This window comes from Roseiconus lacunae (genome assembly GCF_008312935.1).
GTDB lineage: Bacteria > Planctomycetota > Planctomycetia > Pirellulales > Pirellulaceae > Stieleria > Stieleria lacunae.
In genome coordinates this window covers 57,672-115,342 of sequence record NZ_VSZO01000053.1, presented here as the reverse complement: position 1 = coordinate 115,342, position 57,671 = coordinate 57,672, and the positions used below count along the sequence as shown (strand labels likewise).

At 54.0% G+C, this 57,671-nt stretch carries 46 protein-coding genes and 1 tRNA gene (1 of these 47 only partly in view); 25 read left to right on the top strand and 22 right to left on the bottom strand.

Translation table 11 applies throughout. The features are described 5' to 3' along the window. Positions 1–235: 235 nt before the first annotated feature. Together FYC48_RS23575 and FYC48_RS23570 are read right to left on the bottom strand one after the other, a co-directional pair. Complete coding sequence (locus FYC48_RS23575) at positions 236–1,030, bottom strand: helix-turn-helix transcriptional regulator (RefSeq protein WP_149499251.1); 795 nt, start codon at positions 1,028–1,030, stop codon at positions 236–238. Positions 1,031–1,362: 332 nt separating this feature from the next. Further along, a complete protein-coding gene (locus FYC48_RS23570) occupies positions 1,363–2,994 on the bottom strand; it encodes a ThuA domain-containing protein (RefSeq protein ID WP_149499250.1) in 1,632 nt (543 codons plus the stop codon). Between the two features lie 243 nt (positions 2,995–3,237). Here FYC48_RS23570 and FYC48_RS23565 point away from each other — a divergent pair, with 243 nt between their 5' ends. Beyond that, positions 3,238–4,068, top strand: a complete 831-nt coding sequence (locus tag FYC48_RS23565) for a hypothetical protein (RefSeq protein ID WP_160149736.1) — start codon at positions 3,238–3,240, stop codon at positions 4,066–4,068. Between the two features lie 63 nt (positions 4,069–4,131). Here the strand turns inward: FYC48_RS23565 and argJ are convergent, their stop codons facing one another. Beyond that, entirely contained in the window at positions 4,132–5,322 is a 1,191-nt protein-coding gene (gene argJ / locus FYC48_RS23560) for a bifunctional glutamate N-acetyltransferase/amino-acid acetyltransferase ArgJ (RefSeq protein ID WP_149499248.1), read from the bottom strand. A gap of 323 nt (positions 5,323–5,645) precedes the next feature. On the opposite strand from argJ, the gene FYC48_RS23555 reads away from it, so the two are divergent. Together FYC48_RS23555 and FYC48_RS23550 are read left to right on the top strand one after the other, a co-directional pair. Continuing rightward, positions 5,646–6,701 (top strand): ABC transporter ATP-binding protein, encoded by a 1,056-nt coding sequence (locus tag FYC48_RS23555; RefSeq protein WP_235034393.1) that lies wholly within the window; start codon positions 5,646–5,648, stop codon positions 6,699–6,701. Beyond that, positions 6,698–7,663, top strand: a complete 966-nt coding sequence (locus FYC48_RS23550; protein ID WP_149499247.1) for an ABC transporter permease subunit — start codon at positions 6,698–6,700, stop codon at positions 7,661–7,663. Before FYC48_RS23555 ends, FYC48_RS23550 begins: the two co-directional genes overlap by 4 nt. 192 nt (positions 7,664–7,855) lie before the next feature. On the opposite strand, the gene FYC48_RS23545 is transcribed toward FYC48_RS23550, so the two are convergent. Beyond that, positions 7,856–8,437 carry a hypothetical protein gene (locus FYC48_RS23545; protein ID WP_149499246.1) on the bottom strand — a complete coding sequence of 194 codons (582 nt, stop codon included), beginning with the start codon at positions 8,435–8,437 and terminating at the stop codon, positions 7,856–7,858. A 42-nt stretch (positions 8,438–8,479) separates the two neighbouring features. Here FYC48_RS23545 and FYC48_RS23540 point away from each other — a divergent pair, with 42 nt between their 5' ends. Beyond that, positions 8,480–9,400 carry a histone deacetylase family protein gene (locus FYC48_RS23540; RefSeq protein WP_149499245.1) on the top strand — a complete coding sequence of 307 codons (921 nt, stop codon included), beginning with the start codon at positions 8,480–8,482 and terminating at the stop codon, positions 9,398–9,400. Between the two features lie 159 nt (positions 9,401–9,559). Further along, positions 9,560–10,378 carry a hypothetical protein gene (locus tag FYC48_RS23535; protein WP_149499244.1) on the top strand — a complete coding sequence of 273 codons (819 nt, stop codon included), beginning with the start codon at positions 9,560–9,562 and terminating at the stop codon, positions 10,376–10,378. 390 nt (positions 10,379–10,768) lie between these two features. On the opposite strand, the gene FYC48_RS23530 is transcribed toward FYC48_RS23535, so the two are convergent. Beyond that, on the bottom strand, positions 10,769–13,564 hold the full coding sequence (locus FYC48_RS23530; RefSeq protein WP_235034392.1) for a M16 family metallopeptidase: 2,796 nt from the start codon (positions 13,562–13,564) through the stop codon (positions 10,769–10,771). Between the two features lie 347 nt (positions 13,565–13,911). Between FYC48_RS23530 and FYC48_RS23525 the strand changes: the two genes are divergently transcribed. Beyond that, positions 13,912–14,250 carry a Rieske (2Fe-2S) protein gene (locus FYC48_RS23525; RefSeq protein WP_149499243.1) on the top strand — a complete coding sequence of 113 codons (339 nt, stop codon included), beginning with the start codon at positions 13,912–13,914 and terminating at the stop codon, positions 14,248–14,250. A gap of 193 nt (positions 14,251–14,443) precedes the next feature. On the opposite strand, the gene FYC48_RS23520 is transcribed toward FYC48_RS23525, so the two are convergent. From FYC48_RS23520 to FYC48_RS23505, 4 genes are all read right to left on the bottom strand, one after another. Beyond that, positions 14,444–14,842: a DUF423 domain-containing protein gene (locus FYC48_RS23520; RefSeq protein ID WP_149499242.1), complete on the bottom strand. Its 399-nt coding sequence runs from the start codon at positions 14,840–14,842 to the stop codon at positions 14,444–14,446. Further along, on the bottom strand, positions 14,839–15,246 hold the full coding sequence (locus FYC48_RS23515; protein ID WP_149499241.1) for a response regulator transcription factor: 408 nt from the start codon (positions 15,244–15,246) through the stop codon (positions 14,839–14,841). Before FYC48_RS23515 ends, FYC48_RS23520 begins: the two co-directional genes overlap by 4 nt. 31 nt (positions 15,247–15,277) lie before the next feature. Continuing rightward, positions 15,278–16,117 (bottom strand): alpha/beta hydrolase, encoded by an 840-nt coding sequence (locus FYC48_RS23510; protein ID WP_149499240.1) that lies wholly within the window; start codon positions 16,115–16,117, stop codon positions 15,278–15,280. Between the two features lie 341 nt (positions 16,118–16,458). Further along, the gene (locus FYC48_RS23505; RefSeq protein WP_149499239.1) at positions 16,459–17,382 is read right to left on the bottom strand and encodes a helix-turn-helix domain-containing protein; all 924 of its coding nucleotides are present in this window, start codon (positions 17,380–17,382) and stop codon (positions 16,459–16,461) included. A 452-nt stretch (positions 17,383–17,834) separates the two neighbouring features. Here FYC48_RS23505 and FYC48_RS23500 point away from each other — a divergent pair, with 452 nt between their 5' ends. The 4 genes from FYC48_RS23500 (at position 17,835) to FYC48_RS23485 (ending at position 23,342) form a co-directional block, all read left to right on the top strand. Beyond that, on the top strand, positions 17,835–18,899 hold the full coding sequence (locus FYC48_RS23500; protein WP_149499238.1) for a sigma-70 family RNA polymerase sigma factor: 1,065 nt from the start codon (positions 17,835–17,837) through the stop codon (positions 18,897–18,899). Next, entirely contained in the window at positions 18,868–20,331 is a 1,464-nt protein-coding gene (locus tag FYC48_RS23495) for a TIGR01777 family oxidoreductase (RefSeq protein WP_235034391.1), read from the top strand. The genes FYC48_RS23500 and FYC48_RS23495 overlap by 32 nt, the downstream gene beginning before the upstream one ends. Continuing rightward, a complete protein-coding gene (locus tag FYC48_RS23490) occupies positions 20,328–20,777 on the top strand; it encodes a hypothetical protein (RefSeq protein ID WP_149499237.1) in 450 nt (149 codons plus the stop codon). The genes FYC48_RS23495 and FYC48_RS23490 overlap by 4 nt, the downstream gene beginning before the upstream one ends. Before the next feature lie 177 nt (positions 20,778–20,954). Beyond that, positions 20,955–23,342 (top strand): transglutaminase family protein, encoded by a 2,388-nt coding sequence (locus FYC48_RS23485; protein ID WP_149499236.1) that lies wholly within the window; start codon positions 20,955–20,957, stop codon positions 23,340–23,342. Between the two features lie 145 nt (positions 23,343–23,487). Here the strand turns inward: FYC48_RS23485 and FYC48_RS23480 are convergent, their stop codons facing one another. Then, the gene (locus FYC48_RS23480; RefSeq protein WP_200836686.1) at positions 23,488–24,906 is read right to left on the bottom strand and encodes a hypothetical protein; all 1,419 of its coding nucleotides are present in this window, start codon (positions 24,904–24,906) and stop codon (positions 23,488–23,490) included. A 220-nt stretch (positions 24,907–25,126) separates the two neighbouring features. On the opposite strand from FYC48_RS23480, the gene FYC48_RS23475 reads away from it, so the two are divergent. Both FYC48_RS23475 and FYC48_RS23470 read left to right on the top strand, forming a co-directional pair. Then, a complete protein-coding gene (locus tag FYC48_RS23475; protein WP_149499235.1) occupies positions 25,127–26,863 on the top strand; it encodes an HAD hydrolase family protein in 1,737 nt (578 codons plus the stop codon). A gap of 132 nt (positions 26,864–26,995) precedes the next feature. Continuing rightward, complete coding sequence (locus tag FYC48_RS23470) at positions 26,996–27,832, top strand: c-type cytochrome (protein WP_235034390.1); 837 nt, start codon at positions 26,996–26,998, stop codon at positions 27,830–27,832. 93 nt (positions 27,833–27,925) lie between these two features. On the opposite strand, the gene FYC48_RS23465 is transcribed toward FYC48_RS23470, so the two are convergent. Beyond that, complete coding sequence (locus FYC48_RS23465; protein ID WP_160149735.1) at positions 27,926–28,579, bottom strand: hypothetical protein; 654 nt, start codon at positions 28,577–28,579, stop codon at positions 27,926–27,928. 836 nt (positions 28,580–29,415) lie between these two features. Here FYC48_RS23465 and FYC48_RS23460 point away from each other — a divergent pair. Beyond that, positions 29,416–31,047, top strand: coding sequence for a serine/threonine-protein kinase (locus FYC48_RS23460; RefSeq protein ID WP_149499232.1), 1,632 nt, complete (start codon positions 29,416–29,418; stop codon positions 31,045–31,047). A gap of 139 nt (positions 31,048–31,186) precedes the next feature. Here the strand turns inward: FYC48_RS23460 and FYC48_RS23455 are convergent, their stop codons facing one another. Together FYC48_RS23455 and FYC48_RS23450 are read right to left on the bottom strand one after the other, a co-directional pair. Next, positions 31,187–32,944: a DEAD/DEAH box helicase gene (locus FYC48_RS23455; RefSeq protein WP_149499231.1), complete on the bottom strand. Its 1,758-nt coding sequence runs from the start codon at positions 32,942–32,944 to the stop codon at positions 31,187–31,189. Next, entirely contained in the window at positions 32,944–33,501 is a 558-nt protein-coding gene (locus tag FYC48_RS23450; protein WP_149499230.1) for a hypothetical protein, read from the bottom strand. Before FYC48_RS23450 ends, FYC48_RS23455 begins: the two co-directional genes overlap by 1 nt. A 323-nt stretch (positions 33,502–33,824) precedes the next feature. Between FYC48_RS23450 and FYC48_RS23445 the strand changes: the two genes are divergently transcribed. The 3 genes from FYC48_RS23445 (at position 33,825) to FYC48_RS23435 (ending at position 36,520) form a co-directional block, all read left to right on the top strand. Continuing rightward, complete coding sequence (locus FYC48_RS23445) at positions 33,825–34,283, top strand: hypothetical protein (protein ID WP_149499229.1); 459 nt, start codon at positions 33,825–33,827, stop codon at positions 34,281–34,283. A gap of 619 nt (positions 34,284–34,902) precedes the next feature. Next, a tRNA-Pro gene (locus tag FYC48_RS23440) sits at positions 34,903–34,976 on the top strand. Positions 34,977–35,071: 95 nt separating this feature from the next. Then, entirely contained in the window at positions 35,072–36,520 is a 1,449-nt protein-coding gene (locus FYC48_RS23435) for a tyrosine-type recombinase/integrase (protein WP_149499228.1), read from the top strand. On the opposite strand, the gene FYC48_RS23430 is transcribed toward FYC48_RS23435, so the two are convergent. After that, a complete protein-coding gene (locus tag FYC48_RS23430; RefSeq protein WP_160149734.1) occupies positions 36,517–36,972 on the bottom strand; it encodes a hypothetical protein in 456 nt (151 codons plus the stop codon). The genes FYC48_RS23435 and FYC48_RS23430 overlap by 4 nt on opposite strands. 338 nt (positions 36,973–37,310) lie before the next feature. Between FYC48_RS23430 and FYC48_RS23425 the strand changes: the two genes are divergently transcribed. From FYC48_RS23425 to FYC48_RS23405, 6 genes are all read left to right on the top strand, one after another. After that, the gene (locus FYC48_RS23425) at positions 37,311–37,802 is read left to right on the top strand and encodes a recombinase family protein (RefSeq protein WP_315853787.1); all 492 of its coding nucleotides are present in this window, start codon (positions 37,311–37,313) and stop codon (positions 37,800–37,802) included. Positions 37,803–38,055: 253 nt separating this feature from the next. Then, on the top strand, positions 38,056–39,453 hold the full coding sequence (locus FYC48_RS23420; RefSeq protein WP_149499225.1) for a protein kinase domain-containing protein: 1,398 nt from the start codon (positions 38,056–38,058) through the stop codon (positions 39,451–39,453). Further along, positions 39,453–40,610, top strand: a complete 1,158-nt coding sequence (locus FYC48_RS23415) for an AAA family ATPase (RefSeq protein ID WP_149499224.1) — start codon at positions 39,453–39,455, stop codon at positions 40,608–40,610. Before FYC48_RS23420 ends, FYC48_RS23415 begins: the two co-directional genes overlap by 1 nt. Further along, complete coding sequence (locus tag FYC48_RS23410) at positions 40,607–41,989, top strand: hypothetical protein (RefSeq protein WP_149499223.1); 1,383 nt, start codon at positions 40,607–40,609, stop codon at positions 41,987–41,989. Before FYC48_RS23415 ends, FYC48_RS23410 begins: the two co-directional genes overlap by 4 nt. 94 nt (positions 41,990–42,083) lie before the next feature. Next, entirely contained in the window at positions 42,084–42,224 is a 141-nt protein-coding gene (locus FYC48_RS27980; RefSeq protein ID WP_160149733.1) for a hypothetical protein, read from the top strand. Between the two features lie 341 nt (positions 42,225–42,565). Continuing rightward, positions 42,566–45,385, top strand: a complete 2,820-nt coding sequence (locus tag FYC48_RS23405) for an NACHT domain-containing protein (protein WP_149499222.1) — start codon at positions 42,566–42,568, stop codon at positions 45,383–45,385. A gap of 640 nt (positions 45,386–46,025) precedes the next feature. On the opposite strand, the gene FYC48_RS23400 is transcribed toward FYC48_RS23405, so the two are convergent. The 8 genes from FYC48_RS23400 to FYC48_RS28865 form a co-directional block, all read right to left on the bottom strand. Then, positions 46,026–46,511 (bottom strand): FAD dependent oxidoreductase family protein, encoded by a 486-nt coding sequence (locus FYC48_RS23400; protein ID WP_149499221.1) that lies wholly within the window; start codon positions 46,509–46,511, stop codon positions 46,026–46,028. 265 nt (positions 46,512–46,776) lie between these two features. Continuing rightward, positions 46,777–47,217 (bottom strand): hypothetical protein, encoded by a 441-nt coding sequence (locus FYC48_RS23395; RefSeq protein WP_149499220.1) that lies wholly within the window; start codon positions 47,215–47,217, stop codon positions 46,777–46,779. 190 nt (positions 47,218–47,407) lie between these two features. After that, a complete protein-coding gene (locus FYC48_RS23390; RefSeq protein ID WP_149499219.1) occupies positions 47,408–50,071 on the bottom strand; it encodes a hypothetical protein in 2,664 nt (887 codons plus the stop codon). After that, positions 50,064–50,480: a hypothetical protein gene (locus tag FYC48_RS23385; RefSeq protein WP_160149732.1), complete on the bottom strand. Its 417-nt coding sequence runs from the start codon at positions 50,478–50,480 to the stop codon at positions 50,064–50,066. The genes FYC48_RS23390 and FYC48_RS23385 overlap by 8 nt, the downstream gene beginning before the upstream one ends. A gap of 346 nt (positions 50,481–50,826) precedes the next feature. Beyond that, the gene (locus tag FYC48_RS23380) at positions 50,827–52,773 is read right to left on the bottom strand and encodes an AAA family ATPase (protein ID WP_149499217.1); all 1,947 of its coding nucleotides are present in this window, start codon (positions 52,771–52,773) and stop codon (positions 50,827–50,829) included. Then, complete coding sequence (locus tag FYC48_RS23375; RefSeq protein WP_149499216.1) at positions 52,770–53,120, bottom strand: hypothetical protein; 351 nt, start codon at positions 53,118–53,120, stop codon at positions 52,770–52,772. The genes FYC48_RS23380 and FYC48_RS23375 overlap by 4 nt, the downstream gene beginning before the upstream one ends. 93 nt (positions 53,121–53,213) lie before the next feature. Continuing rightward, on the bottom strand, positions 53,214–53,822 hold the full coding sequence (locus tag FYC48_RS23370) for a hypothetical protein (RefSeq protein WP_149499215.1): 609 nt from the start codon (positions 53,820–53,822) through the stop codon (positions 53,214–53,216). An 88-nt stretch (positions 53,823–53,910) separates the two neighbouring features. After that, positions 53,911–54,132, bottom strand: a complete 222-nt coding sequence (locus tag FYC48_RS28865; protein ID WP_149499214.1) for a DUF1580 domain-containing protein — start codon at positions 54,130–54,132, stop codon at positions 53,911–53,913. A gap of 640 nt (positions 54,133–54,772) precedes the next feature. On the opposite strand from FYC48_RS28865, the gene FYC48_RS23360 reads away from it, so the two are divergent. The 3 genes from FYC48_RS23360 to FYC48_RS23350 all read left to right on the top strand — a co-directional run. Beyond that, positions 54,773–55,072 (top strand): hypothetical protein, encoded by a 300-nt coding sequence (locus FYC48_RS23360; protein WP_160149731.1) that lies wholly within the window; start codon positions 54,773–54,775, stop codon positions 55,070–55,072. 1,006 nt (positions 55,073–56,078) lie between these two features. Further along, positions 56,079–56,885: a helix-turn-helix domain-containing protein gene (locus tag FYC48_RS23355; RefSeq protein WP_235034389.1), complete on the top strand. Its 807-nt coding sequence runs from the start codon at positions 56,079–56,081 to the stop codon at positions 56,883–56,885. Positions 56,886–57,012: 127 nt separating this feature from the next. Continuing rightward, a protein-coding gene (locus FYC48_RS23350) for an isochorismatase family protein (RefSeq protein WP_149499560.1) crosses the window boundary here: on the top strand, positions 57,013–57,671 show its 5' portion. Its footprint extends 43 nt past the window's final position; only the first 659 of its 702 coding nucleotides appear in the window; it begins with the start codon at positions 57,013–57,015; the stop codon falls past the right edge of the window.

The window sequence follows — 57,671 nt, the reverse complement described above, 5'->3', positions numbered from 1 at the left end:
GATGCGAAGACACGAGGACGCAAAGATTTTGTTCGTGCGGCCTTCCTATGCGTCTTCGCGTTCAGACGGACTCACCATCTCCAAGCGTCTCCAGATTCTTCCCGATCGCTCGGTCAAGCTTCTTCGCTTCCCCTACTGCCCGTACAGAGGGCGGTCAAGCCGCTCTCGAAATCCGCGGTGGCTTTTCCCATTCGTTGGCTGTCCAGAAGGGACCAGCGAACACGAAACGTAGCGTTTACACGCCGAAATCGCCAAACCCTTTTTCTTGCAATCGAACCAATAGCTTGATCATCTCGAGTGGTGACCCAAGATCGAGCTCGCTGAGAATACTATTGCGATGATTTTCGATTGTTCGCTTGGACACTTCGCGTTCTTGGGCAATTTCCATCGCCGACATACCGCGGGCGAGCGAGATCGCAATCTGACGATCGAGTTCGGGAAGCTCGTTGAAACGACGCCATTGTTCGGCGAGGAACGCTCCCTTAGCGATTTCGTTGTTGGCGTCGACCAATGTTTTTTCGACGCGAGTGATGCCTAAGATCGCAAACGATCCTTGCCCGACGCCGATCAAAGACTTTTTGGCGGTTCGAAACAGCGACAACTGGCCCTCGGAATCGCGACCGTAGTGGTCAAAGATCGCGTCCATGCAGCCTTCCAGAATCAGCTTGTCGGAAATTTCGCTGATCGGGATGATCGTCTTGTGCAAAAACGAAGAACCGAATCGACCGACGGGCAATTCGTCGGGTGTAAAAATACGTCGATAGACTTGATTGGAGCAAAGTAATCGCTGGTCGGCCGATTTCAGATAGATTGAATCATTTTCACGATCAATGATCGGCTCAAGCGGTTCCCCGCGTTCAAGTGCCGCGGCGATCGTCGTCGAAATGCGTTCGGTGGTTTGAACAAAATCTACGAGGCTGGAACTGGAAGTTGGGAACTTCGGATCCGGTTGCGGACTGGTGGGAGTGACAGCATCATTGCCGTTGGGGGCATTACCGGAAGGGTCATTGCCGGAAGGTTGGTTTAGCATCGAGGGGTTTCCGCAACACAGTATCGCGCCCGTCAAACGTGACGCGAATTTTCAAGGGTTGGTTACAAATACGGATTCAACGGCACCACATGGATGACGCCGCGTGACGAATTGTTTTTGGAAGTGGGAGGACGTCCGAGAATCAGGCGATTCTGCCTGAGGGTAGGCGGGGCCGGTATTGAGCGATTCCTTGCCGAATTCAAGAAACCTCCCTTCCGGGGCGAGTTCGTCACACACTTGAAGGGTTTTGTCAGAAGCATGAACTCATTTTCACACTCGCAACGCTTAAGGCTACCTTTAGGATGGCAACGTCGTCAACAAACGTTCGGCATTCAGTGGGTGTTTCCTACACCGCTGTACGTTTTGATGACCTGATCGAGTAGTTCGATAAACTCGTCTGTCCGAAAATCTTGGCGATGACCGAGCGACGTGTAAAACGACTGCCCGCCGTCAACTCGGGTGTACGCCCAAGCGACCGGTTCGTCGCCCACACCCTCTGCACGGCCGATGGCTAAGACCGTCGCCGTGCTGACTAGCGGACGCACTTTGTACAGAGATCCACCTTGCCGAAAGGGGCGAATTTCAATCCCTCTCGCCAGGGGAGACTGCTGTGGAAGCGGGGCAGCCGGAAACACCTTCGATGAAAGCGTGTTCGGATGGTGATTGGTGTAGTTACCACCGAAGACCTCACGATCGAACTCCGGCCAATCGACGAGCCCCTCCGGCGGCGCGGAATTCCGTAGGCAAAACGCATGACTTGCGGTACGAATACCGAGCACGGATTTTCCGGCAGAAATATAATCGCGAACGCGTTGCAGCTGCTCACCCGGCAGTGGCTTGCGACGAACGCTGACGACCAATAAATCAGCTTCATCGAGACCATCGAGTCCAACGAAATGATTGTCCCGGTCATGGTGTTCTAAGACATAGCGAACACGGAATGTCTTCCCAAGGTTTTCGAGTGCGTACCGTGGCAGCGTTTCAGCGGTCGCATATTCCGACTCGCCAATCATCATGACAATCGTTGGTCGGGTATCGGACGAAAACCGAAACGCCGAACCACCAAGAATCTGCTCGCTCGAAATTGTCGGGCAGACCGTTCTCTCGATGTAATCGATGACTAAATCGGTTCCGGTGAAGTGATTGACAAATGGCTTTGCGGCCGGATTGTACATCGTGTCGGTCAAGTCACGGACCAAGGCAACATTGACATGGTTCTTGGCAAGTTGACGCAGACCAAACGGTCGACCAAGGACACACATGTTGGTGTGAACGCCGACCAACATTACGTTGTCGATCGAACGCTGTTTTAACAGACTCCAAATTTCATCGCCTCGATCGCTGATGAAATCGCAAGACGCATCGATCGTGAGCGCGTCCATCTGTTTCTTCCAAGGTGATCGCGGATTTCGACCTTGTCGAATCAACTGTTGTCGCCACGCCTCATGCTCCTCAGGCGTGTCGTCTTCGCCACCATCACTTTGGTCGATCGGATAATCTTCGTCGGCTTCTCGGTCGATCGTATAGCACCATTGGTTGATACCCGCTGGAAGCGGCACTGCTTTGGAGATTTCTGCCGCCCGCTTTCTCGCCGGATGATCCTGATAGGCCGACATGCAACTACTGGGAGCATGAATGATCGTCACGCCTTGCTCGCGGACCGTATCCAAAAATGCATTCATTCGCGGGGCCAACTCTGTCGCTCGCTTGACGGCGCGATAGCAATGATGTGAATCCCACATATCACACACAATCACGGCAGTCTTGTTCGCCTGCCAAGACTGTGAATCAATGACGGGACGATAAATCGGCTGGGAATCCTGTAAGCGTTGCGACCGAAGCTGAACGTTCAACACCGATTTGATTGACGTGGTCGAGGGTTGTGCCCAAGTCTTACGCGATCCGGTGATGCCAAGCAGCACAACGCTTGCGATGAAGAACACTCTTAACTTGATCGTTATCATTGGAACGAGCCGGGTGGTAGGAAGAGGCAAGGCGGTGGGAAAAAACAAGGCGGGCAACTCGGAATCAATTGAATAGTTTAACAAACGACTAATCCGTGATCACCGTTCGCATACGATTCCGTCCCGGCGTTCGATTCGCTCTTGCCGCCATGAAGAATCTGATAAGAAACACATTTCTTGACAGGGGCATCAGGCGAGATCAAATTAGACAAGATGACTATCTTTATCTTCGAGGAAAAGCTAATGAACCGATCGTATTTGAACGCTGCCATGTTGTTGTTGATGATGGCAGTGGGTTACGAGAGCGTCTCCGCTGCCGAACCGCTAACGACGGACGAAAGCCCTTCAATGAACGAAAGCGCCGCACGGCGACTCAAGTACATGCAGGAATCGGGGCAGAGCTACCGGGTGAGCGACGCCGACGGGAAACCGATCCGTTTTGTCAGCAGCCCAGCATTGCGTTGGACCAACCCGGTCAGCGGCGTCAATGACGGCGGTTTGTTTTTCTGGGAAGATGCTAATGGTCGTCCCGTGGCGGCAGCACAGATCTTCTTGATTCCGAAAACCGAACGGAAATGGCTACACGAATTCCAGTCGCTCGCCGATCAACCGATGACATTCAAGCACCAAGGCCGAATCGTCTGGTCTCCGAAGCAGGCGGGGGTGGAATTCAAATCAGTCGATGGCATCGATGCCCCGCGATCATCCCCAGGGGCTCGGTTGATCCAAATGCGTCGCATCACTCAACGCTTTACCGTCGACGACGACTTCGAAGGCGAGACCGAAAACCGGCTTCGGCTGATGTCGACTCCACTGGCACGCTATTCCAGTCCGGGAGTGATTGACGGCGCCTTATTCGTCTATTCGCACGGGACCGATCCGGAACTGTTTGTGATGATCGAAGCTCGCAAACAAACCAGCGGTGAAGCCGCTTGGTTCGTCGCTCTTGCGCCGATGACCGCATACGCCTTGAAGGTCCAGATGGATGACCAACCGTACTGGGAAGCGATCTGGCGACGTCCACCGCATGCAAAGTCAGCGACGTTCACCAATTTCGTTTATCCACCTCAATAGCCACCGCGAACGGATGAACTAGGCATTAAGTCTGAACTCATACGTGATCACGGTGCGAACGGACTAGGTCGTGTATTCGCTGTTGAAGCGAACGTACTCGCAGGTCAAATCACTGGCCCATCGCGTCGCTTCACCCGAACCACTGCCGACAATCAGTTCGATGTCGATTTCCGGCGTCGCCTTCATCGTTTGACTCAGCGAAGCGGCGTCGTAAGCGATCGGCGTTCCGTTTTCAAAGATTTTCGTCCCGCAGATCCGAAGCGTTGTCTGGGCCGGCGTGATTTGGAAACCCGCATAGCCGGCAGCCGAGACAATCCGCCCCCAGTTGGGATCACCGCCAGTGATCGCGGTTTTTACAAGCGGGCTTTCTCCGATCGCTCGGGCGATGCCGTCTGCGTCGTGATCACTGCCGGCACCGCCGACGTGGATTTTCATTACGTGTTGCGCCCCCTCCCCGTCGGCGACCAGTTCCCGGGCGAGTTCGACGCAGACTTCTGTTAGCGTTTCACGGAATACTTCGGCGCGTTCGGGCGTGATTTCGATTCCGCTTTTTCCGCTCGCCAATGCCAGTACCGTGTCATTGGTACTGGTGTGACCGTCGACACTGACCCGGTTGAAGCTCACGTCGGCGGCAGAACTCAACAACGCCTGAAGTTGCTGCGGGGCGATCGCGGCATCGGTCATCACCACCCCCAGCATCGTGGCCATATTCGGGGCGATCATGCCGGCCCCCTTGGCCATCGCAGAAATTCGAACCTGTTGTCCGTCCAATTCGACAGTTCGATGTGCCGTCTTTGGGGATTTGTCAGTCGTCAGAATTGCCGCCGCTGCGGCGCTGAAATGATCGACGGAGTCGCCCAGTTTTTCGGCAGCCGATGCGATTCCGGCTTCAACGCGCTCCATCGGAAGATGTCTTCCAATAATCCCGGTGCTCATCACCAAGACTTCTTCTTCGGAGCAACCGACCTGCGCGGCAACCAGTCGACACATCTCGGCCGCGTCCTGGTCGCCTTGACCACCGGTGCAAGCGTTGGCGTTACCGCTATTGGTCACGACCGCACGAATTGACGCCGACGGAGTTCGGCTGCGCGACAGTACGACCGGGGCAGCGACAATCTGATTTTGTGTGTAAACGCCAGCCGCAGAGACCGCTTGATCACACGCGATCAAAGAGACGTCGGGCCGTCCGCTAGCCTTGATCCCGCATGCAACGCCGCCGAAACGGAAACCTAGTGGTAGTTCAAATTCAGGCATTAATTGGCAGCCTTCTCTCAAAGTTATCTTATGGATCAAACAAAACGTGGTCGAAAGTGACGGAAAAGAGCTGCGTCAGCGAGCTGCGTCGGGCTGACCAATTGATTCTGTTCCGGTTCCCTTCTGAAGTCGCATCTCTCGACATATAGTTCGCTAGAAATTTCGTCCTAGCCGGAGGAACGTCGGGATTTTCGATGAACACTCGGTGGGATTTTACGGTTTGACATTCGGTGACAATAGACGTGGACTTTCTTGCTTGTCGGCAAGAGGCGAAGATATTCGCGAACGCTCATGCCGATTCCATCCAACCCCGAACGACATCGTTGAACTCCGCCGCCGTCCTCCAAGATTCCGGTGCCTCTGCGTCCGGCACCCCATCGGCTGGCGTACGATGCCACCGGTTGTCCAAACACTACGGCGATTTCCTGGCGCTTGATCAATGTAGCCTGGAAGTCCATCCGGGTGACATTTTTGGTCTACTGGGACCGAACGGCGCGGGAAAGACCACGCTGATTCGATCATTGCTGGGTTACCTCCGTCGTACTTCCGGTGAAGTAAACGTCTGTGGGATCGATCCCGAAGTCGATTCCGTCGAAGTCCGCCGGCGGGTGTCGTACTTGCCCGGTGATGCCCGACTGCCGCGTCATTTGCGTGGAAAAGGTGTACTCCGTTTTTTTGCCGACTTGCATCCGCTGGGTGACTTAGAACGAAGCCTGGAAATCGCGGATGCCCTCGAATTGGATACTCGGCGTCATGTCGGAATGATGTCGACCGGCATGCGACAGAAACTTGCCTTGGCGGTCGTCCTGGCTCCACAAACCCCGTTATTAATTCTTGACGAACCGACGGCCAATCTTGATCCCTCGGTTCGCGCGACGGTTCTAAATTTTGTCGTCGATGCCCAACGCCGTGGCCGCACCATCATTTTCTCGTCCCACGTGCTTAGCGAGATCGAAGAAACCTGTAATCGCGTCGTCTTCCTTCGTCGAGGCCGATTGGCGCGTGAGTTGGTCATGGCGGAATTGTTTCAACGGCATCGCGTCTGGGGCGATCTCCCCGATGAAACCTCATTTTCAGATGTCAAGCATCAGGTGCCGCCGCAATTCGATCATCAAGTCAAGCTGGAATGCCTGCGAGACGAAGCGGGTGCCGGCCCCCAGGCTATTCGCATCGACACGTCGGGAGATCTTGCCCCACTGTTGTCATGGATCGATTCGCTTCATCTTTCGCGGTTGCGCGTCGAACCATTAGGGCTGCGAGCAATCTACGATTCGGTGCATCATCAAACGCAAGAGGATCCGCGCGAAGACCGTACGGAAATGGCGACCGATTCGAACGATGAACATCACCGTGGAAACTGTCGTGAGGTCGCTCGATGATCGACGCGACAATGGTCCGGACTTACATCAAGCAAGCGAGCTTGCTGTTCCTATCGCTCGCGTTGGCAATGTTTGCGTTCGCCTGGGTGCGTGTTTGGGTGGTCAGCCTATTGGATATGGGCCAGTTCCAAACGATTCTGGAACAGTTCCGGGACTTTGAAAAGTTTGCACCGATCAGCTTTGACGCACTGTTTACCTACCAAGGCCGGGTCGGGATGACGTTTGATGAGCCGATCATCATCATCTGCGTTGTCATCTGGTGCATCTCCCGTGGCAGTGACGTTGTCAGCGGAGAAATCGGTCGGGGGACGATGGAGATGCTGCTATCGCACCCCATCCGCCGGACACAGTTGTTGTGGTCGCATGCCACCGTCGCAATTGTTGGGCTGGCCCTATTGTGCCTAAGCGTCTGGGGTGGACTGGCAATCGGTGTGCAGTTGACAACCGTGAAAGAAACCCAACCTCCACCGGTCGTCGAAGTACCGTTGTTCGGCTGGGAGGTTCCTTTGCAACTCGGTGAACCTCCCAAGCAATCGTTTCCGTTGAGCGAACGAGTCGATAGCGAAATCTTTGCTCCCGCCGTATTCAATTTGTTCGCGTTCGGATTTTTCCTGCTCGGACTGTCGTCTTGGCTAAGTAGCCGTGATCGCTATCGTTGGCGTACGATCGGAATTGTGATGGCAATCTATGTGCTGCAGGCGGTGATTTACGGACTCGGCAAAGCGGCTGAGTCGCTGCAGTGGCTTCTAAACCTGTCGTTCTTTAGTTGCTATAAACCGCAGAAACTCGTTCAATTGGCGGCTGACGAAGGCCGCTGGACGCCTTGGAGCCTACTGGCAGAACTGCCTGACGCGACCCTCCCGCCGTTCGCATATCCACTGCTATTGCTGATCGGCGGCGCAGCATTTTATGGCCTCGCCGCCTGGACGTTTGCCAAGCGAGACCTACCGGCGCCGGTATAGGCCGACGTCACAGAAATGCGACTGACAATCAAACAGGACACTACCGTTGTTAACGCCATACGACTGATTACGTGTCCGATCCGACTGAGCCGAACGCGATAGCGTTGGTCCTTTGTCGTTCACGATGCAGAAACGAGACTCAACTTATAGCGTTGTCTCGCAACTTGGCAGACATCAGTTTTCGAAGAGGCACTAACGCGGAACCGCAGCATCTTCGATCATGCGGACGATCTTCCCCGTCGTGGGAATCTGGACGATCACTCCAATGAATCCGATGACGACCGGGACCAAGTGGGCAAAGTTTTCATTGATCATCATCAAGATTGCGTTCGTGATCGCGGAACCTTCACAAATCGCTTGACCGACGAGTACGCTCCCCATAATTGCTCCCAAAACGGGACGCGCTTCCGCCGGAAGTTCGGTCTCTGGTCGGATCGGACGTGGTAGGTTCAACTCGCTGATCCGCGTATGGTTAAACGCTTGTTTTCTCATCAGACGTGGAACGACGAGAGCGGCGGGAAGCGCGGCCAACATGATCCCGAATCCGACTACCAGAAACAATAAATCATCACCGCCCAAACGTACCAATGCAGCATCGTCAGGCAAATGCCGCAATGTCATGTAGGTAAGGATACCCGTGATGAACAAGATTCCGGTGGCGAGCGAGAACGTGATTATCATGCCAATTTTCGCAGTCGCTTCAATTGACTCTTGCCCCCCGACGCCGGGCGCGGACTGATCGGATAGATACGGGTTGGTTGGCGAATCATTCATCGTCGTCTCTTGCATGTCTTGCCGCTAAGTTACGATTGTCCTGTGAAACTGTTTTATACCGACCACTTTGAATTGCCCTTACCGGAGTCTCATCGGTTTCCGATGGACAAATATCGGCGGTTGCGCCGTCACGTCGCCACGGCCGAAGTTCATCGCCAGGACGTCCTCTTGGTACCCCCGGCGGCGACGGACGAACAATTGCTGCTGTGCCATGATGGGGGCTATTTAGAACGAGTCAAATTTGGAACGCTGACTGGGCGCGAAATCCGCCGAATCGGCTTCCCCTGGTCTGAAAAAATGGTCGAACGCTCACGACGTAGCACCGGGGCAACGATTGCGGCGTGTCGCGCGGCGCTTGATGACGGGATATCAGCAAACCTAGCCGGTGGCACCCACCATGCCTTTGCCGACGCGGGGGAAGGCTATTGTGTTTTCAACGATGCCGCCGTCGCGATTCGTAGTTTGCAAGCTGAACGCTTGATCCGCCGAGCCTGTGTGATCGACCTGGATGTGCACCAGGGCAACGGAACCGCATCGATTCTTCAAGGTGATTGGACTGCGATCACCCTGTCACTCCACGGCGCGAAGAACTTCCCGCTTCGGAAAATTCCCAGTGATATCGATCGACCGCTCGCCGACGGGACCGACGACTCAACTTACTTGGACGCACTCGAGGAAGCGTTGGAGCGACTTGAAACCGAGCACCAGCGCGGGGCATTCGAACTGGCCATTTACCTGGCCGGGGCCGACCCGTTTGAGGGGGATCGTTTGGGACGCATGTGCCTGACCAAATCTGGATTGGCCGAGCGGGACCGTAGGGCGATGCGATGGTGCCGTGACCGATCGATTCCCATTGCCGTCGCCATGAGCGGCGGGTACGCTCGCGATATCGATGACATCGTTTCGATTCATGCCGCGACCTTGCGCATCGCTTCAACGTTCTGCGGTCGTCCCGAATGCTGACCTGAGGGGCGTCCTCCATTGCTATGGCGCGCCCGCCGCAAAGCGAGATCAAGCCCTAACGTATTCTTCAGTGCTTTCCAGCGAATCCGGCGACACCGCTCGATCTACTTTCCGCCCTTCGACGGCGTGGTTAATGATGAATGACATCAGGAGAATAACATGCAGGTATTGATCATGATCGTCTCGGTGGTAGCGATCATCCTGCTCGTCAAATATGGGTTGCTTCGTGGCATCGACCACGTTTCCGGCGCCATGAATTGGAGTGTCAAGACGCGTGGACAGTTAACCGGTTTTGCCACCTCAGTCCCGGAATTGGTGTGCCTGACCGCAGCCGGTCTTTCCGGTGTTTGGGAGGCTGGCCTGTGGAACATCGCCAGCTCCAACATCATCAATTGTGTGCTGATGATCAGTGCAGTCGCCTACTATCGACAGTTCCGTGGACTGATGAACCGACGCTTCGTTGACGAAATCGTGTTCGCCGGGTTAGCGATCGCGGTTCCGATCGTGCTGATGCGTTGGGGGATGGACACGCAGTGGTATTTGGTACCGATCCTTCTCGCGTTTTTCGTCGTCTATCAAGTCGTCGATCGCCGCATTAACCCAGCCAACCGAGACGATGTTTCGGTCGAAGAGGCTGTCGGCAGTTTACCTGTCGGAATCATCCTCGGGCTAAGTGCCTTGATCGCCATCGCGGTCGCCGGCATATTCCTTGGCGATGCAACAGCGGATGTTGTTAAAGAATTCGGAGTTCACCCTGTGATCGCAGGTTGGATCCTCGGGTTTGTAACCAGCATTCCTGAAATGGTCACATTCTTTGCCGTTTACTCCGCCGCGAAATCGGAAGGTAAACTTGGACATCTTGATGACACCCAGGAAGCCCTCGACAATCTGACCGGATCGAACATGTCCAACGTTGGGATTGTCTATCCGGTAGGTCTCGCCGCGTTTTTGTTGGGCTCGGTACTGATCGGGGCGTGACACCGTTGCGGTTCGACGATCGATCACGTTGACCGCCGTCGTTTCTCAATCTGCCAATCGATGTCTGCAACCGCTTTGCGACCGTCGTCTGAACTCTTCGCTTGGCACTCGTCAAAATGGGCCGAATCGGAAGACCAGTGTTCCGGCGGCACCTGACTTGAAGACTCGTCAAACAGTGTCAGCCAGGGTTTCCGTGCAATGAACGGCAGCCAACGTCTTCGACAGAAGCCCCGCCCCCGATTGGTCAGATAGAGCCAACCACAATCGTCTTTGAAACGTTCGCGGGCCGATCGGTTGAATCAAACGCGCCCTCACCGTTCCGCCGCCGCTCGATGAGTACCGTGCGAACGGTACTAAAATCAAACGGCTGGTCGTTGCTATCGCGAATTATTATTCGACAGTCGCTGCCTTTTCGAATTCACCGGCAACCGAACGGACAAGTTTGTCCCAATGGATGTACTTGTTGATCGCCTTATTGACCGAATCGACGGTTGCCGATTCGATTTGGCTGGCGTGTTTCGAGGCATACTCCATCGTTCGATCCATAAACATGGTGCCGATCAGTTCGCCCACGAGGTTGCTGTCATCGGTGCGTCGTACCATTTGCGACTGGAGGTAGGCTTGCTGAGCCTTTTCGAGCTCGTCGGCCGTGACGCCTTCTTGCCGCAATTTTTCTACTTCTTCGCGAATCACTTCGATCAAGCGATCCTTGTTTTCCGGATTGGTAATCGCATAGATCGTGAAATCAACGCGACCGTCTTTGGGACGCGAAGTCAATCCACTACGTACCCCGTAGGACAAGCCTTCTTGCTGCCGGACGCGATCGGCAAGTCGACTGCTTAAGCCGCCGCCACCGAGAATATAGTTGCCGAGCACCAAAGATGCGTACTCGTCGTCGGTGTCTTGGAGGGCGAGTTGGGCCTGCGAAAAATAGAATGCATTGGCTTTATCTGGCGTATTGAAGGAGGTCAGCCCACCCTCGGCATCCTCGTTCGCGGGTCTATCGAATCGGACGTAATCGATCTCGCTTTCCCAGCCGAGCAAGATCGATTCGATACTCGCTTGGATCTCTTCAGGATCGAAATCACCGACGACAGACAATTCGCCATGGCTGGCACCGAGCAGTTCCCGGTAGGCTTGGCTAATCTCTTCGATGGTGACGTTTTGGTACATCGCGATCTCTTCGTCGATCGTTTGTACGTAACGGATGTCGTCTTTTCCGTAGGGCGAGAGCCGGCGTCGAACGTCACGAGGTGCGATCGTCTGTGGCATCGTGCTGCTCTGCTGCAAGCTGGTCACGATTTGACGACGGAGAATTTCCAGCTCGTTTCCGTCGAGTCGTGGAGATCGTAGCACTTGCCGCATCACCTCGATCACTTCCGGCAGAAATTCGCGTTTCGTTTTCAAGGTTAACTGCAACAAACCTGGAACGGTGTTGATCGACAGTTCGGCTCGCAACCGCGTCAATTCATCTTGCAGTTCTTGGTAGTCCAGTTTGTCGGTTCCCCGCATCATCATGGCGCCAATCAATTCGATCGCGCCGATCCGATCGATCATCGTGTCGGCTGTTCCGAATCGCAACGTCAACGATAGATTGACCGATCCCCCGCGAGTCTGTTTGGGAAGCAATGCGTATTGAATCCCATTGGAAAGTTTACCACGCTGGGTACGCTGCTCGATGTTCTCTGGCGATGGATCAAACTGCTCGCCTTGCTGGATCGCTTCGCGTCCCTTGTAACCTTCCAATCGAGCGATCAGGTTGGGTGATTCCGGAATCGAAATGCGCTCGGAAGTTTCGCTGGGGATAAACAAGCCGACGGTGCGATTGTTTCGGACCAAGTATTTTTCGGCGAACGCTTGCACCTGTTCCGCGGTCAGCGATTCGACAACGTCGCGGAACAGAAAGTACAAGCGCCAATCACCTTGCGCGGCCCACTCACTTAGCGAAACTGCTAACCGATCGGTTTCCGAAGCTTGCAACTCACGTTGTTTCAAGATCTGCTGTTTGGCCCGTTCGACCTCTTGTTCGGTAATCGGATTTTCAGAGAAGCCTTCTTCGAGCAACGCGATCAACTCCGACCGTGCGGCTTCAATCGACTTGTCTTGAGACACTTCCGCGAGCGTCATCAGCACGCCGGGTTCGGCGAAAGCATAAGCAAGTGCATAAACATTGCTGGCGATTTCTTTCTCGACCAATCCTTGATATAGCCGACCACTGGGTTCGTCGCCGAGGACGATCGAAAGAGCCTTTGCCGCGGCGAATTCAGGATGGCTGCCCGACGGGATGTGGTAGGTCGTCCCGGCCAGTTGGACATCGCCTACGCGACGCAAGACTACCGTTCGCTCGCCGTCTTGTGCCGGTTCGGTTGTGTAGGTCGGATCGATTGGCGTATCGGGGGACTCAAGCGTTCCAAAGATTTCGCCGATCAATTCGATCGCCGAATCGGATTGAAACCTCCCTGCAACGATCAATAGAATATTGTCGGGTCGGTAGTACTTACGATAAAAGCGACGCAGGTTGACAACCGGCACGCGTTCGATGTCACTTCGATTCCCGATGGTGGATTTGCCATAGTTGTGCCAGTCGAATGCGACCGACTGCATCCGTTGCATCAGGATTCGAAACGGAGAGTTCTCGCCGCGTTCAAATTCGTTCCGGACGACCGTCATTTCGCTTTCGAGGTCTTCGCCACGGATAAAGCTGTTGAGCAAACGATCCGCCTCAAGCTTGAGAGCGAATCGCAAGTTGTCTTCCGACGCCGGCAGCGTTTCGTAGTAGTTTGTCCGATCAACCCACGTGGTGCCGTTGAACCGAGCACCACGATCTTGCAGCACCTTGGGTACATTGGGGTGATCCGGAGTCCCTTTAAACAACATGTGCTCAAGCAGGTGTGCCATGCCTGCTTCGCCATAACCTTCATGACGCGAACCGACAAAGACGGTCATGTTGACCGTAACAACTTCCTTGCTTTCGTCGGGGAACAGCAACACGCGGACACCGTTGTCCAACTTGTATTCTGAAATCCCTTCGATCTCGGTGACTTTCATCAGCGTTTGCCCTGTCGAGTCGCGTTCGGCGACTGGCGTTGAGGAGGTGGTGTTTTCGTCTTGCCCCCATGCCGGAACGGCAATCAGACATGCGGCGATGCCGAAGGTGACGATTAAATTTCGGAGGTGACGCTTCACTTTCAAACTCCATCTAGTGCTTCGTTACAACTAAAAATTCGGGTGTGACCGGTCAGCCAACGGGCGTATCCCCCCGTCATTGCAGCACAACCAAGGCTCACGTTATTTGGCTCATCGTAAAACTAAGGGGAAACACTGCCGTGGTCTATGATTAGCAATTCCGGTCAACGCTGATTCGATGCGATCCGCGTCGCGCGACGACGCGATTGACCGGTGGTACCTAAGGCCGGTTGCGATTCTGTGGCTATTGTATCGGACGTGCCAGTCGCTACCCAGCCAGGCAGCCCAAGGTTAACCTATCGTGCATTGGAAAAAACGAATCGCCCGCCCCACGGGATCGTAGCGAGATGAATGACACCGACGGATCAAACTGGGTAGACGTCGCCGCGGCGACAGACGTTGACGAAGGCCAAGCAATCGAAGTGGTCGTGGGAGAACACATCATTGCATTGTTCCGCACCGCCGATCGCTACTACGCACTCGATGGCCTTTGCTCCCACCAAGGTGGTCCGATCGCGAATGGCGAATTGTCCTTGACCGATCAGGGCAAATCCTGTGTGACCTGCCCGTGGCACGGCTGGCAATATGAACTGGAAACCGGCATCCAAACCGTCAATCGGCAACCGCTACAACAAACCTTCGACGTCCGCGTCAAGCAAGGACGATTAGAACTCCGACTCAGCTAGTGCGACGCGCGGCAGCCAAAGCCAATGTGCGTAAACCTCAAAAACTCGGTCGTCGTCAATCATGCCGAAGGTGTCGGCTACGGTAGTTGCAAAGCATCGGTCGGTTACGACGTCAGGTTCATCGGGAAGTAAGATCGACGTGCCGTAGATGTTGCAGGACCTCAACGATGCTGCCCAAGACGACCGGAACGGTTCATGATTCGTTCCCCTGCGGTGCGTTGATCCACAGCAAGCTTACCCAGGCCGCAATCCAAGCGAGACCACCAAGGGGAGTGATTGCGCCGAGCCAACTCGTATCCGTCAGCACCAGTACATAGAGGCTGCCGCTGAAAAGAATGATTCCGGTAACGAAAAGCCAAGTTGCGACCGAACTCACCCGTCCCTTGGGAAGCGAAGCGAGGGCCAAGATCGCGACCGCATGAACGAGGTGATAGCGTGCACCGGTATCGAATTGGCTGAGCCGCTTCTCGAGGTACAACGGATCGTCGCTAAACCCGACGAGATAGCTTTCGAGGCCGTGAGCACCGAACGCGCCGATGGCTACACCGAGGGCGCCGGCGATCCCGGCGATGACGAGTCGACTGCGGATCATGCCGACGCAAGCTGGGTTCCGACGGCACGCAACAGCTTGTCCATTTGAAATGGCTTGCGGATATAATCGCTCACGCCGAGCAATTCCGCGTACGCTTTGTGACGGCTACCTTCGTTACCGGTGATCATGATGACCGGCACCATGGCCTCGTTCATTCTACGCAACTTTTCTAAGACCAGGAAGCCACTCCGCTTGGGCATCATCATGTCCAAGATGATCAGATCGGGCGATTCCTTTTCGGCAAGCGCTAGACCTTGGTTGCCATCTCGCGCGATGACGACTTCGTAGCCTTCGTGCTCCAGGGCATACCGTACACTTTCGATGATCTCGACGTCGTCATCAACGATCAGGATCTTGGCCGTCTTGCTGGCGTCGTCCACTGGTTGCAAATCTTCTTCGGCCATCAGGAATCACGAGGGGCTGTGTCTGAATTGTTTAGTTGTCCGAGAATGACACCGGACTGGTATCCCAGTCGGTCATTTTACCGATTGGCGTCGAGCAAACCACATGGTCCATCAACCATCGGTCTAAATCGGACAAAACAGCCGTATTCATTTCGTCGTCGCTAACATACTGACGCACTTCTAACTGCGCGTCGATTGCCGCTGCGTTACCGATTTGCTTCGCCATCGCTTCATGACAATACCCTGATCGTTCGATCGAATGTTGCCAAAGCATTGCGACCCGTTGACGCTTCAGCAATTGCAGCTCTGACTTAGTGCATTTGGGGAGTTCGAAGTCTCCCCCGACCGAAACCGCAGCGGCAAATAAACTGGGATAACTGAGTGCCATCTGAACCGCCATCGTGCCACCTTCGCGATAACCCGCGACGACGATGCGGCCGGGATGGACGTTGTATTTGTTCTTCGCTTCGGTAACGGCTGCGATTACACCGTGGCGAACCTGATCGATCACCGCGTCGCTATGCCCCCAAGCAAAGCGATGCCCCGACGCATCGGCCGCCCGCGGGGCCCGGATTCCGGTAGCCAAATAGTTACGCGTGCTGATGTGTGGCATCACGTGGCAGACTTGGTTTTCATTGAACCCATCGCTATGAAGCCAAACGATCAATGGATACTGATAATTGGCTTCGTAGTGCAGCGGAACAAAAAATGTCTGCGATTGTGGGACGCTGACCCATTTCGATGAGTCGTCGTTAGAACTCGTACCAAGCTGATCGAACGTCGTGCCGTCAAATCCCTTGGCGTCGTGCTGCCCGGAAGGCAGATCGTCCGCGATTTCGCCCCCAAGAACGGATGCATCAAAACGGTTCATCGCAGATCGGAATCGCTAGAGAAGGAAGTTCCCAACCGCCGAAGCGGATCGTCTACAAACGTAGGGTGACTCGCGATCGGATGTCAACGCTGATGCGATTACCGAAGACACGAAACGAGCTTTTTTTGGACATCGCCGAGCGATTCGCTCAAGTCCCATAAACACCTTTTGAGGCGGTGACAAGCACAGGATCGAGGTCCAAAATGCGTTTTAAACACCGAGCTCTTATTTCAAACCGAAACGACCGTTTCAACGAAAAAACCGGCGCCGCACAATACCCGAAGCAGCACCATCGCGGCGAACACCAACCGGCGAACACCAATCCAGTTTCTGCCAACAAGCTAATTTCGAGACGGCGGAGCCTGGCGACGTAAAACAGAAGCCAACTCGACCAGATGACGCAAACTGTCACAATGCGCCGTATAACGAAGCCGGGGGCGGAGCTCGTCGTCGAGGGCACTTCCGCCGACAATCAGAGAGGTATTCTCCCCGAGAGCATTCGCGAGTCGGTTTTCCTCACGAATAAACCCTTCCGCATCCGCAACCGATGTGACACTCAACCAAACAAGCGATGGTTGATAATCCTCGACCGCGCGAATCAACGAGGCGACCGGAAGATTGCACCCTAGGTTGATAGCATTCCACCCGTTTTCACGAAGAGCCAACTCAACCATCGCGGTCGGCAACTGATAAGGGTCCGATTCGGGAGACGCACCGATCGCGACACTCGCCCCCGTTTCGATCGGTGGCAAGCTATCGCGTAATTGCCCGACCAATCGGTGGCAAATCGTACAACTTCGCCGCTCTTGATAGACGTCCAAATCGCCACAATCCCAGGCGTTGCCAATCGCCCGCATGGCGTCGGTGATCATGTCTTCGGCCGCTTCGGAGCGGCTCCATCCGAGTGACAAACGGTCCATCAGTAACCGCAAGCACCGATCCTCATCACCAACCGCTAACGCCGAACGAAATTCCTGTTGCGAAGGCTCTCGGCCGTCGCCGGGGATCAACGGACGGACGATCGTTTGCGGGTTTGCCAGCGAAAGCTCCGCCTCTTCGATTCCCAGTACCAATGGGTCGACCAACGAACGGTCGGAGCTGCGCAGGAACTCACGCAGCGCCGAAAGCGTGATCCGACGGTGCCCTCCAACAGTGCGAATTGTTGGGATTGCCCCCTTGTCGCACCATCGTTTGACCGACGACTCACTGACGCGAAGGGATTGCGCAACTTCCTTCGGCGAGAATTGGACGCGTTTGGAACCCACGGTTGAAACAGACTTCGGGACGTTTGGGAAGTTAGATAACGAAGGTCGGAGCGAGTGAACGTTTCGGACTGATATCGTTCACTCACGCATCAGATCGTAGCGAAAACGTTCATCTCGCCAAGTTCGAATTTCTTAAATTTGACGCGTTCCGGACTTCGGCGATGCCCCAAAACGTTCATTTCTATCCGGTCAGACGAAGCATTTCCTTGGCTTTGGACACTCGGGGACCTCGTTTTCTTGGTTAGAACCGGAAAAACCTGAAGCGGGGCGACTCTCTAAAATTTGCACAATACCCCGTAAAAGCGGCGGTTTGGTGGCGGTAAACCGTTGCAAAAAGAAATTTCTCAATAAATGCGGTTGTCCGCTATTGTCCACGATCGGTCACAAGCATATACCGTAATGAACGTTTTGAACGACTTGATCGTCTTCCGGCTTGAGTTCAAGGATCTCCCATGGCTTCTGCGACCGTCACCAGCACCGGCTCTCCCGAGAGCGGCAACACGACCACACAAAAGATCCGGGCTCGCGAACCCGCTTGGGTGCGATGCGATGAACTCGCCGAAGCGAATCAGGAAATTGAATCACTGGTTAGGAATTACGATGGCCTGAGCAACGAGGAGCTGAAAACGGCCATCAAGCGACGGCTCCGAGAAGAGCTCGGTTTCATTTCGAACCCGCAATTCAGCGACCCACAACTTGGGAAGGAAATCTTTGACACCCCGCTCGAACTGGCACCACGAAAAGCCGAACTTGGGATCGCCGCCGTACGGCGTAGTGGCATCGACATGCCAATTCACCTCGGCCGGCTGTGCGAAGCTCCTCTACTAAAACCCGAGCAGGAGCGAATGCTGTTTCAGCGGATGAACTACCTGCTTCAACAGGCCGAGGTCCACCGCAGCCAGCTTAACCCGCAACGTCCATCGCGAGTGCGGATGGAATTGATCGATCGCTTCATCGCACTGGCCGAGTGGCATCGCGATCGAATCGTCGAAGCGAATTTGCGTCTGGTGTTTTCGATCGTCAAGAAATTCGTCAATCCGAATAACAACTTCGATGACTTGTTAAGCGACGGCATCGTTGCATTGATCCGTGCGGTCGAGAAATTTGATTTCGACCGCGGGTTCCGGTTCAGCACTTACGCGACGCAAGTGATTCGCCGCAACTCATACCGGACCGTGGTCGTGAAGCAACAAGAGCGTCAAAAAACCGTCGGTGGCCTTCAGGACCTCGACCTTGATCTGACCGATGAGGGCCGCGAGTCGGCGATCAGCGAAAAGCGATGGCACGAACTACGCAGCCGTCTTTCAGTGATGCTTGATGACCTCGACCGTCGAGAGAAGCTAATCATCCGAGCACGGTTCTCACTGGGCGCCCACCGAAAGGTCCACACGCTACAATCACTTGCCAACCGACTTGGGGTTTCCAAAGAACGCGTTCGCCAGTTGGAACGCCGTGCAATGGAGAAACTGCGTGCGATGGCTGGCCGTGCAAATCTGGCCGAACTTGAGCCTCAGTGATCCCGCCTTCCTTCTTCTCTCCCTGATCGAAAGCTTTCTAACTGTGCAGCAATTCGTCGCTTCCACCGTTTTGCCCGTCAATGCTGCCGAAGCGTTCGAGTATCACGACCGCCCCGGGGCCCTTGAGCGATTGATACCGCCGTGGCAATCGGTGCAAATCGAAAGTAACGATGGCAGCCTGAAACCTGGCAGTACGGTCGTCATGAAGGTCAACCTTGGACCTAAATCGGTCCGCTGGGTTGCCGAACATACCGAGTATGCTCCACCTCGCTTATTCGCCGACGTACAGCGATCCGGCCCCTTCGCTGTCTGGGAGCACCGGCACGAATTTCAAAATGATTCGGCAAGCCATTGCGTTCTCCGCGATGACGTTCGGTATCAGCTTCCGCTCGGCTCTCTCGGTCAACTGTTCGGCAGCAGTATCGCGCGACAACAACTCGAACGCATGTTTGCATATCGTCATCGAGTCACGCTTGACGATCTCAAGCTCGCAAACAAACACCCTTCAAACCCGATGTCGATTGCCATTTCCGGAGCGTCTGGGTTGGTCGGCCGACGCCTTGCTTCGTTTTTGACCCTTATCGGCCATCGCGTCATCCGTATGGAGCGATCGCTCGAAAAGGCAGCCGATCCCCATAACGCGATCGCGCCTTGGAGTAACAATGAGGAGGCCGCAAAGCTGGATGGCGTCGACGCAGTCATTCACCTTGCCGGAAAATCGATCGCGGCAGAGCGTTGGACGGACGAGGTCAAAGAACAGATCCGTAAAAGTCGTGTGGAACTGACGACCAAACTAGCGACGATTTTGGCGTCGCTGCAAAACCCACCCAAAGTCTTTGTTTGTGCTTCGGCGACTGGGATCTACGGCGATCAAGGTGACGCGACTCTTCCAGAATCCGCTGCGACCGGCGATGACTTCCTCGCTTCGGTGGCTCAGCAGTGGGAAGCGTCCTGCGAGCCCGCAGCAAAAGCGGGCATTCGGGTTTGTAACGCCCGTTTCGGAATCGTGCTCGATCCCCGAGGCGGCGCCCTCGAAAAAATGCTGCTCCCCGCAAAATTGTGTGGTGGGCGACTGGGGAAAGGCACACAGTGGTGGAGCTGGATCGCGCTCGATGACGTCGTTGGTGGTCTGTACCACGCGATCTGTCGGGAGCAGGTCGTCGGTCCAATTAACTTTGTCGCACCGCACCCGCTTACCAATCAGCAGTTCGCGCAAACGCTCGGTCGAGTACTCTCTCGCCCCGCGCTTCTGCCTGCGCCGGCAGCCGGATTGCGTCTTGCACTTGGCGAAATGGCCGATGCGCTGTTGCTGGCCAGTACAAAAGCGGTGCCAGGTGTGTTGCAAGACACTGGCTACGAGTTCCGTTTCGAGCACGCCCAGGACGCGCTACGCTATTGCTTGGGGATCGACCGATTGGAGTCGAGTGAATGACTGGTTCGGCGGTGTTCCTGATCAACGTTTTATCGACTTGGTACATGGTCGGTGTGATCTGGACAGTTCAGCTGGTTCACTACAAGCTCTTTAACCGAATCGGAAGCGAACAGTTCGTTGGCTACGAGAAAGCTCACTGTAACGCAATGTCCTTTGTCGTTATCCCGGCGATGCTGCCAGAGCTGGCATCATCGATCTGGCTTGCCCTTGCGACACCTACCGGACTCTCAAACTGGGCGATGTCGATAGGCCTTGTCGCGGTGATTTTGATTTGGGTTTCGACATTTGCATTGCAAGTCCCCTGTCACCAACGATTGACGTGTCAATTCACCGAAACCGACTATCGACGTTTGGTCGGTACCAACTGGATCCGAACCGTCCTCTGGTCCTTTCGAGGCATGCTGACAGCGTACGGGTTGCTGCAGCTCATCGGCGACCCACTTTAGTGTTTCGTTCCATTTGAAAATACGGGTTCGAATCATCCGCCGATGGGCATTCGCCGCGGTTATTGCGGGACGACGGTAGGTATCTCCTTCCGCGGTGATTCCTGGCCCAGGAACGACACATCGCTCTTGTAGCGCCAGGCGTCCGTAACAGCGATAAATGGTGGAATTAATGTTCCGATGTCTAATGAGATACAATCACTGGTTGAAACTTCAGTGACATCGCATCAACGCCAACAGGCTTCCAAGATGGATTTCCGATTGAAATGTTTGGGCAGCGCCGTGTTAGCCGTGTTAGCAACATCCGCATCGCACCAGATCGCCGAGGCTCAAACTGCGGCCGAAGCCCCCACACAGATTCAAAACGCAGTGAGGAAAGGTGCGGGCGATTCGTCCATACCAGATCATGTGCAGCAGGTGGACGAGCCGCACTCGCTTGAGCAACGTTCATACAAACAGTTGATCGCGACGGTCGAACCTGCCGTGGTGACAATCCGTATCGAAGGTCGTGACGGTGGCGAAGCGGGAATCGGGACAGGTTTCTATGTTTCCCCAACACTGATTGCCACCAATCATCACGTCATTGGCGAAGGCCGGCCGATCGTCGTCAACGACTCCGACGGAAATTCGATCGAAGTCCTTGCCGTCGAAGCATCCGATGTCTCGGCGGACTTGGCGGTGCTACGAGTTGATCGGCAGGTGAAAGGGCGGATCGCTCCACTTCGGCCCGCGCAACCGTCTTCACAACAGCAAGGGACGCGTGTGCTAGCTTTCGGCAATCCATTTGGCTTGGAAAAGAGTGTTGTCGAAGGCATCGTATCGGCGGAACGAGAAATCGACGGTCAAACGCTGCTTCAGTTGGCGATGCCGATCGAACCGGGAAACAGCGGCGGCCCTCTGGTCGATCTGCATGGCCAAGTCGTTGGGATTGTAAACATGAAATCCGCGATCGAAGACAACCTCGGTTTTGCGATCCCGATCCAGCGTTTGACCGAATTGGTCGAGCATCCCAATCCAATCGCGATGGAAAACTGGGTGAAGCTTGGACGCCTTAACCAGGACGCGTGGCAGCCTGTGTTCGGCCCGGTTTGGAAGCAGCGCGGTGGGGCGTTGGTCGCCAACGGCCAGGGGACAAGCTTCGGAGGCCGCGCGCTGCTACTGTCGGAGAAGCAACCGCCGGAAGGAACATTCGAAGTTGCCGTCAACGTCCGCTTGAATGATGAATCCGGCGCCGCAGGTTTGGCATTTCATAGCGACGGCGAACATTTGCATTATGGCTTTTATCCGAGCGGCGGAAAATTGCGGCTGACCTGCTTTCGAGGCCCATCGGTGTTCCAGTGGGATATCCTCGCAGAAGTTGACTCTGAACATTATTTGCCGGGCGAGTTTAACGAATTAAAAGTGAGACTCGATGGCGACGCGATCCAGTGTTTCGTCAACGGTCACCGGGTTATCAAGTCAAAGGATCGAAAATTCATCAAAGGTAAAGTCGGCTTGGCAAAATTTCGATCGACCGAAGCCACATTCACTCGGTTTCGTATTGCCGAAACGATCCAATCGGCAAAATTCGGTGAGGAAGCCGCAATGGTGCTGGAACGTTTGAAGCTGCCGAAATTGCCAATCGATTCAGTCACCGAACAGCAGCGAACCCTCTTGGCCCAGACGCCTTTTTTAACCAAACGCGAACTCAATCGACAAGCAAAACAACTCGAACAACAAGCGGATCGGTTGCGTCAATTTGCCGATGATATCGAAACGCGCACGACGATCGACGAGCTAAGCAAACTCGACCAAACCGAACCGGACCAACGATTGCTCCGTGGCGCGCTTTTGATCGCCAAGCTGGATCATCCTCAACTCGAAGTTAGTGCCTATCGTGATCGGATCAACGAAATGGCCGACGACATCCGAGCGATGTTTCCCGATGACGCAGACGACGCTGCGAAGTTGCGGTCCCTGGATCAATACTTATTCGAAGAGTTCGGTTATCACGGAAGTCGGCAAGAGTACTACCATCCTGCCAATAGCCACCTGAACCGGGTGATTGATGAACGTGAAGGACTACCGATTACGTTATCAGTCTTGTATATCGAATTGGCTTGGCGATTGGGAGTCACGGTCGAGGGTGTCGGCTTGCCGGGGCATTTCATCGTTCGTCATCAATCGGAATCGCAAACGAGTTACATTGATGTGTTCGATCGTGGAAAGCGTTTGACGGACGGTCAAATCAGTCAAATTGTCTCACTACATACCGGTCGCCAACCGATCGATTCGGACCTCCAGGCTGCGACGCCTCGGCAAATTCTTGTGCGCATGCTGAACAATTTGATCGGATCGGCGGGACGGAAAAATGATGGCGAATCGATGTTGCGATACGCCAACGCGATCGTCGCGCTCGAGCCTGAAAACGGACGCTACCAACTATTGCGTGCGCAGCTTCTTGGCATGACCGGTCGGGTGTCGGCTGCGATAGAAAAGGTTCGCCAGCTAAATGCGGACGAGTATCCGGAAATCGCCCCATCCGCCCTCGACCGCCTGAAGCGTTCACTCGAATCGATGCTCGAATAGCCAAGGCAGCCCATTGTTCGCCGCACGGCAAGTGCGAACCGTATCTCGAGATCTTGGTTTAGACGCCGTGTTCTCCGTGGTGACACGGATGCCAAGCAAGCGAACCTGACGCAAGCGTTCGCAACCGACCGTTTGAATCGTGTGATCACGCCAACGCAAGTTCGAGACGGCTTTTCCCGCTCGCGAGTTGAAAGCAGACATGAGATTCGTCACCGTTGCGGACATACGTGCCGGCGGAAAGCTGCGGCGGATTTCTTACGTTCTTTAGATCAACTTGACCGTGTTCACTTTTCACGTTGCTCGGGACAATGGTTCCTTTCGTCGACAACTTAAGTGTGAAGTCATCGCAGGCCAACGGTGAGTCAATCTCAATCGTGGTCTCGTTTACACGTGAAACGCGGACCAGGGCTTTGACAGCGTAGTAGCGACCGATCTCACTACACTTCATCCATAATGTCTGATCCTCATAACGTGCTTTCAACGAACGCACGACGCGTTGGAACGCCTTGAAACCTGTTTTGCTACCGTTGCAGTACATTCCCGGCCAATGGCACAACATCACCGCAGGTTCGCCACGCTTGATCATCTCGACCATACGTCCGCCGGTCGCATCTTCATCGCAATACCGATCTGGATCGCTTTGTTGAGTGCCTTCCCAGCCGCCGAACCAATCCCCGGTACCGGCAGGGACATTGATTGTCAGTCGATCGACCGTGTTTGAGTCATCGATATACTCGAGCGTCGGAACGGTACTTTCCTGTTCGCCACGAACATATTTGAAATAGTGTGGAAGTTCGGTTCCGTAGACATCCCGGACGGCTTGGTGAACGGCAATTGGCAACTTATCTTTAACACGGTTGCCAAACCCGCCCGGAGTCGTGATGCCTTCACAGAGCAAGTCACAGTTTTTTAAAACGCGCAGGGCATACGCTAAATATTCGGCCAAGTAATCCGTACTGATGTCGGTTTGTGGGAAGCTATTTTCCATCGTGGCCGACGTCGCTTCGTCCATCGGGCGACCGGTTTTGAGGTCGACGACACGCGTGTGCGAAATCATCTCGGGGTGGATATCCCAATTCGGAACCATTAGATCACGAACGAGGGCGAGCGAATCATCGAGTTCTCGCTTTGACCAGCCCGGAATGAATCGGTCAACCCAGCCGACGCAAGCGGGATACGGAACGATGCTGTACTTTCCTTTGACGGAATACTCGGCGCACCACTCGCCAAACTCACGGACAAAGCGATCAGGGATCTCGCGAGGCCAGTCCTTCCACGGTTGCCGATAAACTTCACGCTCCGGCCAGGCGGCTGCGAATTGTGGCATGCAAAAATGCCCCATGTTCACCAGGCATGTCGAGTCATCGATGATGAACGAAAGCGGAATTCGGTTTCTCGGCGGAAGTACTTCGAGATCAGAGGGATCGTTACCTCTGCCTTCCTGGGCAAAAGCTTCGCCCGTACCGATGCCGACCCTGTTTGTCTGCATCGCTACCGCGGATGCCCCTATCACGCCTAAAGCTTGCCGTCGATTGACTTCGTTTGCCGAGTTCAAATTTTCCATGGTGAAGACAAAGTTGAGCGTTAGGTAAGTGTCTCGGAAGTACGTTAGCGGTGAAGCCTATCGTAACCCGCCCGGCGGCACATGTGTTGCAGTCATCGATCAGCGCCGGGTAACGAGAATCCGCAGGACTTGTTCGCCCCGTGGCGTATACTTTTCCAGACCAAAATCGGACTGCAAGCGTGTCGTGCAGCGTTGGCTGATCGGAAGGGGGTGTATTTCAATGCGTCTACAAGTGATCGCGACTGACTACGACGGAACGATCGCCATTGACGGACAATTAAATAACGATGTCCGCGGGGCCATCGATCGTGCCCGCCGGCGTGGCATGTCCGTTGTGATTGTCACCGGGAGGATCTTGTCTGAACTGCGACTCGTCGCAGGGACGCTCGACTTTGTTGACGGAGTCGTTGCAGAAAATGGGGCCGTCGTTGCACTTCCCAGCGGCCATGTGACCGTGCTCGGCGCCTCACCGCCGCTGGACCTGATTGAAAAACTGACCAGTCGCGGCATTGATTTTAAAGTCGGGCGATGTGTCGTCGAACTGGATGCCCAGTTTGCAGACATCGCGATCGATTTGATTCGTGAACTGGAACTACCACTGGCGATTACGTTCAATCGGGGACGAATGATGCTGTTGCCGGCATCGATCAGCAAGTCGTCCGGACTGCGGTATCTGCTCAATACCTTGGGGATTTCGATCCACAACGCGATCGGCATCGGTGATGCCGAAAATGACCACGAACTGCTTACCGCCTGTGAACATGGCGTTGCCGTCGGTTGGGGCTCCAAACGTCTGCAGCAAGCGGCGGACGGAGTCGTGACGGGTGACGGCCCCGCGGCGCTGGCCAATTACATCGATCAGCTTTCCGCGGGCATCCGCATGCCCATCGAATCGACCAGTCATCGAAAAATCGTCCTGGAAGAAATTGATGGCGAAGCTCCGTTTGAAATGCTGATCCGCGGTCGTAATGTTCTTGTCGCGGGCGATTCGAAAAGCGGGAAATCTTGGCTGGCAGGTGTCTTGGCCGAACAGCAAATTCTTCAGGATTACATCGTCTACGTTTTCGACCCCGAAGGAGATTACAGCGGCCTCGCTTCGCTTCCCAACACCCTGGCTTTGGGAGGCGGAAGACAGCTGCCCTACGGCGATGACTTGAAGATGTTGCTCCAGCAGGGCATCAACCTTGTCCTCAATCTTTCGCATTTGAATCATGAGGAGAAATGCCGCTACATCCAGCGTCACCTTCCACTCGTGACCCAGCATCGGCGCGAACGTGGCTTCCCGCATCGAATCATGCTTGACGAGTGCCATTACTTCTTTCGCGAGCCGTCCGAGCAACAATTGCTCGACAGTGAACTCGCCGGATACACTCTCGTGACTTATCGCCCCTCGCAGATGCAATCGGATGTGCTAGCGAAAATTGATGTTGTCGCCGTGACACGGCTTGCCGAACATTTGGAGGTCGATGTGCTACGCGAGTTACTCGACAACAAAGGCGGGTCGGCAATCGACTCACATGACTGGTACGAGCGTCTTGCGAATCTGGGGATCAACGAGGCCGCGTTGCTTCCACCATCGAAAGAAGCCGACGGAAGATTGCGAAAGTTTGTCGTCGCGCCAAGACTCACCGCCCATGTTCGCCATCGTACGAAGTATTTCGATGTACCGGTCTCGGAGGCACACCGGTTCGTCTTTACCCGAAATGGCCAAGCGACTGGGACTTCGGCCGGAACACTACGAGAACTAGTCGACACGGCAAAGTCTGTACCGTCGGAAATCATCTCACGCCATAGTCGACACCATGATTTTTCGAGGTGGATCGCGACTCTGTTTTGCGACTATGGATTAGCCAATGAGATTCGCCGAATCGAAACGGATGTAAAGAACGGCGGCACCGTCGAGCAATTTCTTAATGAACTGTGCCAGATTGTCGAACAACGCTACGAAATCGATTGATCGCCGCTGATTGGCGGACGGTTTGATTGACCGAGCATTCCCAGCTAACAGCGCGGACTTCTGTCGGCGTTGCCTTCGCTAGTTCACTTGTTCGATCGGTTGGCCTCTAAAATGATCCCACAGAACATTGGCATGACGCTGTTGTATGCCCTGACCTGGATGCCAATTCTTCTGCTAAATCAACCTGTCGGATTCGCAGGTGAAACGAGGAGCATCGCGGGCAATACACTTCCCGCGGGCAGACTTGGCGAAGTCATCAAGCTAGGCGAATCGATCATCACCCAGACATCGCAGCATCCGCTTTCAAGCCGCTACGTCGGCAACGACCTCAATTGCACGTCGTGTCACTTAAATTCGGGGCGGAATCGCCATGCTGGTTCCTTCCTGAAGACCGCGACCGCCTACCCGGCTTGGTCCCCCCGGGAACAACGTGTCATTACGCTGGAAGACCGCATTCTTAACTGTTTCATGAGAAGCCAGAATGGACAGCGTCCTCCCAACGGAAGCGAGGTATCTGTCGCAATCGCCGCGTACATCACATGGCTATCCGAGGGCGACTCGATCAAGCTGAACCCTTTAAAACCTCTCGGACCAAACCATACCCCTGCGGTCAATCTTGAAGGAATGAAAGCGAACGTCCAACGAGGCAAAACGCTGTACGTCGATCGATGTGCCGATTGCCACGGCAACGACGGGCTGGGTGATCTGTCGAATCCTCCGGTGTGGGGCCCAAACTCATACAATGATGGTGCAGGGCTAAGCCGAGTTCCGAAACTCGCTTCTTGGCTTAAAGTCGCGATGCCGCTCAACGATGAAGACTTGACGGTGCAAGAAGCTCTTGACATCGCAGCCTACATTAATAGCCACCCAAGGCCGCACTTTGATTTGCCCGCGCATCTTCCGTCCGATGAACGTCTGGGCGAATACAACGGGGTTCGTGAGAGCAGTTCCCACGCTAAGGAGCGATGACGCCCAAGGTCATTCCTTGGGCGTCTCAGTGATAACGACTGCGGTTAACTCGTCGACTGTGGCTAGCGTTCCCGCACTCTCTTTCGACGCAACTCAGCCTCTGCGTCTGAGCAGTGTAGTGCCGCAAAGCAATGCAGCAAAAAACAACGCTCCACTCGGCTCGGGAATCGCACTCAAAGTGACCGTGATGTTGTCGTAGAACACCGAATTAGGGATCGATTCGCTACCGCCAATCATACGTACCGAACGAATGCCTTCACCAGAAACAGTTACGGTATCGAAGCGGAATCCTGATACGTCGGGCACAAACCCAGTTCCTGTTCCAATTAAGGTTCCGGTTGCCCCGAGACCGCTGTAGGCCTCTACCAACAGATCGTCGGCTTCGACACCAAAGTCTCCCATGTCCACGGAAATCGAGGTAATAACGGTGTCGAAATCCAACAAGAACGCTCCGGGGTCAAAACGGCTCGAACCCCCAGAATCCCCGAACGCGCTAAATGCTTGAAATCCAAAGCGACTGGTAAACGCCGTACTGGTTCTTCGGTTGTAAGCGAATTCCACATCATTCTCATGAGTGATCGTCATCGTCACCCCTTGCTCGGTGAACGAAACCGGGCCGAACGTTGGGACATTGATATTCCCAGTTCCGGGTAACTCCGGCGTCTCAAAATCGAACACCACCGTGGGTGCCGCAGAGACGTGGGTTGAACAAACAAATCCGAAGAGAAATAAAAGAATACGAAGCACTGAACCTGACCTCCGATCGAGACAAGAACGACACGAATAACGAAATAGATCGAATGCTTTGTCTAAATTCAACACGAGGGTCCAGTAGTAGCCGAAGCCGCCGCGATATTGAATGAAACAGGACAGACTCGCGGCGAGTACCGTTACCCACAAGTTGAAAGTAGACGCAGTAACACATGCCTGGTTCTCTAAATAATAGGTGTGATTCATCAGCCGACGCGTTCTAGTCAGGGGCATCACAGCACATCCCAGCGACCGCCACGCGGAAAGGCCTTCGAATCAAACTGGAACGAAGCACGTCACGAGTATATTCGAAATCCGGTCGCCGGGTGGTCCGAAACCATCCACCGTTGGTGGATGCCAATTGCGTCAAGTGATTTCAGCAACATCCACCGATCGCCATCGGATCAGGCAACGGTCAAGCGTATGGGCAAGACGATCGCTTCCGATAGATGCATTGCAACGTCTCACCAAACTCACTCAAGCTCACTGCACTCGGCGTCCCGACCAACTTCAACTTTTCAAATCTGCCGAATTTCGTTCGCCGCGGTAAGTGTTCGCAACAGCGTGGCACGAACACAGTTTGCTACGATACTTGCCTCTGAACACCCAGCCGATTTCCTGATTAGCCCCCGCGTTTCCTTGTGGGTAAATGCACTGAAAGCGTTTGTAGCAAGAGAACCTTAGGTTCGCGTCGGGATCATCAACACAGACGAAACCCGTAACCCGTGTTGCAATTGAACGAGTGACCTCCGGGATCTGCGCCGTGCTCGCTGGTTCGAAAGAACAGTCTCTCGCGGATGGCTGGATGAACAGCTCGTCGGTATAGTGACAAAATGTCAAAGACGGAGCCTCCATCGGATTCGCAATTCGAATCGATCATTGCCGACTATCTTGAGCGGGTCGAAGCGGGTGAAACCCCCGATCCAGCGACGTATCTGATGCGCTTTCCCGAGCACGGCGAAGAGCTGCAGAGTTTCTTTCGCAATCATCACTGGTTAGGAGAAAGCCCGTCGCCGCCTCCCGCTTCTTTGTGTGGCCGAGAAATTGGCGCATATAAAATTGAAACGGAAATCGCTCGCGGCGGGATGGGTGTGGTCTATCGGGCCTATCAAAAGGGGCTCGACCGCGTCGTCGCAGTCAAAGTCATCAGCAACGGCGTGCTTGCCAGCGACGAAGAGCGCCGGCGGTTTCGTATCGAAGCCGAAGCCGCCGCGGGGCTGGACCATCCCGGCATCATTTCGATTTACGAGATCGGAAGTTGGAATGGTCACGAATATTTTTCGATGCCACTGGTCGACGGACCTACGCTACAACGGTTTGTCGATGAACAAAGCTGGGATGACACCACAATCGCGACGGTTGTTCGCGACATATCGCAAGCGCTCGACTATGCGCACCGCTTCGGCATCATCCATCGCGACCTGAAGCCTGACAACATCTTACTCGGCGATGACAACCGCCCCTTGGTCGCCGACTTCGGTCTGGCCAAGTGGCACCGTGAGGGGACGTTGCTGACCCGCACCGGCCAAGTCCTCGGCACGCCTAATTACATGAGTCCCGAACAGGCGTCGGGAAAGTCGGATGCCAATGCCGCTTCGGACATCTATTCCTTAGGCGCGATCCTGTACGCCTTGTTGACCGGCGTACCGCCACACGAAGGGCCAAACCCCGCAGAAGTCTTGCGCAGTGTTTTGCAAGACGAGCCTAATCCGCCACGCCGATACCGTCCCGAGTTAGCTCGCGATCTCGAGAATATTTGTATGAAAGCGATGCACCCCGAACCGGCGTTGCGTTACCAAACTGCCGGCGAGCTTGCCGATGACTTGAATAGTTTTTTACGCGGCGAAGCGGTCATGGCGGCGGGGAGCGGCCTGATCGAACGTGTGGCTCGGGAAATCGGACGTGACCAGCATCAGGATCATTTCCATCGTTGGCACGGAACGTTGATCTTGCTGGGGCTGATCATCTTCGTTGCCCACGTATTAATCTTTGTGCTCTTAAACATGGGCGTCGATCCGCGCGTCGCCTATTGGATTCCCCGGCTAACCATGTTCACCTTGATCCTGGGGACAATCTATCGCGCACGCGATGGTTCGCTTTCACCACGCAGCATTGCCGAACGTCCGGTTTGGTCGATTTGGCTGGGCTACCTAAGCTCGCTCGCGGTGATCAACATCTTGCTGTTAATGGGCGGTATCGAACAGCACCATCTGTTTCCACTTGCGACCGCACTCAGTGGGTTCGCGTTCGTGGCGATGAGCGGGCACATCTGGGGCGGGTCGGCGATCGCCGGCTTGGCTTTCTTTGCCTTGGCACCCTTGATGGCGACTCGGTGGCTGGAGCCTTTCGCCCCCGTGTTGTTCGGAACGGCGTACCTGCTATCCGTCTTCGCGATCAGTCAGCACTATCGCCGCAGCGGGAAACGTCGTCGCGAAAACCTTTCGGATTCATCGCCCTCAACCTAGTACTCCGTCTAGACCCAATGTTCGGGATCGACTCATCAGCCGACGGGCGTCGGCCCCAGTTGTTGCACCAAAACCGTGGCTAACGCCAATCGGGTTATTCTGAAAACAGACTTGCACGACGGATTCGACAAACAACCAATTACGCAACCTTTTTCCCACAAGGAGCACGTAAGTCGAACAGCCCAAAGATCTCATCACGGCTCAATCCAACGTTACGAGTGGGCTGCTCGTGACTGGAGAATAACGTGTCGAACATTTCGCGTTTCTGATCAAGGACATCGTTGATGCGTTGCTCAATGGTGCCAACTGCCATCATCTTGGTCACCGTCACCGCCCCGGCTGCACCCAATCGATGCGCTCGATTGATCGCTTGATCTTCGATCGCAGGGTTCCACCAACGATCAAACAGAAACACGTACTCGCAGAATTGCAAATTCAACCCCACACTGCCGGCGCCATAGCTCATCAAGATGACGTGGCTGTTCGGGTCATTTTTGAATTGGTCGATGACTCCGTTACGTTTTTTATGCGGAATCTTCCCGTGATATTCCAGCGGACCGTATGGCTGAAGCGCCGCCTTGATCTTATCCAGACTCTTCACCCACTGACTAAACACAATCGCTTTTTTGCCGCTCGCCGCGACCTCTTCGATATCCGCCGTCAACCGCTCTAGCTTGCAACTGCTACCGGTCACCGGATCGAAGTTACAGATCTGCTTCAAACGTAGCACCAGTTCGAAGACGTGCTGGATCGTCAGCGATTGCTCAAGGTTTTCCAAATGGACAACGCCTTCACTTTCGGCCGCTTCGTAAGTCGACCATTGTTCCGGGGTCAGATCCAATTCCGCATCGCGATACAGTTTCGGCGGCATGTCATCGAGCACCATGTCCTTGGTCCGCCGCAAGATGAAGTCGCCCGCTTGCTTGGCGATTTGATGCATCGGCATGCCGGGCTTCAAGTAACCCGGCGACAGGAACTCAAAGATACCGACCAAGTCATCGGGGCAATTCTCGACCGGCGTCCCCGTCAACGCCCAACTTCGTGTCCGTTTGATCGATCGAATCACTTCGGCCGTCGTGCTGGTACGATTCTTAATACGCTGGGCTTCGTCTAAGACCACCAAGTCAAAGTGAATGTCGTTTTCTTCCAGGATCGTGTGGTCCCGCATCAACAGTTCATAGTTGGCAACCTTGACGGGCACCTGAGGACTGCGCCACTGAAATTCACGCTTGGCGGAATTACCTTCGATGGCAACGATCGGAATCTCGGGCGCCCAAACGCTAAACTCACGCAGCCAATTGGTGACCAGTGGCTTCGGACAGACCAACAACACATTGGAAACTTCACCGCTACAAAGCAACAAACGAATCGTGCTGATCGCCTGCATGGTTTTCCCGAGTCCCATCTCGTCCGCCAAGATTCCGGCGTAGCGAGGGAACAAAAACGCCATACCGTCAAGCTGGTAAGGAAACGGTTCAAAAGGAAAATTCAGCTGTCCGCTTCCGACCAATGATTCCAGCGGCGGTTGCAGCATGTAGAACAGTCGGTCTTGTAGCTTGACAATATCCGACGGAGGCTTGATGCGGCCGCGTGACGCTTCGTCGCGTTTGCGTTGTGGCTTTCGCTTGGCGGGATCATCGGCGGTATTGCCGACCGCAGGCGGGACGAACGGTCGATTTGCATTCGGGAATACAAACCCTTTGACACGTGTCTTGATCGGTGGCAATCGAATCGGGATCGCAACCGGTTCGATCTTGGGAACCTCTAGCGAACAGAGTTCCGGCGCGAAGACACTGTCGATATGCCACGACGCGGCGAGATCGATTTGAACGTCTAAATCGGTTGGTCGAGGCACATGAGGTGTAGCCGAAGGTGCGCGTTTACTGAACCAAGTCATCACGCCGCACCGCTTTGTTGACGCGCCAATTGCGAGTGGGCTTCTTTGATCGCGTCGCGAATTCGTTCAAAGGGTTCGATCGCGTCGGGCAGATCACCGAACTTACTTGCAAGCGAGGTGACTTGATCGACCGTTTCGATCGCGGCAAAGAATGTCGCGCCGGCGAATTCCACCGACTCGAACTCATCGGAACCGTTGTCTGCGATCGGCCCCTCTTCGCTTTCCGCCGCTTCGCCGACCAAGACGACCGGAGCATGGGTGTAGGATTCGACCGAAAGCGCTTCTGCCAAATCGGTACAGACCAGCGACAGCGGCGTGCGGCACTTTTGCAACAACAACTTCCCAATCACTTCGCTAATCAGATGAGCACGAAGGGTGGGACCAAACAGGATCTCGTGCGCCTTGGTCGGGCGAACCGGAAGCGTACATTGAAATTCGATCGGTCGTCCTCCTCGATCAAGGACGAGCATGCCTCCGGTCCAACCGGTGTACTCATCGTTGACCACGGTCAGGTAACCGAGGGTCGGATTTTTATTTTCGGGCGAGCTTTCTGCCATTGGGCAACAGTCAAAGGAAACGCGGGGAGGAGAGTCTTCACTTTGAGCAAGGACGCAGTGTGAAGACGCAACTGTTGCTTCGGCGTTCCGGTCGTGCAGACTTTAACGATCAGGCCGACGTGCCGGCGGGTCGTCAAAAAAGATTAAATTTCGCGGGTTCCGCAGCTTTTTCCTACAGTGCTCATGAAAAAAGACCGACAGCCTCTGCATTTGCTCGACAACTCAAAAAACCTCGGGTTATACTCGGCTCTTCTTCGCCGTGGGCTGGCGTTCTTCTCGGTCAGCCCGGTTGAGTTCATTGCGTTCCCAAGGATTTATTGCTGATGTCTTCATACGAGCATGAACCCCTCTCTCCCGTTTTTCGCATCGACGTTTCAGCCGACTCCGAAGCCGAGCCGCGAAAACCGAAAGATCAAATCATGATCGATCTTCTCCGTCATTTGATTGCCGGACAACAGCAACAGAATCGACTGCTTGAGCAGATGATTCAGCAACAGAACGCTGCCAATGAACAGCGAGCAAGCGAATTGCAGCAGTGGAAGGACGCCAATCCCGAGTTGGCCCGTTCTTGCCGCACCGCCGCCGAAACACTTAGCCGAGTACAAACACGTTTTCTCGATAGCTTGACCGAAGAGATTGCCGACAGCGAAGACAGCTTGGAAGAAAGTGAGTTCATGCTCAACGAATTCGTCGATCGCTTCGGTCCCCGTTTGGCTCATCTCAATGGGGTCCTTCAGGTACTCGCCCAGTTAGGCCATGGAGAGTCGACTCAGGCTAGTTGATCGCCCGCCTAATTTCGATCCAATATAGCGGAACTCGAAGCGAGTTCGCATGGTCGCACTTGGTGCGATCAGCCGCATGGCGTGAGTCACGATTTGATCAGCCGCATGGCGTTAGCCACGGTTTCGAAAAAATCACGGATGCCAGCGGCAGAAGTGCCACTGCGATGATTCGACAGACAACAACACGAACCGCATCAGCTGATCTTGCTAGCTATTGCGGGAGGCCAGCCATCAACGAACTGGCCGTTTGTTGAGTCGGGTGATCGCTAGAAACGGAGACCGATGGGTGATGCAGCCCCCGTCGGTCAATCCGTTTCAGCAGCGAAGGCATGGCTCGGTGACAGTTGGATGCCCCACGACTGAGTGGGGCGATCGAAAACGTCGCTGGAAGCTGAGAAACCTTCAAGCCGGCGGCGTTCGGTGGCCGACCTGACAGCTTATCGAGAAGTTTTGCCCAGGATTGGTTGAGAGACCTTTTCGCGATGAGCAAGATCGGTATACTTCTCGCTCGGCCGATCGGATCACCTCAAGTGCTCCACCGCCACAGAATCACAAAACGATCGCGAACCATAGATTGGCGGACGGTCTCTGAGATTCTGAAACTCAAGAACGAATCAATCGGGGCGTAGCTCAGCCTGGCAGAGCGTCTGGTTTGGGACCAGAAGGTCGCACGTTCAAATCGTGTCGCCCCGACTGAAAAAGCCCGCAATTTACGGTGCCAGCGGTTGACCGCGTGGCCTAAAAACGGGAATCTTTCGGGTATTTTGGGCCAGCAATTAGGCTAAGCAGTGGCAACAAAGTACCGGCTTTCTTACCGGAAGAAAGAGAAACGTTGGCGAAAGTTCTATCGCGGGAAGTACTATCACTTCCCGCTTCGCGACGGGGAAACCAAAGAGGGCAGCTACCAGCGGGTCCTGAACGAATGGCTGAGTCGCAAGGCTGTTATCGATTCAGCGGAGAGCGCGGACAATAGCCAGGCTGTCGAGCGTTCTTGGCGAACGTTTCTCGATGACGTGCGATCGCTTCAGCAACGGATCATCAACTCCTACGGTGACACCGAAGAAACCCGCGAAATTTGGCTGGCAATCGAAAAGCAGTTCGTCGACGGACTGATTAAGGTCGAGACAGCCAGAGGCGCCCACGCGAATGCCGATCAGCGCAAATTCCTGAAAGGAATGCTTGAATCCACTGTTCAAAGCCTGCAAGAGGCTCACTGGCAACCCACTCGTGAATTCCATGAGAACGCAGGCGTTGCAACCGTTGAAGCGACCGGGGCGCCACCGTGGGAAGGATGGGCAAGCGGCCTAGATGATCTTCGCCAACTTGCAAAGGGCTTTGTAGCTAACGTTCGGGCGGACTCTTCGATCCGAAGGGCTGAAAACGTAAGACGTGACGTCGACCGATTCCTTTCAACGCTTCCCGGTAACGCTGATGCCGAGTCCGCGTTCGCTTCAACGATGCTTGATGGTTACCTCCAAGCGATCAAAGGCTTGGACCTATCGGCGTCAACAAAGCGGGATCGGATTGCATCAGTCAAGCAGTTCGCAACGTGGCTGTTTGAACGCGAGCATCTATCAACGCTACCCCGGTTGATTCAAGCGGGTAAGTTCAAGGTCGAAGTGAAAACCAAAGCAATCGAGGTCTACGAAGACTCTGAAGTCAAGGAGATTGTCAAGGCAGCCTCGGGCCCGGCCAAGCTCTACATTCTGCTTTCGCTGAATTGCGGCTTTACACAGATTGACATTGCCGACTTGAAGCGAGCGGAATCCGATCTCGGGCCAGGATCAGGGACGATCACACGTAAGCGGTCAAAGACAGCCAACCACGACAACGTGCCGGAAGTTACTTACCGCTTGTGGCCTGAGACGTTGTCGCTGCTTCGAAAGTACGCAACAGCCGAAGGTGAACGACTGCTCCTGAACAAGGACGGAAACCCGCTTGTCAGAGAGCGGGACGACGGCGGCAAAGTCAAGCGAACCGACGCGGTCAGCAAAGCAATGGCGAGACTCCGCGATAAGATGGAGAGGAAAGACACGATTTCGGTCAAAGTGTTCCGCAAAACCGCCAGTACGAAGCTTGCTTCAAAATACCCCGATCTGGTTGAACTGTTTCTTGGCCACGCGCCGAAGACCGTTGCCGATCGCCACTACGCGAAGCCATCGCAGGAAAGGTTTGACAAGGCTCTCGATTGGCTTCGTGGTCAGTTCCTCGACAAAGGCGATGGAAGCAAGGGCTAGAGCCACCACCAACGCGTCGATAGGTCTTTCTTCGATGCTGTGACGACCGCCTCAAGGCAGGCTTTTGCTCTGCCGTACTCGTTCTCAAGGTTAATTATTGAACTGTACTTTTCGTCATCTTCTTGGGTCATGAATTTCTTCAATGACTCACAGACCGTATGCGAAAACAAAAAGGCGCCGCTATCGGCGGCCCTTCTGATCTTAGGGTATTGCTCGGATCGAATCCTGCTGATCCGCTGCTTGGCTTCACTGGTTAAATCCTGCTGATCGTAGTGGGCTTCCAAGTAGGTGTCAGCGGTATGGAGCAAGTCTGACAGCGCGTGAATCAATTCCTGATACGCCGCGACCCTCATTTCCCACCATCGCTTCCGCTGATGCGACCGGTACGCGATGAAAGACGAAAACAGGCCGGATATTAGCCCGACGGCAGTCAGTCGCAAAAGTTCTTCCATCCAATGCCCCGCATTTTCGTGACGTTGTTAAAGGCTCAACAATACTTGGGCCGTGGCGCTAAAAACATACGCGAAAGCATACCAGTGCGGTACAGCCGCCTGTAAACGACTGCCTGGGTTCGAGGCCAGACAATGGTAAAGGCTGGTCACGGCGCAGAGGTTCGATGGAGATCCCTACTATTCCAGAAGCGATCGCTTCGCAAATGACGCTGGCGTGGCTAACACCTAATTGAGATTGGGCCAGCGAGCCCAGCCGCAAGGCAACGAGGCGGCAGGGCGATTGCACGGGGATTTATCGAGCGTAATCGTTAGTCGGCGCAACTCTCTTCTCGATCCAAGTGAGGGTGGAAGCGGCAGTTCAAAAACATGCCTTCCACCATCACCTAGTTGGCCAAATCCAAGTAGTGTTGACCGCTGTTCAGCACACTACCGCAACCGGTCAACATCTGGGACACCGTGGCCAATCCAATGCTTTACCAAGCGTCCATCGGTGCAATCTGCCCCGGCGCTGCGTCGGATTGGTATCGCTCGAAGACGGGATGGACCTATCAACCGCTGCCGGTCGGTTGATGGCCAATGTGTTGGCAAGCGTCGCTCAGTTTGAAACGGAAGTCCGAGCCGAGCGTGTTCTGGCTGGCCAAGCGAAAGCCCGGAAGGCGGGCCGGGTTTGGGGCGGAAGTGAAGCCGGTCGACTGATCAGCGTCACTGAAGATCAAGCCGAGGCAATCGTTCGAATGAACTCAGAGGGCGTGGCCAAAGCAAAGATTGCAAGAGCAACGGGCGTCTCGCGACCAACCGTCTACCGGGTGCTCAAGCATCGCTCTGCGTGAGCGTCGACTGAGCCGGGGGCCGGGTGGGTCAAATGTGCCGGATGTGACGAGCCCACGGCGTGCAAGGCTCGTAGAGCCTTAATCTCGCTGGTGGCATGGTTCGGGAATTCAGGTGCCGCGTCATCAGGTACTCAAACGAATCTCTCCGAGTTCCCCGGAGTTACCTTTGGCAATGCTATCCGCTAGAATCATTCGTTCACGATTGCAACGCTCATCTGTAGCGGTCAACTGTCTTAAATAACGAACAAGAAAAGTGGATCCGACTGTCGCAAAAAGAATGACCGAAGAGCTAGCCGGGAAAACCGTCGGCGGCTGGTCTGTCGGTAGTTATCTTGGTGCTGGAAAAACCGCATTAGTCTTCGACTCCGCGAAGGAAGGCAAGCTAGCTGCCTTGAAAGTTTTTGACCCTGATTTGGTGGAACGATCGGGAAAAGACAAACAACTAGCAAGAATCAATCGAGAACTGGAACTAGTTGGACGGCACCACGCAAACCTTGTGCAGATTTTCGACGGCGGCGAATGTGCTGATACAGGGCACCTTTTTGTCTCGATGGAGCTAGTTAAAGGTCGAAATCTAGAAGACGCACTTCTCGACGTTCCCCGAGAACGTATTCCTCATGTCCTGTCTCAAGTGACATCTGCTGCAATGTTTTTAGAAGAAGTAGGGCTCGCACACAGGGACATTAAGCCGTCGAATATCGTGATAACGGATGACTACGAACGTGCTGTCTTGATGGATCTTGGTGTGCTAAGGCCTTTTGGCGACTCTGATTTAACGGATCAAGAAGCGAGAGATTTTATTGGAACGTTAAGGTACAGTTCCCCAGAGTTTCTTAATCGCGTTGAGGTTGACTCTTTAGAGGGCTGGAGAGCGGTGTCACTCTATCAGCTAGGCGGGGTGTTGCACGACTTAATTATGAGAAAGCCTCTGTTTAGCGAATTTAGTCATCCATATGGGATTCTTGTCGACGCCGTAAACACAGAACGACCTGTCATTCACTCATGTGAAGTATCCCAGGACCTCGTGCTTGCGGCCCGCAATAGCCTGGTGAAAGACCCAGTCGCGCGATTGCGATTGGTATCATGGGAAGACTTTCTTCTGCGGGAGTCGAAAGAGCATGAATCCCCCGACGCTATTCGCGCCCGAGTAGCAAAACGCAAGTTAGCGGCAAAGCTTGATAATGCAGCGAACGACACAGACGAACACATTACCGTTTCAACTCAAACAGTCCGTCATCTGGTACTTACCATAGAGAGCACCATTCACAACGCTTGTGCAGGGGACGATGCATTTCCACGAATGTCCATTTCGAATGAGATGGAAAGCCCCGCAAAGATTCGAGTCGAATTTGCAAAGAGCGGGCGCCACCAACTGGAGCACTCCCTTGCCGTCTATTTTATGTGCGAGATTGTTGACGAAGCCTCTTTGTCAATTTGTGTAAGTTCTTCAGCGTACTTGCTCCCTGAAGGCACGAGCATTCATTCGATTCCATATGGATGCAACGTGTTTCGAGGGCCGATTAATTCGCCGAGTCTGCCGCAAGAAATCTCGAATTTTCTCTACTTAATGCTGGACCGAGCCCAATGCGCAAACGGCAGTGGAATTACTTCTCCCCAGCTACTTGACGATTCACGAGAGGAAATCACCTAATGAGTGGTACTTGGTGGGTAGGCCGAAAAGATCTCGACGACGATCAAAAGAAAATATTTTCGATACCAGAATCAGAAAGTTTCTTAATCACCGGTCCTCCCGGATCTGGAAAAACAAATCTTTTACTCTTGAGGGCAAACTACCTGCACCTTTCCGGTTTCACCAACATCGCAGTCGTTACCTTCACTCGTCCTCTATGTGAGTTTATCTCAACAGGGGCATCTGCATACGATTTTCCTTCTTCAAAAATCGTCACTTGCAGCAACCTCCTCTCCGACTTTCTTCGACAGTTCGGAGGCCACGTATCGCGAGTAGGGAAGTTTGAAGATGTCAGGAATCGACTTGCAGAAGAGGCGGCAATGGTTGCCGATCAAATGGGCCTGGAAGGCGTATACGACGCAATCCTTTTAGATGAGGCTCAAGACTATCTCCCAAACGAGATCAAATTGTTTCGAAGACTTGCTGTTCGTCTCTGTGCAGTTGCCGACGGAAGACAAAAGATTTACAGCGGAGACGACTCCGAAAGTGAAATTGGTGCATGCGTCGATAAGTGTTACCCCCTTAGATACCACTACAGAATTGGTAGATCCATTTGCCAAGTTGCTGACGAAATTGCCAAGAAATGGAACGGATACGATCCGTTGACAGAGTTTTCCAATTACGTCGAGGACGACAACCCGTCGACAGTAAACAAAGAGCGGTGTGATTCTCTTCACTCCCAAGCTCAGTTAATTATCAAACGCCTTAAGACTCAATTGTCTGCTTTTCCGGGCGAGTATCTCGGCGTTCTTTGCCCCAAGAAGGAAGAGACTACTGAAATGTGGAATTACATTTCGCAGTCCTCAATTGGATCGAAGGCAACTCTACTTTCAAGTGGGGCAGATTCTTTGGATCTGGAGGGAAAGCAAATCATCGTTTCGACTTTTCACGGTTCAAAGGGCCTGGAATTTAGAGCTACGCACTTGGCTGCCTGTGAGTCACTGAAAGTCTTCGGAAACAATCGGAAGATGGCATTCACGGTGGTAACTCGAACGAAAACGGCGCTATCGGTATATCATACAGATGACCTACACCCTTACTTCGAATCGGCGCTAACGGCAAATAATCCGATTCACACGGCCCCTTCCATCGACGCTTGCTTCGGAGGGGGATCATGACATTTTTTCTTCGCTGCGACCGCTCTGACTTCGTCGGCTATCTCTCGGCGAGAGCATCGATCGACTCTCATTTCGTAAGTAACACCATCGACTGGGATGATCTGCGGCCGGAGGAATTAGTGCTCGCGTGGAAGGAATCGCCGGAAAGCCATTTCTCGCTCCCAAATGCAATTGTCGTAAAAGACGGAACTCTGACTGACTTCAACGCATGGATTGGAACCTATTTTCGTAACATTCAACCTTTCTCGGCGCAGTGTAGGGTACTTACCAGGGAGATAGCGAACATTGCAGTTAACGGAGGACCAACTCAATGGTCCAGGTCAAATCGGTCGGTTGATACCGCTCTCGTTATTGCCGAGTCGGCGGCATATTCGGGAAGAGCCTTCGAACTAACTAAGCTGCCATTCTCGGCGTTTGAAAGATCACTTTCTTACGTGATGGCACGCGCGGTTCGCCACTACGATATCACGACTCTAGATCAAAGTGGCAGTCTTCGTACTTTGGAGTCGGCATGGCTACAAGCCAGAGAACTTGTGCGGGAACCTCAGCTCAGCCTGTCGTCAGATAGCGTCCGTTTCGTCTGGGAAGTTGTGCTGCAAAGCACCAACGAAGGCGTTCGCAGCCGCCGCAGAGGGGACGCGAGACTAGTAGATGCCGTTCGCCGATACAAGGATAAAGGGCAGATTTCAAAACAGGACTTCTTCCAATGCCTTCAGAAGAATAAACGAAACGAGGACATTTGGAAGGCACTAGACGGTTCACGTGAAAATCGAGTAATAGCATTGGAGGAAGCAGGAGCGATTCTGTCGCGAGGCACAAAGTCAACACTGAGGCAACGAGCATTCGTACTCGGATATATTGCTAGCCGGATTCAGCCAGGAACATTCGACCATATTTCACTGCTTTTTCCTTTCGCAGAACAACTTCAAGAGAGCTTGCTATGGTTCGGCGTGTTTGCCGGACTGACCAATGATACGATGGTCGACGACTTTGCTGGAGGGCTAGGCTGGTTGCTAAGACGAGAACTGGGGCGCCTAAGCCACTGGCTCGAACGTCCGAGTTGCGATGTGTCAATAGATGAATTTATTTTGTGTTATACTGCGGGCGTCAAGCGACCAACCTTTCGCAACACGTCTAACGGCGTGCTGAAAATTGAGGTCTTCCCGTTAGTCAACACAAACGTTCGATGGTCTCAAGGGCAACAAGAAGCGAACGTAGCAAATCGCCCTGATTTAAAGCAGGGAAAACTGTTTGAAGATCTTGAACTCAGGAAAGGTGATGTAAAAAGAATCGCGGAACGGATGGATGAACACTCCCGCGAATTTACCCGCATACAACAAGATTTCATCAGCCTCTTAAAAAGGTGGCAATCTGGGTAGCTTTGGTCTGGGCATCTAGAATTTGCATAGGTCGGTTCTTCGCGGATTTTAGTGGCTGATCGCTAGTTTCGGGAGGATTTCGTATCCTCTGGGAATGAACGATCTCAGTCAACATTACAGCAGTCTTCTCGGTCTTGGCTCGTCCTGGTCTGCCAAAGACGTCAATCTCGATCTTCCCGGCAGCCGAGTGGTCATTCGCCTCGCCCTTGCCGATGGCACCGATAGTTGCCACTAAATTCAGCCAAGACCCCATAGGTCGCAAACCGACACTTTGTGGTGCGGCGGCATTAGTCTCTCGCATTGCTAAGTCACGGAGTGCAGTTGCGTGCACCGGCGCACCCACGGCAAGCGTAGACCAAGTCCTTGGAATACCAAAGACTTAGTGTGCGCTTGCCGTGCTCCAAGGAGGCACCTACACATACGAAAAAACACGCAATTCGACGTCGACTTTAGTGCCGTCGATTGACGGTTACGTAGCAGGCAATTGGCTAGATAACTGATTTTTAATCAGCAGTGAACAAATGGGCCGGTGGTTCTGCTAGAATCTTGATTCACGTTGAAATCTGGGGCTAAGTAATGATAGAAATTGCTGAGTTACTGAAAACGCTTCGCGAAATCGATGCAAATTCACTGGGGTCAATTGCATCGATTACTGGACTTGGTACTTCGCTCGTCCAATGGTTTTCTCAATCCCGGCGAGAGCGTGAGAGAGTCACTGTCGAAGATTACCTAGAGTGGCTGCGCCGGGAAAATCACAAGCAAATCTTGTCAGCCATCGAGCACTGCCATGAAGTATTTACAGACCAATTGAAGCGACTAGAAGTGCAATTGGGTTTGAAAGAGATTACAAATGAAGGCTACCTACTTAAAAAGCGGGAGATTCAGTCGAAAGATGTAGTAAATGCTTTAAGAAATGTGATCAGGGCAGGAAATCGCACTACGCAAAAGCAGTTTCAATCAATACTTTTTCATCTTGAAGAGTGCGATCGAAAGCTGGGACTGATGCTCGACAGGTCGTCCGATCGGAATGAGGCATTTGAAGATGCATACTTTGCAGAGGTCGCGAGGAAGTTCGAGACTATCGAAATGATTGGCATTCGAGAGATGCGTGGGATCAGCCAATCTCTTGACATTGCCTACATCACCCTTTCGTTGAATGACGAATCCGCGGAAAACTACCGTGCAGATGAATTTCTTGCGTCGGAATCCAGAATCACCATTCGTGCTCCAGCCGGTGCGGGAAAAACAACCTTACTGAGCTGGGTCGCTGTCCAATGTGCAATGAACATTGGAGAAGATTGGCGAGGATCGATTCCATTTTTCGTACCGCTGCGCACAGACGACATTGTAAAGACCGGTCGGCCGTCCGTGTCTGGATTTGTTGAATACACGATTGATACGGACTATTGGGGCGTTTCCACTCCAGAACATTGGATTCATGATGCCCTGACCTCTGATAGAGCCGTTGTCCTATTCGATGGAGTGGATGAGCTCCCATATTCAAAGAGAGCGGAATTTTGGATTTGGCTACGCGGTTTTGTTGATCGCTACCCGAATTCGAAAATCTTTGTAACCTCGCGTTTCTTTCCGGAAGACGACGAAAGAGAAAAGGAATCTCCGTGGGATCCGCCAAGTGGTTTCATCTCGACAACTCTCCAGGAGATGAATCGCTTTGACGTCAATAGATTCATTGCCAAATGGCATAGAGCATTAATCCGCTCAACGGATGACGAAGCATCAATACGGGAAATCGAGAAATCTTGGAAGAAACTGCCAGAACGACTTTTGGAATCGAGAAATGCAGGCGTAAGAGATCTTTGCCGAAGTCCACTTCTTTGTTCGCTTGTTTGCGCCATCCATTGGCGAGAAGCTGGCTACTTACCTGAGAAACGCATCGACCTTTACCAAAGGTGTTGCGAAATGTTGGCAGAAGATCGTGATCGCAGGCGGGGACTTTCGCCGCCCGAGGGGAACCTGCGATTCATATCGCCATCGGATAAGCAGATGGTTCTGCGGCGTCTAGCCCTTAGCATGATGAGGAACCGGGCTGACGATTCGAAGGTTGGGCAGCAGATCGAAGTTTCGTTTGATCAAGCAACAGACTGGATCTCACCACATATTGCAGCATTCGACGACGACCGATCACGAAAGTGTAATGCGAAAGAAGTTCTCCGTTTTCTTGTGGAAAGATCTGGAGTCCTTCGAGAACCATCGAAGGGATACATTGATTTTCAGCACCGAACATTCCAGGAATACTTGGCTGCGTGCGGTGCTGGCGAAATGTTCGACGTAGACTTTCTGACTCGAAAAGTTGTTAGCGACCAGTGGCATGAGACGATTGTACTTGCAGCCGGTACATTTGCAGGCGGCGTAAAATTTGGTAACCTGTTAATTGAATCTCTATTAGAGGAAGGAGCCAAATCAAGCGAAAAGACCGTAAGAAGATCCTGTTACGCTCTAGCAGTAGCTTGTCTTGAAACAGCTCGCTCGGTCGACATTGCGGTTCGCAAGAGGGTGAATGCTACGCTGCGCAAAATAACGCCTCCCAGAAATGAAAAGGAAGCAATCGTGCTCGCACATGCGGGAGATTCCGTACTTGCTCATCTACACTACACGCGATTTCGATCAGTCAAAACACTTGGGCTATGCGCGAAAACAATTTCCCACATTGGGAGCGACACTGCGTTGTCAATGCTCTGCGATTGCAACGGGTATGGCAAAGAAAAACGTTTATCTATCGTGCTAGAAATGCTTGGGTGCGAGCGACTACATCCGCTTGACATTGAGTGTCCGATTGCAATCATGCAGAGGATCGATGACCCCTATCCAAGTGCAATTTCACCATTTCTTGAATCGATTGCTAGTATCGAGAAGATTAGTGCATGGCGGAATATTGAGCAACTGAGAATTGAGCGGCTTGAGATGCTCAGCGACCTGTCGCCACTATCAACGTTGAAGAAACTCCGAATACTGTTGTTATCAATGTTGCGCATTGAGGATTTTTCCAGCCTTGCATCAATCGGTAGTCTTCAAGAATTGGCAATAACTGATTGCGGTGCGCTTTCTAATATTGGGTTCTTACGTGATTTGGTTGGATTGAGAAATCTGTCCATCAACCGTTGCGAAGGCATATATGATTTCAGAGACATTGAACACTGCCGCTCGTTGGGATCTTTGTCACTCAGCTTCTGTGAAAACCTGAGTGATATTTCATTCTTGCCAGCACTCTCTAAGCTACGATTCCTTTATCTTGAAGAATGCAGGAAGATCAGTGATTTTTCAGTTCTTTCCAGATGTCCGTCCCTACAGTATATATGGTGCCATCAGGAAAACGTTAGCCGGATACCCCAAGAACTTAGAGGCATTGTTAAGTCTAGTCATGGGCCCAAGTTGTGATCACTTGTTTGGTAGATATTGGGGGTGTATGCGAGTCGAGCACAGTCTTGGAAAACCCGAGCTCCTTTCATAAGTGCGAATACACTCACTACGCCTCCTTAAATTGATGGCTCATCGAGTCACTCGCTTTAGGTTTGTGGGTCCTTGAGTCGCCGAGCCTGAATTCGCAAGTAGTCAGGATTCTGAGCTAGGTGGCTCTAGATTCGTGAGATTATCGTTGTGCCGGAGTGCCCCATGAGTTGTGCCAAGGTCAGGCGATCGCAGCCTGCTTTGAGGCCTTCGGTGGCGTAGCTGTGGCGGATCGCATAAGCACACATGGGCAACCCGAGTTTCTCGCGAAGGCGTTTTGAAACGGCAGGCGGTTGCATCTTTTGGCCATGGCCCTCCGCTTCGATTCAGGAAGAGTGGGCCTTCGCGGTGCAGTCGTTTTTCGATGGTCTTCCGCGACAGTTCGGTTAGGTAAATAATTCGATCGCGAATTCCACCTTTCGATTCGCTGGGGGGGATGAATCAGATCATTTCCAAGATCGACATGCCTCGCTTCCATTAGCCTTTCCTCAAGTGGACGGCATCCGGTGTCCCACAAGAAATTAAGCAACTCACCAAAAAAATCCTTCACCTCTGCCCAGATCAGTTTCCGTTAATCTTCAGAGAAAACGACTTCCCGTCTCCGCCTCGCCGGTTTGTCGGGAACGTAGGTGATCGGATTGCGGAGAATCCGCTCGTGCTTTACGCCCCAATTGAACGTCGCCTGGACGGTCGAGATGGCGTCATTGAGCGTGTTCGGATTCCAGTCGGGGTGCTGTTCGATCCATTTGGCAACGTGTCTGGAACTCAGTTTGTCGACCAGCAATTTCGGCGGGATCGAGCGAGCGAATGAGTTCAGGTAATACTTTGCCTTCTCGTAGGTGCTGGCTTTGCGTTGCCGATTGAGCCAATCAAGACGCTCATCGAGCAGGGCAATTACCTGAGCAACCGCGGCGGTCGGTTCCTCGCGGTCGAGGATCAACTCGTGGTACTTCTTCCAGGCGTTTTCTTCGTCAGGACCGAGACTGATCTGTCTCTTGCCGAGCTGGACGTACCAAGAACGGGTCTGCTTGCGGAAGAACGGTTTTGGTCTTCGCATGATTCGGAGCCTCCCCAAAAGCGAAAACACTGGCGAGCTGGAAGGTTCGCAAAAGGCGTCACGCGGTGGCTCGCGTGGCAGCCTATCCTACTCTATCTCTGCACGAGGCTGTTTCCAGAGATTCAATCGATCAAAAAAATCCCGCAAAAAACGAGTCAGGGCGACTAGATTCGAACTAGCGACCTCTACGTCCCTAGAGGTCCGATCAACGCCTTGTCGCTTGGGGCATCAAAAAACGTTTCCAAGCGGCACCCACCGTCGGCGCTCAGTCACTCTCAGGGCCCGGATCTTCGCCCGCAAGATAAGGAGTAGCGACGATCGGGCATAACCCACGTCGGAGAACTCCATCCGCAACCCTCGCAGCGACGGGCTGCGAGAAGTGCCCAAGCAGGAACACCGCACGCCCGCGACGCGCTGCCCAAACTGTGAAAAGATGCGGATGAATCACCGGCTTTCTGATCGCGAGGTCGCCATCGCCAGGACCAACCGCTACGCCGATCGACTCAGCGTCAAAGTCATCAAACGCAATTTGTGACAGAGCACCCTGAATGCTTTCGAAGCTTCCCGTTAGATGCGGGCACTCAGTCCCAAAAAGGTGTTCGACGTGGCTTACATTAAACTGACTCTGGCTTCGCTTCAGGTGCAAAGAATCGAGGGTGATAGTTGCTTCACCGTACTGCTCGCGATCGATAATCGTATTTGTCATTCGAAACCCATGGAAAGAGGGAAAGGTGTACGCAAATTGTGATAGCGGCAACCGCGAGAGCGGTACACCCCTAGATTATGACATATCTAGAAAATGCTACATATTTATTGAGAAAACCTTACATATAAGACTGCCCAGAAAATACTAAGACTGGGCAGTCCTGCTTACGCTTCATTCTGGCTCGGTAAGCTTAGTTTGCGCGTCCCGCGACTACCGCAGCCTGCGCATCCCCAGGGCGCGGACGCCCAATGCCGTCGGCAGTCTGCTCCGTTGCTGACGCGACTCTTTCAAGCAATGTAGCAAGCCTTGTCATAAGCCTTTGGTCAGCATCGTCTCGCTTTTCTAGCTCGCGTTTCAGTAGTTCCAACGTCTGCGCCGACTCCCCGATTCGATTGGCTTCGGTCGGGCTAATCCGTTCATCCCGCATCGCCTGACCGATCTGAGAGCCGGTTCGGCTGTAAACTTCGGTCGCTGCTTCTGCGATCTCGGCAGTTGAGTATCCCCCAAGTCCAGTAAACAGCCTCTTATTGGCTTCGATAGCTCGATCAAAAACCGCTACCTCTCGCTTCTCTGCGGCTGACAGGTCAGCAAGTGGACGCTCTGAAGCCCTACGAGAGGTGACGCCCATTGTGGCCGCTGGGCTTGTCTTGCTAATTTGCGTGAAGTACGACGACTGCTTCTTCTGCAAGAACGCTTCCGCGCGGGCGACCTGAGCAAGGTCGCCTCCACCAAAACCGTCCCGCTCAATCGAACCATCAAAGCCAAAGAACGCGGCAACCGGTCCAGGTCGATAACCTTCAGCAACTAAGTCGAACGATTCGCCTACGCTGTCTTCGGTCGCTGCGATCGCTTGCTTGACAATATCGAGAGACGCCTGCGCGGTTGCCTTGCCGGTCGATTGAAGCCTTAGCGTGTCACCGGCGGATTCGGCTTGCTTGCTGGCTCGATCAATGTTCATCGAGACCGTGGGTGAAAGGCCGGATTGCTGCTGAATAAGATCGCTTGCATAGCTACCGCGACGCGGTCCCGTTCGCTGGCCTTCAATGTCATGACGCGTTGACAGCGTGTCTCTGAATACTTGACCGCCTGTGAGCAGGTCTTCAATGACACCCTGGAAAGTCGCATCTCCGAAGCTACCAGCTTGCTTTCGAAAGCTGTCCTGAAGGCCGAACCGATGAATCGCCTGCAACCTCGCAAGCGGAGTCCTTGCCCCCGTGATTGCCGACCGGCTAACGCCCGTGGGGATCAAGCTAGGGTCGGCAGCCATCGAATCGAAATACTGATCGAGCTTGCCCGCCATTTGGGCAGCGAATGTTGAGCTACGGTCCCCAGAATCATCGCCAGTTTTCTGACTCGCTGCGCCTGCGATCGCAAGCGCGTCGAACGCCCCAGCAGCTTCTGAGAATTTCCCGCCATCTGATGCGAGAGCACCGGCTGCTAGCGCACGTGGGGCTGCGACTGCGAACTGACCAAGCGTCGTCACGCCGGACCCTTTCATCCCCGCGATTATCGCCGACGCAGTTGTTCTGACCGCATCCACGCTGTTTTCTTGCCCCGATGCCTTCAGCGCGCCCGCAATCGCCTTGGCGAACTCACTGATCGACTCCGGCGTCAATTGGTTTAAGTCGGCGCTCGCAGCCATGACCTCGCGGATTACGTCGGGGCGAGAAACGCCCGATGAAACGACGATCCCAGCGGATTCGGCCAACTCCTTAACGCCAGCCAAGCCGATTCCCGTTCGCGATGCGATTTCTCGGGGTGCAGTGTCAATCAGGCTTCTTTGAACGTCATCGCTCATACCCGCAAGACTAGGCAACGCCTCGGCCTGAACGGTCGCAAGTGAACGGTTGGCGTTTTTCGCCTCGGAGCGTAGTGCGGCCTGCCTTTCGAGCGACCGGTTAAATTCGTCGATGACCGCGCGTGCGGCCTGCGCCGCAATAACAGTCCCGCCGATCGCACCTGTGACTTTTGCGCCGAACTTCACCCATGACGACTCCGAATCCTGCGCGGCCCCAGTCAGTTCGCGACGGATCGCATCAGCCTGCTTGGACGCAGCGGGAGACAGTTTCTCGATCGGCGTCAGGATTCGCGACAGAGACTTCTCGGTCGCACGCCCAGAAAGGACCATCTCGCTTTTGATTTTATCGGCGGCTCGTTCGCCCTCTGGGCCCAACGATCTCAGTCGTTTCAGTGGGCCCGCAAACTCGTTCTCAACATCGTCAAGCGCATTGCTGAATGACTTCTCGATCGCGTCAGCCTGCTTGCGGCCATCGGGGCCCAGTTTTCGGAGTTTCGCAAGCATTGAAGTTAGGTTGGCTTCAGCGTCAACCCCCAATCCCGATAACTCCTGATTTGCTTCGCCGACGAACTTTGAAGCCGCAGAACTGATTGATGCGATTTCCTTCACAACGGCGTTCAAATTCTTCCGATTGGCCTTCGCAGCGGCGTCCATTTCAACCGCGTTCGCGGCTCGTTTCATTCGTTGACGCATTCGTTCCAATTGTGAATCAGTCAGCGATGTTGTTTTGCGAAGATGTTCGACTGCGTCGTCAATCTTTTCAAATTCGCCGCGAGCAATCCCCGTATCGCTCGCGAGCCTCTTAAATTCGTCGCGGACTGTCTTCGGCAAGCCGCCCAGATTCTTCGCAGCTTTAGCCACGGTCTTTTCTAGCTCGACAGCGCTTAGCTCGGTTGATTCAATCGCCGTGTTAGCGGCGGAGGTTGATCGCTTGGTCGCGTCAGCGAGTTGCGAAACCGTCTCGTTAAGCTTCTTTTGGGCGGCATCAGTCTTTTTCAGTGATGAAATCACGCCTTTTTCATCACCATCGATACGGACAATCACATTCTTAGACATTACGTCGATAACTCCTAGGGAACATCTGGTGTTGGGGCTTAATAGAGTCATCAATGACGTCAGCAAGCTCTCGCTCCTCAGTGGCGAGCAACTTCGTAAACTCTTCGAGCATGTTCACGTCACTCCCCGTGGGTCGGCGACGAAAGCCGATAGCCTTGGGGTACTCAAGACGTACCGTTCCGGCCTCACCCTCACCCGTGACAACCGCACTGACAACGTCAACGCGGACATGCTCGGTCGCGGCCTTAGTCTCGCCCGAATAAACAAGAGGCAAAGTGTGACCGTGACGTCGCAACTTCTTTCCCGTGTACGTCTGAGAGAATCCCTTTTCGCCCTCCATTTCGGCGCCGCGACGGGGGGCATAGCCCGCATCACGGGCGTGCTGATGAGTGAATCGCTTCAGTCTCATTTCGTCGTGGAACTTCTGAGCTGCTTTCTCGTAAGCGCTTGTAATTTGTGGCCCAATCTGCTCCCTCGCGATCTGGCTGGCGTCGGCGGCCACTGAGGACCCGTTTGCGTTCATCTGGTGTGGCTCTTTGCGAGTGTGGTGGTGGTGCAGTCGAAAATTTTCTTCGTGCCAGTCCTTTGACCGCGATACCCTGCCCGCGTGCGGCCCCCCTCCCCCGGTGGAAGGACCCGTGAGGTCTTTGGGGATCACTCCCTTTCTTCGCGCCCACGTCCAACATCAGCAACAACAGCAACCCCGTTATAAATAACGGGGGTTGTTGTTGCTGATGGTACATGGGCATAACCGCTCAGCCGTCAATGCTGCTGGGCGTAGCTCTAAAGCCGGCTCGCTCACGTCCGTTCCGCATGACCGAGACAGGCTCAACCACACCCTCGGCAACCATCGAGTTCAAAGCCGACCGTTGGGATGGGGTTCTGGCGCCAAGCTGGTTCAGCGACAGAGGTTCAGTCGCTTCGCGGAGCTTCGACAGAATGGCGTCTCTGGTCTTCGACAATCGCTTTGAATTAGATCGCCGCTTCTTTGCCTCAGTCGTTTTCAAACGCTGTTCTTCGACCGCTTCTGGCGTCAGGACGGACGGCTGCCAAACACGTCCGCTTCGAAGCGAGCCTTCGCTGACATCAACCCCCCGACAGAGCGATTGCCCCATCGAACCGCCGACCGTCATCCAAAGTTTGTGCTCACCGTCAAAGGCGTACTCCCTGCGACGCGTCAGCAAAATCCACTGACGAGCAATCTCTTTGTGTCCGGCCCAAGAAAGATCGCTGAGGCGACCGGGACGGTGAGCCCCGCCACTTCGCGGATCAGGTGCCCTTGAATGGTGGATGTTGATTAACGTTCGCCCGCCTGCATCCTTAATAACCCTATCTAGTTGGCGGATTCGGGCACCGTTCGTCATCATGTTGCTAGCATCTTCGCCCGAGACAAGAAGATAAAGGGGATCGAGAAACACAACCTCCGCGCGAGTGTCACGGACCTGCTGGCCTAACCAGGATGCTCCCGCGTCGCTATCAAGCCGTGGCGGGTCGTCAAGAACTGAAACCGCACCCTCTGGCGGGGAGATTCGTCTGTTGTCACTGATTCGTTTGAACAGGCTTCCCAACGCAATGTCACCTGATTCAGCCGAGATAAAGAGAACACGTCGCTTTCGAATCGGCTTGAAAGCGCCCAAGAACGCCGCGCCGGTCGCAATCGAGAATGCCAGATCAGCGGCAACGCTCGTCTTCAAGCACTTCTCAGGCCCAGAAACATAACCGATCTGATCTGACACGAGCAGATCGGGGATAAGCCAGTCGACCGCGCTAGGCGGTCGTCTAATCATTTGGACAATATCTTTCGGCCCTTTGGATCGACGGCCAATAGGAAGCTTACCAGCCGCCTTAGAAAGGTGATTGACGAACTGGTCCTTGTGGTTGTTGACGTACCATTCGAGAGCACATGACGACCCCAAGTCTCGCAATTCTCTCTGCGTCCCGGTCCAAGCGTTGGCTTGCTCTTTCGATCCACGATGAGGAATCAAAATCAGCCCGGCCTCACCCATGACCGCCTTAATCGTTTCCGCGAAAAGCCGAATGCCGCGATCTGAAAGACCATCACCGCGATGACCGATCCCTGTTACAACGCATGCAAGCCTCCCCAACTCAAGGATTGCTGTAGCCTGTTCGAACGAGTCAGTGATAAACCACGGCTCGCTAGCGGAAGGGAACCGTCTCTGCTCCCCTTCGAACGGTAGGAAAACCAACTGATCACGATGGTCATGCCACCCGGCAGCGTCAAACAGCCTCTCATCAAGCGAGGCGGTCAAACCGTATGTCCCTCCATCGGGATCACTCACGGGACGAAAAGCGGTCGTTTTACTGTTGAACTCAGTAATTTTTCTTGTACGACAATCTTCCTCAGTTTCGCGTCGCCTCCGTTCGTCAGCTTCGCGTTCGGGGCGTTCGATCTCCTCAATGATTTCGGTCTTGAGGCGACGCGCGATATCTTCAATTTCGGTCGCCTCAACAGATCGTTTTTCAGACCCGGTTGGCGTGCCATCAATAAGATTGTTGATCCCCTCAACAATACCTGCGACCCAGACGGGTCGCGCTGATTCCCACTGCGCAGCTGATACGGAGTAACTGAAAGGCCCCTTTGTATGGGCCAACATTGGGCGCAGTAATCCCTCGCAGTCGCCAGCGATCTCTGGGGGAAGTCCGGCTTCCAAAAGCTCTTGTCTGAAAGAAGATTTGCTCATCGTCCCCCCAAGCTGTCTTGGAGTCGGCGCACAGCGGCGACGGCTCGCTCAACTGCCAACTCGGTTGAGGACATGCTATCCGCTGGACGCCAGTTGAGTCCTTCCCGGTTGGCCTTGGGTTTGGGGCTATTGTTCGTGATGACTTTGGGTGGTTCGCGCAGCCCGTCGCGAATGTCTTCGAGTTGGACGTCAACCCATGCACGAAGGCTCGGCCACTCCGCCGCGACAAGGGTGTCAAATTTACGCGCACCTTCGAAGCACAGAGCCGTCTCTGTAGGCGTTGAAAAGTCTTTTGCCCGACCCATCCAAGCGCGGCGTTCGGATTCGGTCATATGTTTTGTTTTCATCTTCAATCTATTCAGTGCTCAGTTTGCTGTTTCGTGATTCACAGCCGCCCGCAACCGGGCGGCTGACTTTTGCTTCTCTTTAGCCGTTGAAGATCAAACCCACTGGGCGGGCTTGTTGTAAGGGCTGAAGCCGGGATCGGTTGGGATTGAATCCCTCTCTTTAGTGAGGCGACTGATTTCCCGGTCAACCAATTTGATGTTCTGAACCAGTAAGTCCGCTTGCCGATTGGCGCGGTCCAGATTAGCGTTCGCAGCAACGATCGACTCTAGGATCGAATCCGTTAGCTGACGACTCTCTTTCGCCTTCAAGTAGCAATCGCGGGCTTTCTCAACGGCAAGTGGCAGTTCGCCAAGCTTTCGCAGATGCTCGGCGTCTCGCATTCGCGAGTTCAGCTCGCGTTGGCTTTCGAGAAGCTTTTCACGTTCACCATTCTTCAACGCGATCTCAGCGTCTAGACGGTCCCGCTTATCCTCGTTTTCGCAACACTGTACCCGTGCCTCAAACGCCGCTTCCATGTCGGTCACTCCAAGCAAAGTGAAGCAGTCAGCCAGATGCTCATGGTCAAACGCAGAGCCTTCGTGATGAAGATTCGCAGCCTCCTTAATGAATTCTCTCGCCTCGTCTTTTCTGGACTCCAAGTCTTTGCGGGCCTGGGTTGCCGCATCGTCCTTCTCTCGCAAAAAACTGAATGGGTTTGTCATATCGTCGATTCCTGAAAATAGAGTCGGCGAATCATTTCGAGCCTTAAGAAAGTGAGTTAATCAATGCTCACTGAAAAGAAACGGGCTGTTACTGCCCTGCGTAGTTAGCGTTAGCCAGATTGCTTGTACGAGTGATGAACTCACGGACACAATCGATCGTTGTGTAGCGTCGACCGCCAATCACCCAAGTTCTGAGCCGGACTCCGTGCCTGTTCTTACGGCGCGACCAGCGCGAAATAGTTGCGGGCGAGACCGATCGACCGATCACACGCTCAATAGCTGTTCCGACAGGTTGAACATCGTCGGGCACTGCTTAGCTCCAAGGTAAAGAGCCGGGCTGAAAGCGTGCCAAGCTCTAGAGTCGCGAAACTATGGTTGCGAGCAATCTTGGCGCAGAAGAATTTACGCCGAATCCAGGCGTAAGCTTTCGATAACTCAAGCCTACCAGGGCCCAGAAAAAAACGCAACAGTCGAAAGTTTTGGCACGAGAGAAAAAGCCGGAAATTAGGCCAGAGATTAGACATGAATATCGACTCCGGCCAAGCCAATACAGCCGCAAACCCTTTATTTACGGCGGTTTAGCGATTTAATGCCGTGCCAAAACCAGGACGTCAAACGCGTTCAAATCGTGTCGCCCCGACTGAAATCAAAGCACACCTTCTCTCATAGCCGAAACCGCGACTTTGGTTACCGCCTGATGGTCAGGCGTGCGGCGTTTCCCGCCAGTTGCAAAACCGGATTCTCCGACGTCAGTTTTTTCTATTCCGGATTGACTTTTCGCGGCTGGGCGTCGAGTTCATGGCGAAAATAGGCGAGAGACGGATCGTCGAGAGATGACCAGTGGCAGCACGCGAAAGAGATTGTTGCCGCGCTGAAGCTTGAAGTAGGATAACCGTCGCCTGCGTTGGAGCAGGAAAAGGCTACATGGTTGCGCACCTGAGCAGAGTCGCTTGCGAAGACGGAACTGTCATTGCAAGCGACGCCAATACGACCTGCCGATCAATCTTAAATACCAGCTCCTTTCACTCTCCGACGGTTGGGATCGACTGGGCATGTCATTTAAGCAATCCGTCCTGCTTCCCCAGTCACTCGTTGGCAAGGTTCGTTTCCGCGATTTCGTTCAATACGAAAAAGACTGGCGGAAAACGAATCGACGTCGTGGCAAATTGATCGACAAGAAGAGCGACGAAACAGTCACCGAAGACGAGCGAACAGAACTGGAAGGACTTCAAGCCTACGCCGAGTATTAGTTGGATCGCAAGACTCCATTGCCTATGTAGGGACTAGAGAAGGCCGAGAATCTACTGTTGTCGAATGCCACGCATATAGTGACGAACGTTGATTCTGGGCTTTGAGTTCCCCACGGAGCCACACGAGCGACGACATGACCCCGCTGGCTACATCAACGACGAAAGCTACCGACCATGGCTGCGCGATGAGTTTCTGTACCGCTACGTCTATTGCTTGAATCATGAGAGATGGTGTCCCGACGCGACCGCTTTTAATATCGACCACTTCCGTCCGATTTCGGTCGCACCAGATCTGAGTTCGAGTACACGAACCTGCTCTACGCATGTGCTTGTTGCAATCTAGCGAAATCGGACATCGTCGGCGTTGCTGTTCCTTGCCAAGTTGCCTATGGAGACTGTCTGGTGGTATAGGAAAACGGGAGTGATCGAGCCGCTTAACACGCAAGGCATCAAGAATGCAAAGTCACTAGCGCTGGATACAAAGCCGCGAGTTGAAGCACGCGGTCGATGGATTCGGGTTCTTGAAGGCATGCGTGCCTCGATGCCTGATGGTTACCGTAAGCACATGGGTTTTCCAACCGTGCTCGACGACCTTCGGCCACCTCGGCTCCTTCCGCCATCATCCCCAATTGCGTGAATGGCTGCTTCTTCTTGCAACGGGAAGAAAACCGAATTGCATCGACCTACTAATAGCCTTAACTTGGAAAACAATTCCACTATCCTCCGGAAGCCGACGTTGGTGCTTTGTACTGGAAGCGATTTGGGTTGACATTGGTGAATGCAAGCCATTCCGCTTCACGACTTGTCAGAATTCCAAGGTTCCTCCGCAAACCCCGTCGCCTCGCTTGGCTGGCAGCGATAGAGTCATAGATCAACAGGTTGCGTCATGACGCGGACAATCCAACCACCGAAAACCTTGCGTCCGCTCACTCCCGATGATCGGCTGAGACACATTCCGTACGCGTTCCAGCATACGAGCGCAACGCACGGCTGGAATGGCCTTCGAGTGGAATACAACACACCACAGCCCGCCAGCGACTTCGTCCATCCGCCCCTCGCGTGTTTGATGGTCGTCCTCACGGGCAAGATCTTTCCGGAGCGGACTGATCACCGTTGCGATAATGAGCGGTACACCGGGGACGGCTTGCCGCAAGCCGTGAATCTTCTGCCGCCAGGCGTTGAGAGCCAGTGGCGGTGGCGGTACACAGGCGACTTCACCGACTCGACCCACTATCAATTGTCTCCGGCGTTGGTCTCCAAAGTGGCGGAAGAGGCGTTTGATCTCGACCCGGCCCGCATTCAGTTTCCAGTACGCTACTACGATCAATCGAGCCCCGAGGTGATCAAGACCCTCGCGGCCCTTCGCCACGAGCTGGTTACCGGCGGTCCGGGCGGGCGGCTGTGTGCCGAGTCACTGGCGAATGTGCTGGTCGTCCAATTGATTCGACAGATGTCCAATTGGCAGGGTTCGGGCGGGGGCATCCGCGGGGCAGGCGGCCGACTGCCCCGACATACCTTGCTGGCGGTCGAAGAGTACATCCACGCACATCTCGACCAAAACATCTCACTGGCCGACCTTGCCGGTGTCGCCCACCTGAGCGAATTCCACTTCGCCCGGCTGTTCAAACAGACGACTGGTCTGCCGCCGTATCAGTTCGTCATCCATCAGCGCGTCGAGCGCGCCAAGCGACTCATTGCGGCGGGGCAGCTCTCGCTTGTTCAGATCGCCATCGAGGTCGGTTTCAGCGATCAAAGCCAACTCAACCGGCACTTCAAACGGGTCGTCGGCGTTACTCCCAAGCGATTCAACTGACAGCAGCAAGAATCGCCAAAGAGTCAGCAAGAACCGCCGATACTCTCCTGATCCTGACCTCTATTCTGTTTTCAGACATCGCGGAGTCGCGGTGCAGAACAGAGTCTTCATTCTTCAGGAGAAAATGATGATCCAAGTTAATCGGTGGATGATTGACCCGGACGATGCGGTGATGCTGCTAATCGACCACCAGAGCGGGCTGTTTCAACTGGTCAAGGACATCGAACTTCCCGTCCTGCGGTCCAACGTCATTGCCTTAGCGAAGGTGGCCCGTCTCGCCAAGGTTCCGACTTTCACGACGGCCTCAGTTCCGGACGGACCGAATGGCCCGCTGATTCCCGAAATCCACGAGCAGAACCCGGAGGCGGTGTATATCCCGCGGACGGGTCAGGTCAACGCATGGGACAACCCACCGTGGGTTGAAGCCATCGAGAACACAGGTCGGAAGACGCTGCTCATTGCCGGCACGCTGACGAGTGTGTGCATGGCCTTCCCCGCCATCAGCGCCGTCGCTGCGGGGTACAAAGTCTTTTGTATCATCGACGCCTCGGGCAACCACTCCCAGATGGCCACCGACTTGACGCTCGCCCGCATTGCTCAGGCTGGAGCGATACCGATCGACACATTCGCCGTACTGGGCGAATTGATGAGCACTTGGAACCGCCCCGACGCGATGGACTTCGCGGCAGTCATGGTCGACCTCGTGCCGCACTACCGGGCGCTGATGGAGAGCTACGACAAGGCACAAAGTGTGCAACGCGACGGGCACGAAACCGAACTGGACAA

Bases quoted from the DNA above. Each gene is read 5' to 3' on its own strand.
- FYC48_RS23575 (WP_149499251.1), bottom strand. From the start codon at position 1,030: ATGCTAAACCAACCTTCCGGCAATGACCCTTCCGGTAATGCCCCCAAC.
- FYC48_RS23570 (WP_149499250.1), bottom strand. From the start codon at position 2,994: ATGATAACGATCAAGTTAAGAGTGTTCTTCATCGCAAGCGTTGTGCTG.
- FYC48_RS23565 (WP_160149736.1), top strand. From the start codon at position 3,238: ATGAACCGATCGTATTTGAACGCTGCCATGTTGTTGTTGATGATGGCA.
- argJ (WP_149499248.1), bottom strand. From the start codon at position 5,322: ATGCCTGAATTTGAACTACCACTAGGTTTCCGTTTCGGCGGCGTTGCA.
- FYC48_RS23550 (WP_149499247.1), top strand. From the start codon at position 6,698: ATGATCGACGCGACAATGGTCCGGACTTACATCAAGCAAGCGAGCTTG.
- FYC48_RS23545 (WP_149499246.1), bottom strand. From the start codon at position 8,437: ATGAATGATTCGCCAACCAACCCGTATCTATCCGATCAGTCCGCGCCC.
- FYC48_RS23535 (WP_149499244.1), top strand. From the start codon at position 9,560: ATGCAGGTATTGATCATGATCGTCTCGGTGGTAGCGATCATCCTGCTC.
- FYC48_RS23525 (WP_149499243.1), top strand. From the start codon at position 13,912: ATGAATGACACCGACGGATCAAACTGGGTAGACGTCGCCGCGGCGACA.
- FYC48_RS23520 (WP_149499242.1), bottom strand. From the start codon at position 14,842: ATGATCCGCAGTCGACTCGTCATCGCCGGGATCGCCGGCGCCCTCGGT.
- FYC48_RS23515 (WP_149499241.1), bottom strand. From the start codon at position 15,246: ATGGCCGAAGAAGATTTGCAACCAGTGGACGACGCCAGCAAGACGGCC.
- FYC48_RS23510 (WP_149499240.1), bottom strand. From the start codon at position 16,117: ATGAACCGTTTTGATGCATCCGTTCTTGGGGGCGAAATCGCGGACGAT.
- FYC48_RS23500 (WP_149499238.1), top strand. From the start codon at position 17,835: ATGGCTTCTGCGACCGTCACCAGCACCGGCTCTCCCGAGAGCGGCAAC.
- FYC48_RS23490 (WP_149499237.1), top strand. From the start codon at position 20,328: ATGACTGGTTCGGCGGTGTTCCTGATCAACGTTTTATCGACTTGGTAC.
- FYC48_RS23485 (WP_149499236.1), top strand. From the start codon at position 20,955: ATGTCTAATGAGATACAATCACTGGTTGAAACTTCAGTGACATCGCAT.
- FYC48_RS23480 (WP_200836686.1), bottom strand. From the start codon at position 24,906: ATGGAAAATTTGAACTCGGCAAACGAAGTCAATCGACGGCAAGCTTTA.
- FYC48_RS23475 (WP_149499235.1), top strand. From the start codon at position 25,127: ATGCGTCTACAAGTGATCGCGACTGACTACGACGGAACGATCGCCATT.
- FYC48_RS23470 (WP_235034390.1), top strand. From the start codon at position 26,996: ATGACGCTGTTGTATGCCCTGACCTGGATGCCAATTCTTCTGCTAAAT.
- FYC48_RS23460 (WP_149499232.1), top strand. From the start codon at position 29,416: ATGTCAAAGACGGAGCCTCCATCGGATTCGCAATTCGAATCGATCATT.
- FYC48_RS23455 (WP_149499231.1), bottom strand. From the start codon at position 32,944: ATGACTTGGTTCAGTAAACGCGCACCTTCGGCTACACCTCATGTGCCT.
- FYC48_RS23450 (WP_149499230.1), bottom strand. From the start codon at position 33,501: ATGGCAGAAAGCTCGCCCGAAAATAAAAATCCGACCCTCGGTTACCTG.
- FYC48_RS23445 (WP_149499229.1), top strand. From the start codon at position 33,825: ATGTCTTCATACGAGCATGAACCCCTCTCTCCCGTTTTTCGCATCGAC.
- FYC48_RS23430 (WP_160149734.1), bottom strand. From the start codon at position 36,972: ATGGAAGAACTTTTGCGACTGACTGCCGTCGGGCTAATATCCGGCCTG.
- FYC48_RS23415 (WP_149499224.1), top strand. From the start codon at position 39,453: ATGAGTGGTACTTGGTGGGTAGGCCGAAAAGATCTCGACGACGATCAA.
- FYC48_RS23410 (WP_149499223.1), top strand. From the start codon at position 40,607: ATGACATTTTTTCTTCGCTGCGACCGCTCTGACTTCGTCGGCTATCTC.
- FYC48_RS27980 (WP_160149733.1), top strand. From the start codon at position 42,084: ATGAACGATCTCAGTCAACATTACAGCAGTCTTCTCGGTCTTGGCTCG.
- FYC48_RS23405 (WP_149499222.1), top strand. From the start codon at position 42,566: ATGATAGAAATTGCTGAGTTACTGAAAACGCTTCGCGAAATCGATGCA.
- FYC48_RS23400 (WP_149499221.1), bottom strand. From the start codon at position 46,511: ATGCGAAGACCAAAACCGTTCTTCCGCAAGCAGACCCGTTCTTGGTAC.
- FYC48_RS23395 (WP_149499220.1), bottom strand. From the start codon at position 47,217: ATGACAAATACGATTATCGATCGCGAGCAGTACGGTGAAGCAACTATC.
- FYC48_RS23390 (WP_149499219.1), bottom strand. From the start codon at position 50,071: ATGTCTAAGAATGTGATTGTCCGTATCGATGGTGATGAAAAAGGCGTG.
- FYC48_RS23385 (WP_160149732.1), bottom strand. From the start codon at position 50,480: ATGAGACTGAAGCGATTCACTCATCAGCACGCCCGTGATGCGGGCTAT.
- FYC48_RS23380 (WP_149499217.1), bottom strand. From the start codon at position 52,773: ATGAGCAAATCTTCTTTCAGACAAGAGCTTTTGGAAGCCGGACTTCCC.
- FYC48_RS23375 (WP_149499216.1), bottom strand. From the start codon at position 53,120: ATGAAAACAAAACATATGACCGAATCCGAACGCCGCGCTTGGATGGGT.
- FYC48_RS23370 (WP_149499215.1), bottom strand. From the start codon at position 53,822: ATGACAAACCCATTCAGTTTTTTGCGAGAGAAGGACGATGCGGCAACC.